We start from the raw sequence: 57,671 nt of genomic DNA on the forward strand, positions 1-57,671 counted from the left end.
AATTTCAGAATTTCAGCTATTGGATCAACAAACAACCATTCAGTAGGAAATCCCGTATATTCACAAAACTTGACACCAGAATTGCGGTTTCCAATTCCAATAGCGCGAATTGTGATTCCTCTTGCTTGAATCTTTTCTTTTTCTCTTTGCAGCCACCAAGCGTATTCTAAATTATCAAAATCTCCCAACTGGGACCAAATAAGTATGAGCAACTTTGATGTATTCGAGCAACCATCTAAAACGGGTTTAATCTCTCCATCACTAACTCGCAAGCGTTGAGTTTGACTCAAAATCGAGTAAATATCTGGAGAATTGGAGCGTGTTTGAGTGTTCATTTAGGTCAAAGCAACAGTCTTCAGATATGATTTTAGGGCTTTGAATGAGCCTCTTCTCCTACACAGTATCATCCAGAAAGCCGCATTCTGGGCAATCCCAATGCACACGCGCTGACCAGTCCCGGTCAAACTCATAATTGCACTGTGGGCATTTGCCAGTAAACATTGGGTGAGTGTCGATGAGTTCTAACTGTTCCTCTGGTATCCATCTCTGGCGGGGCTGTAGGATTAATTCACCGTTGTAGTAGCTTGCACCCTCCGGTTGCCATTGCTCTTGGTTTGGGTCACTGGTGTAGGGATTTTCATAAGTTTCCCCAATCCTCAAAAAATCTACGAACTGCTTGCTTTCTAGTTCGGGGTCTTCTCGGAAGTCAAGGCAAGCGTCACTAGCTGGGCCGCCAGGATGGATGGCACAGACAATGTGGTGGTCATGGGCGCAAAATAAACAGCGATGGCACTGGGTAATTTTCATAGTACCAGTGTACTGCTTTGAAGCAAGCGATCGCTCTAGTAAAATCAAAAACCACCTACTTCATATAGGTGGAGAACAAGAGAGATTGTATATCTTTTATTCCTTACCGAACAGCTTCGGCAAGCACATCAGCTAGACGGTAGCCTGCCAAACTCATTTGACGTTCGGCAATTGGTTTAGCGCTAGCAGCATAATTTTGCGGTAAGAGCTTTCCATCATTCTTATTACTGCTACCAGAAAGTTTTCCATCCAGATATACTTTTTGTTTTGCTATCCTAAAACTCTCTAATTTTGCCCAATTATTAAATTTAGTTTCTTTTAATTCTGGCAATTTACTGCGTTGATAGGAAGTTCTTATCTTGGTTGCGGTGTTGCGAACAGTTTGAAAGTTTTCTGAGCCTAGTATGAGGTCATCCCAGAATTTATGCAAACTAATTGTTTGACTATCTGGGTTAACTCTAATATAAAAACGTGTACCACCTCTATCACCTTCTGGTTCTTTATACTGATTAATTATTAATTTGGTAGTATGCAATGGCTGATGCACATCTCCTACTAGATGGAATAGCCAGCATATTGCAACTGCTTTTTCGCTGTTGGTGGCATTACTTTGAACAATATCAAGATTTTTTTTAAAAGCAAATATAATATTTTCTTCACCTGGAATTTCGGTGGGGATTGAGCTTGAAGAACTGCTTGGTTGATAAGGAAAATTGATATAGTGCCAAGTTGGGTGATTAAATGTTTGGTTAGTACGGGCTTCATCAGGCCATTTTGCAGCCCACATAAACAAGTACAAATTTTGATTTTCAGCAGAAATATTAGATTTATTGAGGGAATTCCACTGCTGCTCAAATTTGGAGTATTCAGGGTGTTCTTTTAAAATCGCAGCAATTTTCTTAATTACTTCTTGATGATTCTGCTGGAGGTCATTGTAGGCTATCGCTCCTGAAACCATGTGTCCAGCTTTATTCCAAGCAAAAGCCGGGTACTGCCAAATCAGAATTGTTGATAATGTTGTCAATAAACAAAATTTAGCGAAAGAATGTAACTTCAGCATAGAGTTCTTTGTTAGAAAATACAGAGTAAGCCATAGTCCCTACCATTAGTGTGGGGATTTTATTTTGTTGACTGGGGTGCGATCTGTAGCCTCTGCTGCAATTGAGTATACCGCTCCTGCGACTTTGTAGAACGAACGCACATACTGATTGCCTTCTTACTGCCAATAATAATCGCCAGCTTCTTGGCACGGGTTAACCCTGTATAAAGTAAATTCCGAGTCAGCATCATGTAATGTTGTGTGTACAAAGGCAAAATCACTACTGGGTATTCTGAGCCTTGCGACTTGTGTATACTAACGCTCCAAGCCAAAGCCAGTTCATTCATGTCAGCATAATCATAAGTAACATCGCGCTCTTGGTACTGGACGATTACTTCCTGTTCTTCAGTATCTATTGTGGTAATAAATCCCACATCACCGTTAAAAACTTCGCGTTGGTAATCGTTGGTTAATTGAATAACCCTGTCACCAACTCTAAAAATAGTTCCACCCCTGGTTACTTCAACTTTTTCAGGACTAGGTGGATTAATCAATTGTTGCAGTACATTATTGAGATTGCGTGTACCCACTAATCCCCGTGACATGGGGGAAAGCACTTGTACATCAGTAGCAGGATTAAAACCAAGTTTGGGAATAAAATCTGCAATCAACTCGCTAATTGCTTGCACACCATGTTCTGGCTCAAATCCTCCACCATGCCAAAGACAATCAGATTGAGGTGTATTAGAAATTAATTCGATATGAGGATATTGCCCCCGGTTAATTAGATGCGATGCAGTGATAATTTTGCTACTGGCAGCTTGGCGAAACACCTGGGTGAGTCTGACTACAGGAACTTTTCCTGAATTAATCAAATCAGCCAGTACGTTACCCGCACCCACCGATGGCAATTGGTCAATATCTCCCACCAGCAGGAGTTGGGCATTTTCGGAAACCGCATCAACCAAAGAATATGCTAGAAATAAATCGAGCATACTAGCTTCATCTACAATAATGGCACTATGGGGTAATGGATTAGTGCGATCGCATTTAAAACTGCGCGTCTTGGGGTCAAATTCCAAAAGACGATGTATCGTTTTTGCCTCCAACCCTGTCATCTCGCCTAATCTTTGGGCAGCGCGTCCAGTTGGTGCAGCCAGGGCAATTGATTTACCCATTGCTTTCCACAAACTGACTATGGTGCTAGTGCAGAATGTTTTTCCCACACCAGGGCCACCTGTAATTACTGTGAATCTAGAGTAAGCAGCCGTCTCTACTGCTTGTTGCTGTTCGGGTGATAGTGAAACTTGGCGGCTACTGCTAAAACGCTCAAGCCAAGCGCGAACACGGGGAATATCAGGATTGATGGGGTAGGAGAGGTGAAGGCGTACTAATTGGGCTAAGTTTTGTTCGGTGTAGAAGTAAGTAGGCTTGTAGCAACTGAGCGTTTTATCGGCATCACGTTCTCTAATTAGCTCATCTTTCAAAGCCATATTTTTGATAGTCACAGCGATCGCCAATTCTATTGGTTGATGCTCCTGGGTAGTGAGCAGTTTAATTACGTTCTCAATCAGTTCGCTGTGTGGTAAATAGCAATGTCCATCTTCTGCTGCTTCACTTAAAACATGAACAAGTCCAGCACAATATCTAAATTCGGAATCGGGAGAAACACCCAAGTTACGGGCAATCTTATCAGCAGTTAAAAAACCAATGCCATAGATATCAGTCGCTAGCTGGTAAGGATTATGGGTAACTGTATCTATAGATTTATCCCCATACTGCTTATAAATCTTGACTGCGTAAGTGGTGCTAACTCCGTGGCTTTGCAGAAATACCATCACTTCTTTGATGCATGATTGCTCATTCCAGGCTCTTTGAATCATGGCAATGCGCTTTTTAGCGATGCCATTGACTTCGCTTAAGCGCTCGATTTGGTTTTCGATAATGTCAAGGGTAGATAGTCCAAAATGGGCAACAATACGTTTAGCAGTTACAGGGCCAACACCTTTAATTAGACCGCTACCTAAATACTTTTCAATGCCTGTAAGTGTTGCTGGTTTGCTTTCCTTATAATTAACAACTTGAAACTGCAAACCATATTGAGGATGTTCGCGCCAAAAACCAGTTAATTGCAGCGTTTGTCCAGGCTGGATATCTGCAAAGCTACCAGTAATTGTAGTTAGTTCCTTCGCGCCAGGGCGTTGCAAACGTGCCACCGTGTAACCCGATTCTTGAGAGTAATACGTCAAACGTTCCACTACTCCGGTAATTGATTCGTGCTTGAGAGTAGCGTTGACTTGTTGCTGGTTTGGCAAAGGTGTAGTGGACATCACTTTCAGGAAACGGCGCAGCCATTATACTCGATACTCACTGTTCTATGAAGCAATGAGGTGAACCTTAGTAGTATTTTTGTACTATATAGAAAATTATGGAGAATAGCGATGCCTATGCACTCCCAATTTTGACTCTAAGATTGGGCCAGAACTGAAAACCTTATCACTTTCCATCCTTAACCTCTAACTGATAAATCCCTGCTATTGCTATATCAACAAGTAAATATTGGATAAATTCTGGTGGTAGCAGATAAAATATTATGCTCGATTAGCGATTGAACGCTTTTTATACGGTCTAATCTGGAGTTTTTTCTTGATAAATTTGTGGCGCAAGAATCACTTGAATTTGTTTTGACTGGCATTTTTGAGAAAAAGCGTGAATTTGCTCCGACTCCTCTCCTTCAATTGACAAAGAGCGCAAAAATCCTTGAAATCCTAAAAAAGCTAATTCGTAGATAGCTTTCTGACTAAAATCACCTTCAAAATAGCCCGTGTGGGTATCAACACCTTGAGCATCTCTATTGTTAATAGACTTCCGAATAAATGCCCAGGTTAGGAAAATATAATTCCCCAAATTTATCGCTGGTTTTTGGATGGCATCACTAACAATTCCTATCTGTTTTTGAGGATCATCTTTATAATCTGTACAGTCAAAATATGTAAATAAATCTGCGGGTTGTACCGATTTTTCGGAAATTTTAGTTATCTCTTCAAGTCTTCTATGTTCCCTATTAGAAGAACGAATTTCTAAATATTTATAAGGGTTATCAAGTCTGTAACCTTTGTCAGAGTCTTGTATCTGTAAATTAACAACTCCATATCTAGGTGTGTAACCAACTAAATCATTTTTATTGTTGAAATGCTTAACTGTTATATTACCAAGCCTGTATCCACTAATACGAGTTCGTGCTGGAAAGCTAAAATAATTTGCGGCAGTAGAGGTGAATCGTAACGCTAAGTCTCCCTCATTACAAAATATATAAGCTTCTTCGCAGCGACGTAAAGAAGAACGAAGAAAATTAGCACGTCCTGGCAAGATACTTTCTACAGGAATATCAGCTGCAACTAGTACAAGTCTGCCTAAGCGAAATACATTACCAATATCCGAATCCGGTTTTTTATTAATCGATTTAACGTCAAACACATCAGAGAGAATACGAATTACATCTGTAACTACAAAGCATCCCATACTATGACTAATAAAAGATAATTTAATGCGTTTATTTGGAGGTAACTTTACAGTACAATCAAGCTGTCTGAGTAATTCAACTAAATCTGTAACCCCATAATTACTTGCTCTATAAGTATCACGAAAATAAGTAGATATTCGGAGAATAATTAATGTAAAAATAATCGAAGATATAATGCCAAACAAAATTAACATCGCTGTGAAAAAGTGGACAGCGCTATTACTTAAAATATTTAGGAACAATAAAATTATGGCAGACCAGATACTAATTGTTAGTCCCAGAACTAAATTGATAGCTAGTAAAGTTGGTAGAGAAGAAAGTGAATTCATTAGCTTTTGCCTAAAGTTACCAGACTCATCCGTTTTTATGGGGTTTTCCGATGGCCATCTATATCCTATAAAAATATACTTATTTGGTTGTTGAATATGTGTATTCACATATTCATAAATTTTTTGACAGCCTGTTTCTGTATCCGATGGTGTAGAGCTATATCCATGAATATTTATAATAATTTCTGGTTCTGGGCTTGATGACAAACTTTTCGCAATTTTCTCAATAATGTTTTGGGCTGAAGGTTCAGCTTCTCTATCATTGAGCTGAAAAAACTTTCTATTAGCGACTGATGATGAATAGCTATTAGAATTATCTTCTGATGTCTCTACATTCAGTTTCGCAGTACTAACTACTAAATAACCAGAGATATTTGACTGATTAGTTTTTTTAAATTCGTAAATTTTATACGGTTGATTGTCTGCTAGATTCTTCTTATCAGGAGAGTTCATCAGATATATTTCCTTTGACAATTTAGGTTCAGTATATCGCAATCACTTTTTTTGGTGTCGGTCATCCTGCTTAAATACTGAAGATATTCACTCAGTAGCTACTCATTGTAATAATAGTTACTATGCCAGTGATGGCAATCGTGAAATCAAGCCATGTCTGCGTTGTTTATCTCCCAAGTCTTAGGATTACATTTGAATTTAGGACAGCAATTAGTTGTAATTCTGACTTCGATTTTTGCATCCGTTGGTGCAGCCGGAATTCCAGAGGCGGGATTAGTAACAATGACACTGGTATTCAATTCCGTTGGCTTACCCAAGAAGTACATTATTTACCTAAAATCTTTAATAAAGCCTGCCGATAAATATTTATTCCCTGGTTATTCAAATGAGCACCATCTTCTGAACTGAAGTTATCTTTCAAAGCATCGTTCTGATTTAACGACTCAACTTCTTGAATTTCAAATGGGATCTGATTTTTAACTGCAACTTGATTCATTACTTTATTAATCTGTTTTACCCGAGAATTTGTTGCCGAAATGCTGGGATCAGCACTTGCTGCAACTGTTGAGTAAAATGCGGGAATTAAAAATATTTGATGACTGCCTAACTTTTGCACTAATGAAATTGATTCTTGAAGTTTATTCGCAAATAAAGTATCACTCAATCCATACCAAGCATCATTCCCTCCAATAGCTATTACAGCTTTTTCACATTGATTTTTATTCGGAATTAGTAGTTTCAGTTGCTCAACAAGTGAAATTCCACTTAAACCATTTAAAGCAAAATTAAAAGTTCCTTCCCCCAGACTTTTACCTAGTTCAGCAGTTACAGAATCCCCAAATAAGCAAGCAGAAAATTTCTTTCCTTCCGTCGCAAATTCTTGATATTGAACTGATATTTGCCATAAAGATGTAGAACTTAAGTTATCTTTAGGCGGAATTTCACTTGAAAATATATTCAACTTGCTTGCTATCTTTAACACTGTTGGAATGTTAATAACTAGTCTTTGACTGGGATAAGCTTCTATAAAGCTAATAATTCCCAAACCTTCTTGAGAATTAGCTCCCAGAATAACAGCAGCGTTTAGTGCTTGTACCCCTGCTCTATCACGACGGGCAATGCCTTGGGAAACAACTGATAGATTTTCTTTCACAAGTTCTGTATTTAACAGCTTATCCAAAGCTGCAAGCTCAAGAGGCATTTTTACTTGTAGCGCTTGATGAAACTCTTTTTGTTCTGACAAACTGAAAAATTTAAGAACAAATTTCAAAGAAGAAGAAACTTCTCCCTTTTGTGCATACTTGCGTAAATCGGCTACAGGTATCGATTCTTCAAACACTCCGTAGCGAAAAATAATTTTCTCAGCAGCAAAACAGGGGATTGAAGTTGTCTTCAATAGTATTACACAAGTAGATATACTCAGCACCAAATGACGTAAATATCTCATAAATCCTAGCAGAGTACTTCTCCAGCTTCTTATTTTGGCATTTTATTTCTCAAATAGATTTACTATTGTATTTAGAAATATTAGGACTTCTGCGGATATTTGCAGCTACATCTGCAATATTAGAACCATCTCACAATCCAGCTTGGAGCGATCGCAGTTTCCCAATTTTTCCTCTGGTGCGGACACTACGTGAACGCTTGTATTTTAGAGGAGCGATGGCGTAACCGCCCAGTGTAGCTGATCGCTACCGTCACCGCCACATCAAAAGCCCCTTCCGAGGGGCTTTTGATGTGGTTGATGTTTCTTCCACGAAAAGAAGAGGATGTTTCAGGTTCAGTATAGGGTTTCTGTATATTTGCCCATCGTAGCAACTGAATCAGTGGATGCTTTGGGCAATCACTGACTCTTCAAAATCGCTTTAGAGGATGTTTAAAAAGTCATCTAACGTATGTTTGACTACTCTGGCTATCGAGAAGTTGAACGAGATAATCAGGGTTCTGGGACTTGCGATCGCTTCTCTGAGTTACATTTAAGGCTCAAGCTGATACTTTTCAAACGACCTCTTACAACAACTGAATCAATAAAGCTGATTTCCACTACGAGGAGCGATGCCTCGTTTAATTTTTCCTCTCTTCGAGACGCTACTCGCGTTCGCTTGTATTTCTATAAGTGCTTTATGTGAGAAGCGATAGAAGTGAAATAATAAACTAGTATGCCTTGCTACTACAGGAGATGCAGCGATGACTTACACCATGTACGAAGCTCAAGAAGTAGCAAAGCTGGCTGCTAGTGATATCGAGGCTTGGCTTTGCTCCAAACCAGAAACCATTAGTGTTGTTAATGTTGAGGATAACCCCAACTTTCAATACAGAGATATTGACCTCATCTGGACAACGCAGAGTGGCGAAATCTTAATTGAGATTAAGGGCGATAGGTGGAATAAAACTCGTAACTTGTTCTTTGAAACTCACAGCAATTTAGAGAAGGGAACCCCCGGCTGCTTCATGTACACTGAGGCGGACTGGCTATTTTATTACTTTGTCAACACTCGCCAACTGTACAGGCTACCGATGCCAAAGACACGGGAGTGGTTTTTGATTACCATGCGGCGGTTTCGGGAGCGTTCAACTACAACGCCGGTGGGGAATAGCTATTACACCACTGTGGGGCGACTCGTGCCGATTACTACGGTGATGTTGGAAGTGGCAGGGGTGAAGATGGAGCAGCTGTAGGGGGCGAAGGGGCGATCGCACTCTCAATTCTTCCTCTAAGAATTCAAATTCGGCATCACTTAAAAAACTCACCTTTATTAAGGCAAGAAATTTTACTATAAAAACACAAATACCGCGTATTCACTGATGAAAGCTGCAATTTTGCATGGTTAATATGTAGCAAATAATATAGCATCGGCTACTTAAGCTAGAAGGTAAAGTTTCTTTCATTAAATGACTATCAAAAAACCCTTGGCCATTAAACAGCCAGAGGTGGGGCGAATCATTCGTGATTTGCGGCTTTTGGCTGGGCTAACGCAAGAACAATATGCAGCCACTCTAGGCGTTACTTATACCACGATTAATCGTTGGGAAAATGGACGCTCTAAACCGTCGCCGCTAGCGATGGAGAAGATTGAGGGGATGTTGCAAGAGATGGGCGGTCAGGGTCAGGATTTACTGGCTAAGTATTTGCCGAATTAGTTGTTTGCTCAGTTTTGGTATGAGCGATCGCCACATTACAGTTGCGATTGCAGATTTAAGCTGCCAATTCAAAATTAATGACGGTCGATACACAGCAAGGGTTTTAGAGAAATAACCTTTAGGCAAGGAAAGTAATCGAATGGCAGGGCGACTACTCCAATTAGATGATGTCAGGCACATAGATAGTCCACAGAACGTAGCATCTTTATTTCAAAAAATTGGCTACAACGCTTCTGCTCAACAATTAGCTATTGATGATTTGGAGTTACCATCTCGTAGTGCAGAAGCCATTTGGAACGCATACATGATTGCTGATCATCAGCATGGTAGTGAGTCGCTGCAAGTATTACTGTTTCAGCTTCATGACTCGGAGTGGCACTCGAACAGTGTCGCCAGCAACAGAATGCGATCGCTGGCTCAAAGTCTTTGTAGACGACCCTCTAATTTTCTCCTGTTGGGTACAAAAAACTATGACCAATTGATGTTGGTCAATCCCCGCAAAAACTTTGATGCTGACCTGAATTTAAAAGTTAGCATCCGCAAGTTACTGATTGACAGGGCTAATCCCACTAACTACGACCGTGACCGCCTAGATGCGATCGCTGCTCGTAATCTTTCTCCACAAGAACTGTATAAAGTCCAGTGTGAAGCTTTTGATGTAGAAAAGCTGACTAAAGAGTTCTATCGAGGTTATCGAGAAATCTTTGAGGAACTACAACGGGTTATTAAAGCTAACAATCCCCATTCCTACTTCACTGACCCCAATCGGCTGCATCAGTTCTCTCAACGCCTTTTGGGGCGAATCATGTTCCTCTACTTCTTGCAGAAAAAGGAGTTTTTGGCAGGCGATCGCAATTTTTTGAAAAATCAATATAAAAGACTACGCTCAGACCTAGAGAATACAGATTTCTATACTCAGGTGTTAGAGCCACTGTTTTTTGAAATGCTCAATAAACAGCGCCCAAATATGGATTCTCCTTGGGGTAAGATTCCTTATCTCAATGGTGGACTGTTTGACCGGGATTATGGGACAGGTGTGATTGATGCAGCTGGTGTGGAAACACCCCCTCAAATTGAATTACCTAACTCACTTTTTGACCCCAGTGGCGACAAAGGTATTCTTAGATTCTTTAACAGCTATAACTTCACCGTCTCAGAAAACGTTCAAGGTGACGAAGATGCAGCCGTTGACCCAGAGATGCTGGGTAAAGTGTTCGAGAATATGTTGGCATCTGAGGAAAGGGGGCAAAGCGGCACTTTCTACACTCCACGCGGAATAGTCCAGTTCATGTGTGTGGAATCCCTGAGTCGCTACCTAGCAGACCAAACAGGTATGGACTTGGAAGCAGTCAAAAAACTTACAGAATATGACCCAGAACTACCTGGCCAGGATATTAACCAACTGTTGACTAAGGAACAGGCTAAAAAGCTAAAAAAAGCCCTAGATTCTGTCAAAATCTGTGACCCGGCTGTGGGTTCTGGTGCATTCCCAATGGGGATGATGCAAGTAATTTTGTCAGTCAAGCAAGCGATCGCTCATCGAACAGACGGTAGACCCGTACAACGGGGTAGTCTCACTATCAGTCAATGGAAGCGAGACATTATTGCTAATAATCTCTATGGTGTAGACATTAAACCCGAAGCGGTTGAAATTGGCAAGCTGCGGATGTGGTTATCGCTAGTGGTGGATATTCCTGATATTGATGATGTGGAACCACTGCCCAACCTTGATTACAAGCTGATGTGTGGTGATTCGCTGATTTCTACTATTCAAGGTGAGCAGTTAATTCCTGACCCCACCAAAGACCAGCAGACAATGCTGAATGTCACCCCTATACAATCAGCTATTCAGCCCTTGGTAGATTTGCAACACCAGTATTTTGAGGCTCATGCAGAGGAGCGCAAGATTCTTAGAGGAAAAATTTTAGAAGCTGAAAAGAATGTTTTTCGAGTTGCGTTGGCTGACCGGATTCAGTATTGGCAGATTGAGCAGGACAATTTGGAACAGGATATTAGACGATTGAAGGGCAAAGCTAGCAAGACTCAAACTCAAAAGCAACAAACAATAAAAGTCAAGTTGCAGGAATTAGGCCAGATTGCGGCTGAGGTGGAAAGGGGGATGCGATCGCTGAATTTCTTTCAATGGCATCTGCATTTTAATGACGTGTTTCAGCAGCAGGGCGGGTTTGATATTGTGATTGGGAATCCACCTTATCTAAAAATTCAAAGCATTAATAAAGAACAATCTAACTTTTTTAAGAAAAATTATGTTTCTGCGACAGGAAAGTTTGATATTTACGTGCTTTTTGTTGAAAAATCTTTTGACCTTATCAAACCAGAAGGAAGAATATGCTATATACATCCTCATAAATTTTTAACTGCGGATTATGGGCAGGGATTAAAAAAATTTTTAGAAAACATTAAAGGAGTTAATCTTTCAATTCTTTTTGGAGTAGAACAAATTTTTGATTCTGCTACAACGTACTCTGGAATATTCATTTATTCATTTAACAATGAAATTTTCCTGTTAAAATACTCTAATACATTAGATTTGGATAGAGAAAAATATACAAAAATAAAATATGAAAAAAACTCTCTTCCTTGGAGGTTGCTTTCAACAGGTGCATCTAATTTAAAAAATGATTTGCTTGATAATATTACCAGTCAAACCTATCGGTTGAAATATATTTTAGAAGGTATATATCAAGGTACTGTAACAGGTGCAAATAACATTTTTGTAATTTCTGGTAATTTTCAAGGAGAATATTTTGAAGGATTCTCACATGCATTAGGTCATCAAGTTAAGTTGGAATCTGGTATTGTTAAACCAATTTTATTGGGTGAGAACATAAGAAGATATCAAAAGCCAACGAATGATAGTGTCGTATTTTACGCTTATTACCAAAATGAGCAAGGAAAAACTCAACCATTAGATGAAAATTCTTTAAAAGCTCAATATCCATATGCTTACGCTTATATTAATAATTTTAAGCAAATTTTAATTAATAAAAAAACTAAATATAAAACCAATCCTAGATTTTGGTTTACATTACACAGAGGTAGGGAAATTAACATATTTGAACGTGAAAAAATACTAACTCCACAATTGCAAAATTATCCTAGCTTCACCCTAGATTTAGAAGGCTGGTACGCCGATGGTGGCTATTGTTTAATCCTCAAAGAAGAAGTAAATATAGAGTATAAATTCTTATTGGGTATTTTAAATAGTTCAGTTCTATGGTTTTTTATAAAAAATACTAGTCACCCCTATAATAATAATTATTTTTATTTTAAAACTAAGTATTTAGAGCCTTTTTCTATCCCCACTGCCCCCAAACCAGACCGTCTAGCCATAGAAGCCCTGGTTCAAAAATGCCTTGATGCAAAAGGTCAAGCTGTAAAGGAGTGGGAAGCAGAGATAGATGATAGGGTAGCTCATCTGTATGGGCTAACGGCTGAAGAAATGAAGATTATTAGGGGGGAGTAATTATGAATAAATATCGACTCCTCGAAATTGCAGACTATATATCAATTTTTGCTGTTATAACTGGTTCTAGCATAGCAATTACTAGTGAAAAAATAATCTATGCTACTGTACCAATCGCTTTAGCAATTCTGTTTAATTTAATTAGACGCTTTCAATTTGAGGAACAGCTACACCAGCGAGTTAATAAAAATAACAGCGAAACATATCAGCAAATATTAAATAATATTCAATCTCTAACAAAATTAGCAATATCCTCTCACAGCAATTATGAAGCAATTCAGCATGATATTACTGCTTTATCAGAAAAGCTTGACTCAATAAAAACTGACACCCAAGGTAATTTAAATGAGGAAAATGTTTATCGATTACAAACTCAATGTCAAAATTTACAGAAAACTTTGAATAGTTTAATTTACCGAATGTTAGCTGATGGAGTATTGAGTAGTGGCGATACGAAACCAGCAGAGAAAGGAATAGCAAATGTAATTAGTCAGTATCAGAACTATAAGGAAGAATACAAAAAATCTTTTAGTGCAATACTACCAGAAGATTTAGAATCTGATAATTTTGAAAATAATTATTAAATAAATAATAAACATGGAATATCAAAATATAGAAAAATGCCCTGAATGTCAAAAATTAATAGTTAGTTTGCAGTCAGGAAAATCAGTTTGTCGTTCTTGCGGATGGACAAATACAAAAAACAAACCAGCAGTTAGTAATATTACAAATCAGAGTCAACAAAATGAACAGCTACCTAAAAAAATAATGCCTCATTTGAATACTGAAGAAACTAATAATTCTCAACCTAAATCTGGTGGCTTATTTTCTAATCAGAGTCTTGCTTCAGCAGGAAATTTATTTTTTCTGTTGGTTTATTGATAATGATAGGAGGCTTTTTTAAATTTGACACTACTGTTTGTGATAGTAGTGAATATTCATATTTATCAAAATGTACTCACAATCTAGGATTACTTAATGACAAATCTAATTTCATCAATATAGGAGGGTTTTTATTTTTAGGCGGCTGTGTATTAATTATTTCCAACAAATAAAATATAAAACTATGCCCCTACCAGACTACATAGATAACTCCCGCCACAAACTGCAAACCATCCTCAAAACCTTAATTGAGGACGAAAATCAAATTATCCTTGACATCGCTACCGGATTTTTTCGCATCGAGGCATGGGTACGTCTGGAAGCTGCCATGAACCAACTAACCAGCCTGCGCTTACTCATTGGACGTGACCCCACCATCAGACCAGCAGAGAGCGATCGCATCGACTTAATCCGCTACTTCCGCCGTGATATTCAGCAGCAGTTAGAGGAAGAGGAATTTAAGCCAGAGTACAAACAACAGATTGACCGGATGATTGCATACTTAGAGCAAGACCACATCCAGGTTCGATTGTACGGTGCAACGAATGGGGAATTTTTACACGCCAAAGCTTATATATTTGACCATTACTCTATAGTTGGCTCCAGTAACTTTACTCCGGCGGGGATTGATACCAACCGTGAATTAAACGTACTCAACAAACACAAAGCCATTGCCCAAGACTTGCGCCATAACTGGTTTGCAGAATTTTGGAATCACGAGAGTGTTGATGTTGATTACAAAGCCAAGTTAATTCATGCCCTCAACGCCTCCAAGTTTGGTAGTAAAGCTTACACCCCCTATCAAGTATTTCTCAAGGTACTATACGAATTTTTCAAAGATGACAGCATCATTGGCGAGAGCGATCGCACTACCTTAGAACTAGCCAGTTTCCAGCAAGAGGGATTTGAAAGAGCAGTCAAACTGATAGAGAGACACCGGGGCTGTATGGTTGCTGATGCCGTGGGTTTGGGTAAAACATTTATTGGCTTGCGGTTACTGGAATATTACCTCATCAAAGACAGACGACCTAGTAAAGTTCCCCGCGCCCTGGTGATTTGTCCGGCACAGTTGCGAGATTTAGTGTGGGAAAAGAAATTAGAAGAATTTGGCATTAAAGCCCGTGTGCTGTCCCATGAAGAAATTAGCCGTCAAGCCTTTAACATTCACGATTACGCCCGTTATGACATCGTGATGGTGGATGAATCTCATAACTTCCGTAACAGTGCCACCAATCGTTACCGTAATTTATTAAAGCTAGTCAGCAGTGGTAAGCGCAATAAACGGGTGGTATTACTAACAGCTACCCCCATTAATAACAGCATATTTGACCTTTACCATCAAATCTTACTGCTAACCCGTGGCGGTGAAACCTATTACCGAGAATGGGGTATTTCTAACCTTAAGACTTATTTTAAATCGTTAGCTAAAGGTGGGGTAGAAATCACTGAACTATTGCTGCAAACAATGGTGAGACGTAGCCGCCAGGACGTGATTAGAAGACAACAAGCAGGTGAGGAAATTCGTATTAATGGTAAAGTGATTCACTTTCCAAAACGTCAGTTAGAACAATTCACCTACAACTTTGAAGATAGCTTTGCTGGATTGTATACGGGAATTGCCAATCAAATTGACCAGTTGACCTTACCAGCTTATAACATCAAGGCATTTAAAAAGCGTAAGCAAAAGCAAGATGAAGATGAAGTTAAACGTAATGATGCCTTAGTTGCCTTACAAAAAGCCCTGTACTTCAAACGATTTGAAAGTTCATTAATTGCATTTAAAAGCAGTATTACTAGCCAGCGCAATTTTCAGAATAATTTTTATAGGCTGCTGACTGAGCAAGGAAAACTGCTAGATAGTAAAAACTTCCGTAAGTTGATATTAGCGTCTGAGGATGAAGAAGAAAGTAATTCAGTTAATACTCTCATTGAGTCACTAGAAGAAATTGACTCTAAAGACTATGACCTAAATCAACTCCAGCAGCAGATTGAATCTGACCTAACTATTTTAAACAATATTATTACTAAGCTAGAGATAATTGAATATTCAGCAGCAGCCAATACAGATTATGACTGCAAGTTAGCAGCTTTCAAAAATTTGCTGACAACTCAGCTTCCAGGTCAAAAACTTTTAGTTTTTAGCTACTTCAAAGACACGGCTAATTATTTATACCAACAACTAATTACTGATACAGCTTGGCTGACACAAATGCAAGTCAATGGTAAAACACCCGTGATTGAGTTATTGACTGGTGCAACCCCCGGCAAACAACGGGAAGAGAAAGTTAAGCGGTTTGCACCCAAAGCTAATGCCCAAAGTGATGAGGAATTAGCCACACTGCTACAAAACCCAATTGATATTCTTATCTGTACAGATGTTTTATCAGAAGGTCAAAACCTGCAAGATGCTGGGGTGTTAGTTAACTATGACTTGCATTGGAACCCAGTACGCATGATTCAAAGAGCAGGACGTATTGACCGACTGGGAACAGATTATGAGCAACTGTTTATCTACAACTGCTTTCCAGAACAGGGACTAGAGGATTTATTAGGGTTAGTCAGAAGATTACAACACCGCATCGCCACCATTGACCGGGAAGTAGGGCTAGACGGTAGCGTATTGGGTGAAACTATCTCTGATAAATCCCTAGAAGAACTATACAAACTCAAGATGGCTGACACAGATGCAGAAAAAGAAGCCATATTAGCAGAACTAGAACAGGCATCTGATTTGGTATCTTTAGATGAAATGAGATTACCCCTACTAGAGTTTTTACAACAAGCTAGTAAAGAACTAATTGATGAGATTCCCTTTGGGATTCATAGCACCTCAAATAAACTCATAGCTCATCACAAAATTCCTAACGGAGGAATATTCTTAGCTTTTAGAGTCAAAGACAAGCACTTTTGGCATTTCTACCCACGCATTAATGACGCTATCTCTCTAGACCCAACTTCATTAATTGAGGATAAACGCACTATTTTCAATTGGCTCAAATGTCAACAGTCAGACTTTCCTCTACCAGAGAAACTGCTACCAGTTGAATTTGACAGGCGGATTTTCCCTGTTCTAGAAGGAGCTATCCGTAACATCATGACATTCTTCCAACAACAGCAGACGGCTAAAGGCATTAAACCGCAAATGTCAAAGCTCCTGCAAAGTATTCATCATGCGCTCACTCAACCTGATTTATTTCAAAGTGAACCAATTGATGAAGAAGCTAAGGAACGAGTATTAAAAGTTATCACCACAGTTAATTATAGGAGCTATGAACGAGATGTTAAAGGAATTTGGGAGTCGTTTAAAACTTATAAAAATGTCAGCTTACTTGTCACTGAGTTAGATGAATATTTTGTAGACACTGACCAATATGAGGAACTTGCAGATGATCAAGACATAAGACCAGTAGAAATTATCCAGCAAAAAGACATCAAGTTGATTTGCTATGAGTGGTTTAAACCAGATACAAGCGAGGAAATGAAAGATGCGGTGGCAACGAGAACACCGTAGGCATCGCACACGGTTATGTTATAAGTCTAGATTCAAAGGAGTCGTAATCATGGATGAAGGGTATTGATATTACAAGGAAAGTGCAATGTCTAAGCATAACAGAAACTTTCATACGGTCAAAGAAAATGGAATTATTATTTTACACTCTAACCATTTAGGGGATGTTTTAGAGGTTAACATCAACAAAGAAAAGCGTCGATTTTACGGTATTAGAGAAGATGGTTCATTGATAGAACATGACAGTGATTGTGGAAATGATTTTGCTCAACCCATAATGCTTTATAAAACATACTATTGCTTTGAAAATGACACTTGGGGAGTAGGATATCGAATTAAAGATACAAAAGAAAAAAAGTGGATGGATGGTTTTAAAACAGCTAGAGAAGCTTGGTTATATAGAGAAGCATTAATTGCCGATGGTATAGCTAAAAGATAAATAAGAATCACGTACCAAAAGCGATCGCCTAGCCCACCAAATCAAGCGAGGAAATCTACCAAACAATGAGTTACTGGCTGTTTCAAGGCAACCCGAAGTATTACCGCATTATGGACGGCATCCGCGACTTTGAACAGATGCTCTGGCTTGCGACTCGCTACGCCAAAGACATAGCTCCTGGTGATGGGGTGCTGATTTGGAAAGCTGGGGATAAGGCGGGGGTATATGCGATCGCAGAGATTATCGAGTCCCCCAAGATTATTACTAACCCCCCTGATATCGGCTACTGGATAGATACCAGCCGCATTGGTACTAAACCTTGCGCCAAGATTCGCTTTACCAGCAAGTTGCGAGAATTGCCACTGCTACGCGAAGACCTCAAGCTTGACCCTGTGTTGCAAAATTTGATTGTAATTCGTCAGCCGAACGCTACAAATTACAAAATTACACAACAAGAATGGCAGCGTGTACATGAGTTGAAAGGATAGAGATAATAGCGATCGCTCCCCAAATTCTTAGAGGAAACTCAGGCGATCACACGCTGTAATCATTGTCACGCATTCAGTATTATTCAGAGTATTTTTTATCCTGATATCAACTAATAGTGTAGCGATCACAAAATATAAATTTCAGGAGCATCAAATGGTTAACAGCACAGATACCCAAGCAACTCAAACATCCAATAGAGGAGCAATATTAAAAGTATTAGCTAGACTAGCAACAACAGGAATAATTAGTTTTGGGATTGGTGGAGCAGTAACTTTTGACCGTTATAACAACTATTGGAATCAAACAATATTTCGCGTTCAGACTGTTGATTTTAACATATTATCTCATACTCTACCAACGAAACTTTCTTATGCAATCATTAAAAATGAGCCAGAAGAAGTACAACGTACTTTAGATAGTAATTATAGTTTGTTTGGATTAATAGTTACAGACTCTAGTGGACAAAAAGCAATTGCGTATTCAGGTAAAAATTCTGGAAAATCCTCATCTTGGAAAGCGGCTCTAAATCCACAGGAGTTAAAAAAACATCCCTATGATTTGTTGCTTGACCCTCCACCTGTATTTACACAGTGGACTTATAGTAAACCTCAAGCTACTGAACGCAGTGCTACAAGTTTAACTAATCAAGGTCATGTCATAGGCAGGGTTTACTATGTTAGGGGTGTAAGACCAACGTTTCAAGAGGATATTGCGACATTACTAAGTAGTCCTTTTTCTGGAAGTAGTAGGATTCAAACTTACACAACAAGTCTAATAGCTTGCTGTGGGGCAACTTTGCTTATCTGGAGTGGTTTGGAGTTTATGCTTTATAAAAAACGAGTTGATAAAAAGAAAGCTGAAAAAAGAGAAGATGAATTAGAAAATATCAATAAAGTTTTAGAAGTTCAATTAGCTGAGAGAATAAATGAACTAACAGTATTAAAAAATCAAAGAGAAGAAGAGAAGACTGAATTAACTAAAGATGCTAATAAACTGCGTATTTTAAATAACAGACGGGAGCAGGAAATTTCTCAACTCAAGGAATCTCTGAATAATCTCCCAAAAAACACAGAAGATTTATTAACTCTGCAAACTGAACTAGAAAAAAATAAATTAGAAGCACAAGAGAATCTAAACAAACAAAAACAATATCAACAACGCATTGAAAAACTAAATCAGCATTTACAACTTGCTCATAAGAAACAATTAGAAGTTAATCAACTATATAAACTGAAAGAAAATGAATTAGCTAAACTTCAAGAAGAAATGAAGAATATTGAAAATTCTCGTTTATTAGCTAAATCAGAATTCCAACAACTGCAAATAAATGAAATAAATTTTCAACAAATTGCTACTAAACTGGAACAAAAATTAGCTAATCAAAGACTTGAACAACAGCAACTTAACAATCAATTAAAGATTTTGCAAAGTTCCTTATTAGAGTCTCAACAACGCGCTCAACAGGCACAGGCTGAATCTGAAAAAACCAGATTAGAAGCACAACAAAATCTTAATAAACAGCAAGAGTACCAAAAATATATTGAAAAATTAAATAGAGATTTGCAAATTGCTCAGAAGAAGCAACTAGAAAATAATCAACCAAAAGAAATTGAATTAGTTCAATTGAAGCAACAGATACAGAATGCTGAGTCCGAATTACAAGAACTGCGAAATAATGAAAAAAGTTCCCAAAAAATCGCTATAACATTAGAACAACAGTTAGCTAACCAAAGGTTAGAACAAGAACAGCTTAACCATCAGCTAGAGCTTTTACAAAATTCTCTATTGGAATCTCAACAACGCGCTAAACAGGCACAGATTGAATCTGAAAAAGCTAGATTAGAAGCACAAGAGAATCTAAATAAGCAACGACAATATGAAGAGCAGATTAAAAAATTAAACCAAGATTTATATATTGCTCAAAAGAAACAAATAGAAAATAATGAAATCCAAGAAAATGAATTAACTCAACTTCAGCAACAAATACAGGAGATTCATAATTCTCGTTCTTTAGTTGAATCTGAATTACAAGAACTCCGAAATAATGAACAAAATTCTCAAAGAATTATTACTACATTAGAACAACAATTAGCTAATCAAAGGTTAGTGCAAGAACAACTTAATAATAAACTAGAGCTTTTGCAAAATTCACTATTAGAGTCTCAAGACAGAGAACAACAATTGGAACAACGTGGAAAACAGAAGCAAGCTGAATTAGAGGATTTGGCTAGAGAAATTGAGATTATCACTGTTGAAAGAGGTAAGCATACTTTAAATAATTTTGAAATAGCTATTAAAGATTCCTTAGAGCAGCATTTTTCTTCAGAAAGAGTGTTCACACAATTTGATGTAGGTAGTGGACAACAAGGAAGTAAATTTACTGATTTTATCCTTATTACAAATAAGTGCTGTATCGTTGTAGAAGCTAAATCTTATAAGGGAACAATTAAATCTGTTGGTAATCCGCGTAACACTGGATGGACTTGTGATATAGGAACTAGAAAACTCTATATTTATGCTTGTTGGGGAGAGAATCCTTATCAGCAAGTGAAAACTTATGCAGATTCTTTGTATAAATATGTAAATTCATCAAATTGGGGTAAATTTCCTGTATATGGTGTTGTCATATTTCCAGCAAACTCGGATATTGATCATGGTATTGAATCCAATATAGGTGGTTTTTACAGAGTAACTACACTAAATAATTTGATTAATGTTATTGAACAATTAGACAATCAAGCTCGTTTACAAAATGCAACAAGATATCAACAAATTTTGCAGAAACTTACAGGCATATCTAATCAACAAGCAGCTTAATCATAAAAATACAGGTGATATCTATTGTGTCTAATTCTAAAACTAGCCATAATTTCATAAAGTTTCTAGCATTTATTGGAGTTTTGGGTTTATCGGGTTGTCCGTCTAATCCCCCTAAATCCGCAATTTCCTTACCTTCTACTACCATTGAAAATCAACAACAAAGCTTACAAACAAGCTCTTTAACCATAGGTATTTTGAGCAAGCCGAGTTACTATCAAGAGCTAACAACTTACTTACGTTCTCAATTTGGTAATAAAGTGCAAATAGTCCTTGATGGCGATGAATCAATTTCTTATGAAGAAGCCAGAAAAAGGATGATAAATAAAGAATGGGATATTGCCTTTACTTTATCACCAATACTTTCTCTAGCTGCGAAAAATAACGATTATCATTTTGCAGCCCGAATGTTTCCGAATAATCCTCCATATTACCAGGCTACGTTATTCACAAAATCTACCAGTAGTATTAAATCTCTCAATGATTTAAAATCTACAAATACTATTGCTCTAGGCGATTTCAATTCAGCATCTAGTTTCTATGTACCTGCTTATGACTTATTTGGTAAAAGTCTAAGGGTAGATATGGGACATCGAGGAAAAGATATTAAAGACTTAGTTAAAACTGGAAAAGCTGATGTAGGCGCTGCTGCTTATGAGGCAGTTGCAAATGACAAAGATTTAAGAATTATTCACTTAAGCAAGGACATTCCTGGTTCTAATGTTTATTTATCACCTAAGCTTTCTGAATCTGACCGTCAGATAATTACAAAAATTTTACTCAATGCACCAGAGAATATTAGAAAACAAGCTAATTATGACAGTGGTGAGGAACATGATTATTCACAATTGATAAAAATTTCTCAAAGAACTGAAGAAATTTTAAAATGTGCAAATTTTCAGCAAAATCCAGTTAATTTTTACTGTAGTGATAGTCCGCCAAATCAACAATTTAATAATTCTAATAATATCTCAAAAATCTTAGGGCGAATTAATGGATGGAGTCACCAAGATAGTGAAACTGAAACTTTCAAGTTATCAGGAAAAGATAATAAAGTTTACCAAATAGTCATACCTCGAAAAATCCTTGATCAAGTTCCTGGTGCTTCTAACCCAATTGCTTTACAAGGTAAAGAAGTCAAAATCATAAACGTTGCACCCCAAAAAGCACAAGCAGGAATGTTTGAACTAAAACTTACACAGCCTAATCAATTAAATGTATTAACAGATATTAGTTAAAGAAGGATTAGCTATGGTTTATCGAAAATACCTGAAAAACTGCCCTAGACTCCCTAGCGATCGCCCCAATTCTTAGAGGAAATCCCAAGCAGGCGTAGCCCGTTGCAGGCGATCGCTCCCCCCTTTCTTATGGGAAAATTAGCAGTAGGAGCGATGCCTGCGGCGGGCTACGCCTACACCMCCATTCTTAGAGGAAACCTCAATCGCTTAAAACCCATGTAAACATCTACCATTTATGGCTACTCTAATTCCCTCATTCAATAGCTGCTCAATGCGGATGACCCCTGGCGAGAAGAGGTTAGCGCAGCGCTTGGAGGAAAAATTAGAGGATGACTATTTACTTTGGTATGACGTGCCAGTAGGTAAGAAGCAACTGCACCCAGATTTTATAGTGCTGCACCCTAGCCGGGGCTTGTTCATCCTGGAAGTGAAAGACTGGAAGTTAGACACTATTCAAAATATCAACCCCTCCACAGTCACACTGCTTACTGAAGATGGAATCAAAGAAGTCAAACACCCACTACAACAGGCCAGAGATTATGCCCTAGCAGTGAACAAGATGCTAGAAAAAGACCCCGCCCTAGTGCAGCAAGAAGGTAATCATAAAGGAAAACTGGTCATCCCCTACGGTTACGGCGTGGTATTCACCAACATCACCCGCAAAGCATTCAATGAAAGTGAACTACCAGCAGTGTTTGAGGAACACTTGGTTATCTGCAAAGATGAAATGCTTCCAAACACAGATGCAGGGGAATTTCAGCAACGACTTTGGGATTTATCGGCATATCAATTTGGTAAGACCTTAACCAGCAGTCAAATAGATAGAATTCGTTGGCACATCTTCCTCGACTTGCGACCAAATCAGCAGTTTGCTCCTGACAGTCCCTCAGATGAAGAAACTCCCGAACCCGTTATCCCAAACATTCTCAAAATTATGGACTTGCAGCAAGAACAGTTGGCACGGAGTTTAGGTGATGGCCATCGGGTAATTCATGGTGTGGCTGGTTCAGGAAAAACCATGATTTTAGCCTACCGTTGTCAGCAGCTTGCCCAAGTTGGAAACAAACCTATTTTGGTGCTATGTTTCAATGTCTCTCTTGCTGCCAAACTCCGGCAGACTATCCAAGACCAAAACCGAGTCAGTCGCATTAAAGTACGACATTTTCATGGCTGGTGCATGGATTTACTCAGAAAGTATGACATCCCTAGACCCGACTCCAGAGAGTATCAAAATGAAGCTTATATAGAAGAACTCGTTCAAAGAGTAATTAGCGCCGTCGATGCCAAGTTGATACCTGTTGGCACTTATGGCGCTGTCATGCTAGATGAAGGCCACGACTTTAAACCAGAGTGGTTAAAGTTGATTGCTCAGATGGTTAACCCCGAAACCAATTCTTTGCTTATCCTCTATGACGATGCTCAGAACCTCTACGGAGAAAAACGTACTAAGAAATTTAGCTTTAAGAGTGTGGGCATCCAGGCACAGGGACGCACCACCATTCTGAAACTCAACTACCGCAACACCGCTCAAGTGCTGAGGGTAGCTTATGAGTTTGCCAAGGAAGTCATGCAACCGACTGACACCCAGGATGATGACCAACAAATATTGGTAGAACCTGCTAGTGCTGGAAGACAAGGCCCCATACCAAACCTAATCCGCTTACCCAGTTTTAAACATGAGGTAGATTACCTAGCCGATAGAGTGCAACAATTACACGAGCGAGATATCCCCTGGAACGAAATAGCAATTATCTATCGCTCCAAGTTCATGGGCGATCGCATATATAACCACTTCCAACAAGCCCAAATCCCAGTAGAGTGGATAAACGCCAATAGTGAGAGCCGCGACTATAACCCAGCCGAGCAAAGCATCAAACTCATGACTATGCACTCATCTAAAGGGCTAGAGTTCCCAGTGGTATTGATTCCTGGTGTTGGTTATATGCCTCATCAATACAACACACCTGAAGAAGAAGCGCGACTATTGTATGTGGCAATGACACGGGCGATTGAGCAGTTGATTATGAGTTGCGATCGCTCCTCAGAATTTACCAACCGTTTGGAGACAGCACTCTTGTAAAGTAATTTAATGGGTAGTCAAGCGATGGCGCAGAGCATCTACTATAAACAGTTTTGATGGTTGCTTTAATATAGCGTGTGTAACGTTCCAATCCAAACATCTCCTGTTTTAATAGCAAAGTACCTATCACCATTTTCGAGAAAATCTGACCTGTAAGCTTTTTGTTTAATTTTTTTAATTTCTGCTTCACTTAATTGGTCAATCTTTTCATAAAAATAATTCTCTTGAGCGTGGAGTTCCCACTGAAAATTTTCGAGACTGAAGTTGTTAATTTTATATTTTTCAAATGGGAATGCTCTCTTTTCATTGCTCTTTGTAAAGGTATTGTTATATCCAACAATCCAATCTCCACTTGCTGCTACAACTTGAGAGTTGATAAAATGATGGTCAAATAACCATATCTTTAAGTAAAAAGGCTCTCCCGACTCCTGAAGTGTTTTGTGCCAATTCAAATAAATCTCTATTAAAGCCTTTAGTATTAATCGATTGTACCAAACGGGAGGATTTCTTGTTACTAAGTGATACCAGGGATCAATAGTGACCTTGACATAATCTCGTTGAGACTTGTGCAATTTTGCTATATCTAGGGTGAGATTGTAATTCTTCCAATAGTTAATTTTTCTAATCTGTTTTTTCCAACCTCGAATCTTTTTTTTATTACTGTACGGGTTTGACATTGCAATTCTACAGCAGCTAACTAATCTACTACTGTAGTATGTATATATTTGGCTTGGAGTTACTTTTGTATAAACTCGAAAGCTATTGCAAAAACACAAACCACTTTCAGGTGCGTAGTTTACTATGTATTTTCTAGTACATTATTAGCCAGTTGTAGTGAAGCGATAACCGAGCGCTGTGGGCTGCTGAGTTCTTCTACAGCGTTGGGTCAACAACTGGCGATTTGTGGCTGTTCTGTTCTGTTGATACCTCATTTAAACGGCAATTCAGACAGTTGTGATGCCAAATTGCCAGAACCTTTGAACGTGGCGCTGTAACTTCAACTTTTTCAAGCGAGGATAATTTCTAAGCGATGCCTGCGGTATTTGCTAGCCTACACAGCTTGCAACAGAAGCAAGTTATGATTTTGCAGGTTCTAATAAAACTGTTAAACTGTTGTCCCACTCATCGAAGAACCCATCAGGCCATCGGTCAATTCTGCCGTTTTTATCAATGGGTGGTGACACCAGTAAAAACCTGCAAGATGTCCTGAAAAGGCTTGATTTTATGTTGTAAATAACGAATTTTTTAACTATAATGTAGCAAATTTTCAAACATAAACAGGATATGGGTTTTCAGACCATTTTGCAATAAAAAACACATATCTCGGCTCAATAACTCGTTCGATTAAATCTTTATATTTACCTTCTTTGCCTTAAAGTTTTAGTAAAGTAAAAGTCAATTTTTAACTACTTAAGTATCTATTAATGTAATATGCGAAACATGATATAGACAACATTTACAAAAATATTCAACTTTTATTAAATAACCGAGGTTGAGACAAGAAGTAAATGAATAAGCACCACAAATTAACCATTGATAGTAAGAAAAGAATTGTTGTAGAGATTAGCCMTGTTAAGAAACAGATTACAAAACTATTTTTATTTTTTAGTTTTAGTGGAGTAACTTTACTTAGCTGTGGAGTTGCCAAAGCTGTATCGTTAGTCAATAGTAAGGTTTATAGTAACGCCTACATTAATATATTGTCAGGTACTCCTGATGAACAAACATCTACTGGTATTAATCCAAGCGTTCAATCTTTTGCTCAAGTAAATGGTGCAACAGCTTCTGCTAGTGCAACTGGTACTAGTCTTAAAGTAAAAGCTGAATCTGATGGTAATGGTACTTCATTATCTTTCCCAGCCGTTGCAAACACCTTCTTTCAGAACTCATATAAACTCATTGGTAATACAAGTAATACTGGCGTTCCTCTAATATTTAATTTTAGTTTGACAGGAGAATTAAATGTTACCACACCTGTTTATATACCTGGAAGTCCTGAAAATCTTTTTGGTGTAGCATCTGTTATTTTCGACTATCAACTCGTTAATTACAATTATGATAGTCCTTACTTTTCTGAAACTAAAGGAGGAGCATACATAACAGCGCAGTCAGGACTCCCAGTCCTGTACGGTCAATATGGCTATTTGGGAAATAATAAATTTAGTGGACCAAGATTTAGCACCACATTAGACCCCAAAATCACCTACTCAATTCCCCCGACTTTTAACAAATTACCAGTTGGTGTTGATGCTGGTTTTGGTATTAATGCCACCTATACTTTTGATTCAGAGATTCAACTAACAGAAACTATCGTAAACAATGGGCGTTTAGACGGATATTTATATGCCAGTGCTGCTTCTACTCCAAATGCAAGTGGTTATAGTAATTTTGGTAATACACTAAAGTTGACTTCTATCACCGTTCCTCAAACTTTTGATGCTTTTGATATTGAAAATCTTCAAGTAGCCTTTGACTCAGGAGAAATAATACCTGTTACAAGGAAGGCTGGTACAGTAACACCATCAACACCTGTTCCTGAACCCTCTACTTATTATGGTACTGGTGTAGCATTTGCCATTTGTTGGTTGATGAAACGTAAGTATAAATCAATGCAGTATGGCGGAAGTAGGTAAGCTATTGCAATACCCAAAATACACAGTTTACAATCGAACCAGTTATTGAGCCTAAGAGAGCGATCGCACCTGTAACTGCAACGGATCGATCCGGTCTGGGTCGCAATGCGCCGGGGCTAGGTCAAACAGCGTCACCTGCTGCACTGGCTTGGTTTCTCTCATCCGTTGCTGACACTCAAATATTTGCGCTTTCCACTTCAGCAGCGCCTCAAGGCTCATCACTAGCGCCTCTGCTCTGCGTGCTGGTGTGGGTTTCACGTCGGGAAATAGGTTTAGCTGGTTGGGTTCCAAGGAAATTATAAAGAGCGTGCCGACTAGCTGATTATCCCTCAGAACTGAATCAAGTCAAGTTGTTAAAGGGGGAGCGCTTTGCAGTAGAGCGATCGCTAATTCCTTCTAATTTCCTGCCAAGAACACTTGGAATAGTTCTGATATTTTCGCTTTGAGTGCTGAAATTGCCTCTTCTAAAGTATCACTTGGGTCTGTATCTACTAGATGGGCATCACCTACATCTGCACTTGACCACAAATAGCTGTGTAGCCCTATGGTTAAACATCCTTGCCATTTATCCTCATGATTAGTGTCAAGCGTAACGAAAAACCGCCGTGGTATCATTAGTTCTTCGGTCTTAATTTCAAATTCTCCCCACACAGAGAAGCCAAAATACTCCTCATTTTTTTGATTGTTGTATTTCCAATCAGTTAAGTTGGGGAAAGCAGCTTATACTTGCTCTAAAACTTGTTGGATTTCAGATTCGGTTAGTATCATCTCATTCTCTTTGAATTTATTTTTTAGCTTTCGCTCTACGAATAAAAGCGATTATTTCCTCTAAACTAACCCCTTCATTTTGCATTGATTGAATAAGTGCGATCGCTCCTACCGGCACACTTCCAATACTGCGCCCCTTCCACTCACCGTCTATTTTCTCTTCCCAGTTAAAGCCCCAGCGCCAATGAGTAGGATTATCAGAGCTTCTGTGTTGAATTACACGGGGATAGCTGGTGATAGTTCCGTCCTTCAGTTTCTTATTTTCGAGATACTTGTACAAGCAACCTTTACGTTGTCTACGTTTGGAGGATTGCTTGAGGCCCACAGCTTCGTTACTTTCCTCTAAGAAATTTTTGGGTGTCCATCCACACACACCACAGCCATCATCTAATTTGATTAATGGAGATTCACAACTGGGGCAATGTACATTTTGAATTTGCTGTGTACACTGCATAGGTGGGCATTTATCACAGGTGTAGTTTCTGTCAACTACCTTTAAACATTTTGTACAGAGTTGGGGGTGATTATCCTCTAAGAATTTATCAATTAGGTGTTGGGGTGCGATGCCTGCGGCGGGCTGCGCCAACGCTAATTCCCTAATAACTTCATCGTCTCGTTCCCAAAAATAGCACTTAATTTCACTGCTCCAATCAACAGTAAAACAAGTCTGCCAAACCTCAGTTATTTTGCCAACATTTAAAGAAGAGTTGCAGATATAAAGGTCTACTTTTACATTTGATTGTTTAAGCTGTTGCGGCAAGGTTGGCAAGATAACAGACTCGTTGCAAAGCGATCGCTGCTTGGAGGGGGCAGACAGCACGGGCGTAGAGGTCGTTACAATCTCGCCGTTTGCCCTGGTGGTGGCGTACTCCTGGGTAAATGGGAGCTGCACTGATATTGTCTCGCCAGTATCCATCAATGGCCATTCTACCCAACCAACGGGGAACCCCATCATCCACCCTGGAACTGCTGGGTTTAACTTGTCGCCCTTGGCTAAATGTGGCTTCAATTTCTGCTCCAATCTGGTCTGACCAGCTGGCCTGCATCCCGTTGAGCCTTTGCAATATGTTGTTGGTGTAGGCAACAATAAAGAGTCTGTTCCTTTGGTGCGGCGCTCCAATTTCCTGAGCCGATATGAGCTGCGGATCGTCCCAGTGATAGCCGACCATTCGGAGTCCGCCAAGAACTGCTCGTAATCCTCGATGGATAAGCCCTTCAGGATTTTCAATGATGATGAAGCTGGGACGTCCATCGGCAATGCAGCGCAAGGCTTCAAACCAGAGTGATGATTCTGGGTGATCGAGTCCTGTACCGTTACCTGCGCCACTGGTTCCAGTACAAGGAAATCCAATTGTGTAGAGGTTGAATTCTCCCGGTTGAGGGTAATAGTTGCTGATGTCGCTGTGGATGGGGATTTTTGGGAATCTGTAGCTGAGGACTGCTTGAGCGTCGGGGTTGTTTTCAATGAAGAGTTCTGTTTTGATGATGTCAGTAACTCCAGCTGCCTTAATTCCGAGTTCAAAACCGGCGATTCCTGCAAAGAAGCTGGCGTGTCTAAGTTGCATTCTCTCGCCTCCTCATCCTCTAAGAATTTTCTATAGTTCCAAGCCTGCAATTGTTTTGGGGTATATTCAGCAGATAATCCGTTTTCCCAAGTGATAGTAATCTTTTTACTGTGTACACTCGATACTTCACCTAGTTTCTTCGCGGGGGTGATGATGCGATCGCCCACTTGAAAATCGCTTATAGAATACTTATTCATCTTTTTTACCTGCTAAATAATCATCTCTCATTAATTTCCACTGTTCGGTGCTAGTGGCTTCTATTTCAGCTTTGCGCTGCCCCACTTCTCGGTTGTCGTTATCAGTGCGATTTGTGTTAGTTAGGCTGTGAGATTGAGAAATTTTAGAAGTTTCAACATTAAGTTGATTTCTATACTTCTCAAACTGTTTTTGTGTAATTTGCTTCCAATTGTCACGAGAAATTCGATCTAGTTTCTTGCACAGAAATAAATCAAAGCGAGTATCGAGTACCCCATATTCCATCAAATTGTGTCTGTCAAATTTATTGCATCCTTGGCAAACCGGGATGCGATCGCGGTTGTGGTCATAGTCGGCAATAATTAACCTGACTAAATGTGCTTGGATTTGTCCCGTGTCCTGGCAACAGAAACAGTTCCAATTTGGTTGCCAAATTTCCCTGTCCTCGTTTTCAGTTTTTTCATTGAATGGAAGGCGCTCAAATTGGGGAAGATTGTCAGTCATGATTCCCCCTTCAGCCAGCTAAATTGTTTAGTTTCGTTACACCACTGAATAAAATCTTGCTTTTCCTTATCAGTGGCAAATTCGAGCGGGTTGGCCGTCTCCTCGATGATGGCTAGCCAGTCAGGGGTACGCGGGTCAGTCTCCCATTTATGATTTTCTGCCGGGGACACTTTACCCCTGGACTTGTACCACTGACTACGCAACTCATCAAAGTTCTTCTCAATCCATTTAAGGGGAAGTTCAGGTGCTTTGGGTAACTGGGCTGCCTTCTTCTTACCAAATTCAATAAAATTCTCTCTCTCGCTTTCTGAGAGAGAGTTTATAAAGTCTAAATAAGTCTGAATAGTCTGAAGGGTTGTGGAATCCTTGCCAGTAGAGGGTTTTGAGGCACGATTTTCTGAACTTCCAGAATTTTTTCTGAACTTCCAGAATTTTTTCTGGGATTCCGTAATTTTTTCTGGATTCTCAGAATCATTTCTGGATTTCCAGAAATTTTCTGGATTCCCAGAATCATCGTCTTGTTGAGAATCATCAAACTCACATTGTTGAGAATTTGCCCATTCAATAGTGATTCTGCCTGACTTGATATTGATGGCGCTGGCTTCTTTAAGCTTGGCGATCGCCTCGTAAACACTACTTTCTGGTATCTGCCATCGCATCCCAAACTCTTTGGGAATCACTATAATTTTGCGATCACACCAAGGGTTCTCGTATCTAAGAGCTAGATGAATAAAGGCAGCATTGTTGATTAGCTTTGCCTTGCGAAGGGCCATCAGTTCGGCTTTTTGTAGAGGGTAAAACTCGCCTTGTACCTTTCCTTCATCATCTCTTTGCGGTTTGGGTATCATGGCTGCACCTTCTCGAAGGTTGTGCTTACTGGCGTTAGTTCACGGCAGGCTCTTAGCCATTGTTCATGTTGGAGTGGGTAGAACTTCCCTTGAATTTTGGTAGTGCTTTGCATCATAATGCAGTAATAAAATTAAATTGACAAAATTTTTTGTTCGCTCCGGTTCGCTAAAACTGGGGCGAGTTCTTTGCATTGGAGAATTTAGAAAAAACTTCACACCTTACCAAACTTTTACCTGCATCACTGATTTAATAGGATTAAGATAGTAGATGTAGTGGGTAAACCTTGCATTCAAAATTCAGTCATAACTGCATATCATACTATAATATTCAGTCAAGACATAATTAAACCTATGAATTTTTCACAGGCTTTGGATAAAACCCTCGATGAGTTCGACATTAGTGCGAAGTGGCTGTCTGAGAAGACTGGTGTTTCTCAGCAAATGATCAGTGGGTTTCGACGAGGGAATCAGCGAATTTATTCCGATAGCCTAGAAAAGATACTAGCGGGATTGCCAACCGATGCTAGAAATTACCTGTTATGTGAACTAGCAGAAGTCGATACAAATAAGGTTGATTTGCGATCGCTTATCGTTAAAGCACCTCCACAAGAGCAAGCTGAGGCTCTACATCTAATTGCCGAAATATTCGCCAAAAACATCCGTAACAATACGGATACAGTCGAATTTGCTGAAGCAGTATAAGTTGCAATAACGCAACAGGCTGACCAACTTAATGCCAAGGGCGTATTGAATCATTCATAGGGTAGGTGCCTACTTCTCCAAGTAGGCATCAAATCTGTTAATACTTATCAAATACTATAAGTAATAATGCCAGATTTTGCCAAGTCCCAGCGACATCAAAAGCTGTTTGATGAAATGTTAGTACGTTTTGATTTGAATGCACGCTCGATTTGCGATGCTACTGGAATTACAGAAGTAACGATTTCGCGCTTTCGTAACGGTAAATGCGATTTAGGTAGCGCCAAGCTGGTTGCACTCTTAGAAGCTGCCCCCCAGGAAGCGAGAAACTGGTATTTATCAGAATTATTCAGCGCTAAACCTGCTTCCTCGCTGCGATCGCTCATCCGAGAAGCATCGCCCCAAGAAAAAGCTGAAATATTAACGGAGATTGCTGGCTGGCTACAAAATATCGATGATATTGGCTCTACTTCAGTTGATTTCAGCATCCCCAATGATATTTGTACTGATTTAAATCTTGCTAATCTATAACTTCTAGGAATTAACGACTCTTGACTAAGTAATACTACGGATTACACCAGCTTGATGTTAGCTGTATGATTGAAAGCTGAAATTTTGATAAATTAAAATTCGAGTGAAAAGCAATATAGATAAGGCTTTAGGAGATTGCCAGCATCTTACGAAAGATGAAAAGTTGGTATTAATTCACAAGCTTTTACTGAGTATTGGTTTGTCGGCGATATGCGCCAATTGCTTAATGCATAGTCCGAGTCATATACATATTGCCAATAAACATCAGATGGCGATTATGCTGCGAGCGATCGCGGCAAATATTAGAAAATTATAAAACGAAAAATCCATTCTTAAAATTAATGGAAAATAGCGTAGGCGCAGCCCGCCGTAGGCATCGCTTGGATGCTGAGGGGAAAGCCAAATTAATCAAGCATCTTTTGGGCGAACCTGGCTTGCAAGTGGTAATAGGGAGTAATCAAGTTCATGCTACGAATGTATACCAAGTTAATTTAAATAATCCTGACCAGATATCAACGATATTAGAAGCGATCGCGCGAAAAATTTCCTCTGATGATTCCCTAGAAGATAAGACAGAGGGAGCGGGCTAATTCTTAGAGGAAAAATGCAACACCGAACAACCAGCCGTAGGCATCGCATGAGTGAAGGTGCGATCGCTTTCTAAGAGCTGTTGCTTCGCTTTTAATATTTGAATATACAAGGTTGCTTCGCAGTTGTTTTCCTTTTTGCTCCGACAAGCTACGCAAAAAGTGTGTGAAAAATGAAGCTTTTGCTGATTTTATCATTTCCACTCCGCTTCACTTCGTTCCGCTCCGTTCCAATGATATCTGTTAATATTGGGCTTCATTTTTCACGGGAGAGAAGAAATGCAGAGAGAGAAAAAGGAGAGGTAAAGGTATCTCGGTGCTTGTGTGCCATTAGCTACCTAGTTATGGGGTTGTGTGCCAGTGGTGGCCAAGCCTCCGATCCAGCACTCGCCCCGGCTGCGCCKGGGCAAGACACCCCCTTTGTTCCTTGATTATAGAGCGTACACGTGCTATAATGGTTATTGTTACTCCTATTTAGCCATGCTTTCAGCTATCTTCTCCCGTTACACCTGCTTTGGTTTTTCAGGTTCCCGCCATTGGGGTTTGTCTTCTGCCCCCCTGTCTGCTGCGGCTGCTGCTGTCCCTGTTGGCTCTCGCGTTCTGGTCGGCTGCGCGGCTGGTGTCGATGCGTTTTTCCGTGCGGCATTCCTGGCTGCCGAGGTGTTCGCGGTTTCGTCTGGTGTGTGGGGTTGTGGCCGTGGCGCGTTTGCGGCTCGGTCTGTGGCGTGTGTCCGTGCCGTTGCTGCTGCTGGTGGCTTGTGGGTGTCGTTCCCGTCTAGTCCTTGTCCGGTTGGTCTTGTTCCGTCGTCTTCTCAGTCGCGGTGCTTCTCCGGCTTCGGGTCTGGCTCCTGGGCTTCGCTTGCTTTTGCCCTTGGCTCTGGCCTGCCTTGCGTTGTTTTCTTGGGGTCGCTCCCTGTTCCGCCAGTGTGGGGTTTGTTTCCAGTGTCTGGCCTTCCTGGTTGGTTTGGCTGTGCTGCTGTGGTTGGTCAGCCTGTCCCGGTTCAGTTGTCTCTGTTTTAGTCAGTTGAGCGGCCTTGTGCTGCTCTACAGCTTGGGCGATCGCATCTCTACAAAAATCTCTGTATCCTTCCCCAGCAACCCTTTTTAATCTGTCAAGCTCCGTAGCCGTAATTCTAATGGTCAGCGCCACATCCCGTTTCTCTTCATTACCGTAGTCAAACTTAAATTTTGTTCCAAATTCTGGGTTTCCTCCTGGTCTGCCTCTCCCCATCTTCCAGCCTCAAATCTGCACTTTACATTCTAGCCCGTGTACGCGCTATTTTGTTAAATATTACGTGAAGATTAACTTTTATAGTGCGTGTACGCGCTATAATATAAGAGTAAACAAAAAAGGTATCCGACCAATGCAAGATACACAAGAATACGATTTGTACGAACTTGAGAAGTTAAGAAAAGCCATTGATTTATTAATCCATCTTGAACAATCAGAAGATGAAAGCTCTCTTAAATTAGATGATGCTAGAAATTCAGTAAGACGACGAATCAAGGGATTATCAATTGACTTAGGCATTCACAAAGAATTTATCAACGAAATCCACTAGTTAATCTGCGATCGCACATATCAAGCGATCGCACCCTCTCTTCACTTCTTCGCTTGTAAAACTCTTGTATCCGACCATGACAAATTTAAAACCGCATTCTTACGCAACTTTCGATTTAGTTAAAAGTGAGCAGATAAAAATAGGAGCTTTTTTTGTAATACTAAAACACCAGGACGGCATTTATTCAACGGGAATTTTAATAGATAATCCTATAGAGAAAAATGAGGGTGGCTGGTATCTTTTCGGTGAGCAAAAACACAAGAAAGAGTTGGCCGCAGTAATAGCATTTAACAAGCTTTGTGCAAGTATCCCCGTAACAGTTCACGGGTAAATTTCAACAGCGATCGCTTTCCACGGCGATTGCTCTGTTCTCTCTTGATTTAAAAAGTATCCGACCATGAAATTTAAAGCTGATTTGACCGACACAGTGGGCAGGCTAAAACTTATTGAAATCGAGTTCACAGGAAAAATAAAAATAACTGACTGCGAACTTCGGCAGATTATTACCAAAGAATTACCAGGATGGCGCTTACTTAGCTGGTGGGTTTAATCCTAAGAGCGATCGCACTCTCTCTCCATTCCTCTAAGAATCTTAAAAGGTATCCGACCATGAGATATGAAACGACTTACAAAGATAGGCAAATTATCATCAAACCGACTCTTGCAGGGGACTACATTGTAATTTGCTCACTAGGCTTGTCTGTAAAAAAGATGCGGCATTTCCCAAATGCAACTCAAGCTTTGGCAAGGATAAAAAAAGCCATTGACTCAAATCAGTTTGAGGGAAGAGACAGAATTTTTTGGTGGTAGTTAATTGAAAAGCGATCGCTCCTCCTTCATCCTCTAAGAAAATGATTCAAGAACTCTGCACCTGCTCTAAAACCTACTTAAAATACTCTCATCTCATCAATCCTTATCCTAAGAATCCAGAAAGTGAGCAAGCTTTAATCAATTTGCATCAATCAATTCTCATTCCAATTTTCAATAAATTTGGATTAGAAAATCTCAAGCTCACATACGGATTTTGTAGCAAAGATTTAAAAAAGTTTCTCACTTGTGAAAAATCTAGAATCTGCATTGAAGTTGACCAGCACATGAGTTATGAAACCAATAACAAAGGCAAATATTATTGCAAACATCTAGGTGCTGCTTGCGATTTCAAAATTATAGGAGTTGACAGCACAAAAGTTATTGGATTTTTAAGGAATCTTGACTTTGACTCAATCTATTACTATGGCAAGGATAAATCAGTTCATGTGAGTTGGTCACAAAGTCCACGGCGTAAGATTTGGGAATTTACTGCACAGAATACACCCAAGCCTTACAGCAATTACTACTGGGTTTAGTTGATAAGCGATGCCTACAGCGGGCTGTTCGGTGTCGCTTTTCCTCTAAGAATTTTTCTGTTCGCGCTCTAACTTTTCTGCGATCGCCTGTCTGATCCAACTGGCTTTTTCTTTTCCAGCAACAGCTATAAGCCGCTCATACATAGATTTAGTCATTCGCAGAGTGGTTGCAGGGCTGTCTATTGGTTCATCCCCAGCAGACACAAACAAACCACCCTCACCCTGCTGAACTTCATAAGGTTTATCTCGTTTCATATCCCTAAAAACATTTCTCAAAAATATTGTAACTTGCCATGTAAACATGATGAAAGCCTGTTACCATGTTTACATGGAGTTATAAAAGGTATCCGACCAATGCCAGCACAAAAATTCTCAGCCAAAGCTCATACTCGTACTGATTACAACTATTCAAATTTCCACAAATCTTTATTACATGAAAATAACAGCGAAGATTATGCACTTCGCCATCTTTACAGCCTTGAGAATACAAAGGTTTTGTTAGAAAAGTGGGGATGGTCTGCTGACCAAATTAAGGCAGGAATTGACTATGCAACTATTGACGTTTATAAAAATTTTGTTTATCTCCACATTACAAACAAAGTTACTAAACGCGGGGAACTGATTAAAATTCGCGGCATCTCTCGATTCATTTCAAAAGCTGACTTTGTAAGTGTTTTAGTAGAGCGTTGCTGGTCAAAAGCCGATCCTTATAAACTTCAGCCTGGGGATAATTGGGATGAATTAATAGCTCGTGGTAACACTGGCGACTTTTACGAGGTGAAGTTATATCAATATGAAATCACCTGCACTTGCCACGCCTATAGCGGCATTGAGAAAGCTTTCGCGCAAGACCCAGTTGCAACTAAACACCTAATGCTAAATCCAGTTGCACAAGGCCAAATACCCGACAAGCATATCTTTGCTGCTTGGAAATATATCGGGGCTGAAACTTTACGCCAGTATGAATACTGCTGGCTTGAGCGAAAGGAAACAGCTATGAAAGAGCAAGCATGGCAATTTAATCCTGAGCCAGAACGTGAGTCAGAGTTTGCAGACTGGTAGTGAAAACTGGCCGCCAGCCCACAGCCATAAGAGAGGGCATTAACCGGGGAGGTATCCGACCAAGGATTCCCCGGCTGCCTTACGGCTATTTCATAGTAGCAACTTTCCTCTAAGAACGGAGCAAAGACAATGGACATGAAGCAAATTTTAGAAAAACTGAGCGATTTAATCAGCGAACTGGAAACCTTAATTAATGAGGCTGATGGCGAGGAACCAGACGAGATATTTATAGGCGACTTGGATCTTGGATTGGGCTACTTACAGCAAGCCTACAAGTGCAAGAACAAATAGTAAATCTGCGTTAGCCCAGCGGCTCCCCCTTGGGAGCTTCGCCTAAATACTTGAATATCTGGGTGATCGCAAAGACTGTAAATTTATCCTCTAAGAATCTACCATGACACCAGAACAAACTAATCTTTGGCTTGAAATTCAGCATCGGCAAATGCTTGCACTTGAGCAAATAGCTAACTGTTTAAGTAGATTGACTCCTAACACTGCACCAAATTACCAACGAAATATTGACGAGTTCAAGCGCTTTGATTGGTCTAGCATTGATGCAACTGTTGAACGTACCGATCAGTATGGAGCGGCGATAGTAACTTGGAAAGGACACCAGTTTATTAGGCGATCGCCCTCCAACAAGTTCGGTGCAGCTGTTTGGTTCTCTCGCTGCACTGGTAAAGATGATGCAGGTGAAAATGTCTATGAGCGGCTGATTACCTTTAAACCTGTTTCTGATAAAGAAGTCGAGCCACTCCCTGAAAAAGTTAGTCGCTATTTGTAGTGAAGTAGCCCACCGCAACGCTAAAAAATAAATCCTGGTTGTTGTGACCAGGGTTTAACTTTGTCGCAAAGCCAGCCGCACTGTTAAATAACTAATGACCAATGACGAATGACTAATAACCAATGGATTTTCTTAAGCGGCCAAAAATGCAACTAGGCTTGCAAACAGGCCAGCCCGCGAAACCGCCGCGTTGCCGCAGCAGTTTTTTACTTTAGGCTGTGTCTGTTTGCAAGGGCTGGCTCAGGGAAAGTTGCATTTTTGGCCGACGAGTGAGTTTTAAATTCTGTAAAAAACTATGTCGAGCGTACACTGCATTAAAACTTCCCTGAAATTTCTTAGAGGAAACTAATTCTGGCGATTCCTCTTTTTATAACCCTGTACGCCCAGGCGTTTGGATTGTGCGATCGCAATTATCTTATGCTAATTTATCCACCAAACAACAGCTTAATGAAACTTGAATCTCTACTGAAACTCAATCGTACTATTCGCGTTATTGGCTTCGATGATGCCCCTTTTATTCGGGGCGCTGGTGGCAATGTTTCTATAGCTGGGGTGGTGTGTGCAGGAACTCGATTTGAAGGTATGGTGTGGGGCGAAGTACAACAAGATGGTTTTGATGCTACAGAAGTCATCTGCAAGTTGTTGATAGGAAGGAAGTTTTTACCACAATTACATATCTTGCTATTAGATGGAATTGGATTTGGGGGTTTTAACCTCGTCAATCTTCCAGAATTGGCTGACCGCCTGCAATTACCTTGTGTTACTGTGATGCGCCGCCAACCTGATTTAGTTGCTGTTGAAGAAGCGATAAGTCGTCTGCCAGACTTGCAAGAGCGACAGAAACTTTTACACCTTGGTGGCCCGATTTATGATTATTCACCCTTTTTCTTCCAAGTTGTCGGTGAAGAACCTGCTGTAGTAGCTGGAGTGCTTCAGCGCTTAACTGACTGTGGCAAGGTGCCAGAAGCTTTACGGTTAGCTCATTTGATTACATCTGCTGTCATGACTGGAGAGGCAGCTCGGCTTAGATAAAAGAGGCGCTAATGGGCGATCGCTCGCCTCAAAAATACTCGCTTTAAGACAGACAACAGGTTAAGAAATGGTTGTTGGATAATTGTTTGCCTTTAGAGTAATCTGACAAATATAAATTGATTTGCAAGCTTGATGAGCTTTTATGTTAAAACGAATACGTATAATTGTTACCTTGGCAATTGCAACTTTAGGGTTTGCATCTACGGCTACTGCTGCAACTCCTCGTCAAAGTTGGGTAGAAAATGAAATCTATCAATACAATCATCAGTTTGCCTCTCAATTACCTCAAGAGCTAGCAACAAAAATGCAAAAGATGGCAGTTAGTCCTTTTGCCTTTTATCGGGGGACTGCTCACATTTTTTATCGCGATATGCAGACATTACCAAGTTCAGTATTTGTCAATTCTTCAACCTCAGCTATTTGGTTAGAAGGTGATATGCATATGCAGAATATTGGGGGGATGAGGGATAGCAATGGTAACAATGTGTTTGATACCAGTGATTTTGATGAAGGCTATCTTGGTCTATATGTTTGGGACTTGCGACGTATGGCAGTTTCGATTCTGTTAGCAGCTAAAGAAAATGGTCTGAATTCTAATGATGCTCAGGATGTTGTTCAGAATTTTCTCGATAGTTATCTCAACAAAATGAGCGATTTTAAAGGAACTAATGACGAATTATCTTACCGTTTAGAATCTAGTAATACAAACGGTGTGGTTAAGGATTTAATTCAACAGGCTGCTAGTAAAACTCGTTCAGGTTTATTAAGCAAGTATACGCTGCTCAATAGCAATGGCGACCGCGTTTTCCAAACAACCTCTGAACTCCAACCTCTATCTAGCAGTATCTATTCAAGTATTAGTGCTGCTATGAGTAGCTATATAGCTTCAATTCCTAGCAATAAACGCTACAGCGATAGTTATTACAATCTTAAAGATATTCGTCTGAAATTAGGTTCTGGAACTGGTAGTCTCGGTAAATATCGATATTACTTGCTAATTGAAGGCCCTAGTTCTGCAACCGACGACGATCGCATTTTAGAAATGAAGCAAGAAAGCACCAGCGCCGTAGCTATTGCTGTTCCAGGTTTGTTATCAAGTTCTGCATATGGAAACAATCAGGGCGCAAGAGTGACAATCGCCACCAAGGCAATGCTTGCTAATACCGATCCTTTAGTTGGCTACACTACTCTCAACAATCTTTTCTTCATGCTACATGAAAAATCGCCTTACCAAGAAGACTTTGATTATACATTGCTAACAACCAAAACAAAATTCATGGATGCAATGGGATATGCAGGAAAAATCGTAGCTAAAAACCATGCTATTTCTGACAAGGATTACAATGATGCGATAGTTCCTTATAGCGTCGATAAAGAAGTAACCGATATTGTCAGTGGTAATAAGGCTGCATTTAAAAACGAGATAGTCAACTTTGCCTTAGACTACGCAACTCAAGTTGAGTATGACTATGCAAGTTTTGTAGATGCTCTAAACCGAGGAGTACCACTTTACTAAAACAGCCTTCAGTTTATCAGAGCAAGTTTTCTTGAGGATGCGATCGTCCACTGCTGCATAATCAATTTCAGTTCTGGGAGAAAGGGTGCGATCGCCCTTTTGAAATAGTGTTCGCGTCCTGTCACCGTATCTTCAAATTGATTTTTCTCAAATCCGGAATATCTCATCGCCAATCTGTATCAGAATTGAAGTACAAGCGTCTTTTTACCCAGTTATGCCCCAAGACTTCTCAGGTCAAAATCTTCGAGGGCGCTCCTTCAAGGGACAAAACCTTGAGGGGGCTAACTTTAGCGGTGCAGATATTCGAGGTGCAGATTTTAGCTACGTAATTCTAAGGGGTACAAACTTCAGCTATGCTGAAGCGGGGGTGCAAAAGCGTTGGACTACTTTACTGCTCATTACCTTATGGTTACTATCTGGAATATGTGGGTGTTTATCAGCTTTTCTTGGAGTAGTGGTAGGGTTTATACGTAGTTCAATTTTTACTTTTCAGCTTGGAGGTTGGGTCGCCTTAATAGTAATAATTGTTTTCTTTATAATTATAATTTACCGAGGATTAAATTCAACCGTCGTCCCTATCGCTGTTCTCTTTGCCTTCACCTTTGCTGTTGTTGTCGCCATCGCCTTCTTCATTGGCGGAGCCGATTCCGGTAATATTGATCTCTCCTCTGACATTGGAGGTATCGCTGTTGCCTTCGCCGTTGCTGAAGTTGTCATGATTGCCATTTCCCTTGCTGGACCCATGGCCCTTGCCTGCTCTTTCATCCTTGCAGGACTCCTTGGTGGAGTTGGGACCGGGATTTTCTTCTTCGCCTCCGCCTTCATTTTTGAAGGATCTTTTGCCATCGCTGGAGTCGTTGTTGGAACTTTACTCAGTGCTTATATTGCTTGGTATGCAATGAAAGGAAGTGAAAAGTACGCTTTTATTCACAATATTGCTGTCGCATACGCTGCTTTGAAAGGTACAAGCTTTCGTAATGCTGATTTAACTGATGGTAGTTTTAGAGAAGCTAGACTTAAAAGTACTGATTTTAGAAAAACTACTCTTACTCGTACTTGTTGGCGAAATGCACAACTTAATTGTATTCGTCCCGGAACAACTTATCTTCATAATATACAAGTGCAGCAGTTACTAGTCACAGGAAAGGGAGAGAATCAAAACTATGATCGCTTGGATTTAAGAGGTATTAATTTATATGAAGCAAATTTAGAAAATGCTAGCTTTATTGATACAGATTTTTATCAAGCTAATTTACAAAAAGCTAATTTGTCTAGATCTATACTTGTACGAACAAATTTTGAAAGATCCGATATAAGAGGTGCTTGCTTAACTGGAAGCTGTATCCAGGATTGGATAATTTCCACAGGAACTAAGCTTGATGGAATTGTTTGTGATTACGTTTATTTAAAGTGGATTGATGAAGATAAACGTGACCAAATGCCACCTAGAGGTAAATTCAAAAAGGGTGGCTTTGTTACTTTTGTCAAGTACATCCTGGATACTGTTGAGCTTTATCATGAGAAAGACATTAATCCCAGATTAGCTCTAATTGTTTTGCAAAAAATGTCTAAAGACTATGATGAACCTCTGAATGTTGTAGCTTTTGGAAAGAGAGGAGACAAAGTTTTTATTCAGGTTAAGGTTTCTGAACGTATTATTCAAGATCAATTTAAAGAAAATTATTACTTTAGGTACGATGAAGATTTGAAATTATGGTCAGGAAATACCCATCAGTTACCACCTGCCGTAAATAGTTTTATCGAGAAGAGAATTAACGAAATTGCTTCAGAAAGAACAGATGATTTTGTTTTCATTGATGTTGCTTACGTAGAAGGAAATTATACCGAAATCTCTCAACGAGATACAACAGTGACTGGCGATCGCAATATCAACATACGTAGCGGCAACTATAACGAGCGTATTGAAGGTGATTATATACAAGGTGATAAGGTAAATAGTATGACTAATAACCCCGGCGGATTTTCAGTTGGTGGTTCAGTTGGTGGCAATGTTAACAACGTTCAAGGGGACGGCAACCGCGCTGTTCAAGGAGATAATAATCAGGCTGTCCTTGGTGATGATAATCAGATAACGCAACAAAATCAAGTGGGTGCAGATACCGGAGAATCACTCACTAGAGAAGATGTAGTCAAATTACTGGCTCAACTGGAAACTTTGATTAAAGGGGCAGAATTACCAACTGATACTAAAGAAGAAGTAATTGAAGATTTGAGTGCTGCTAAGAAAGCCACAGACAAAGAAGAACCGAACAAACAACGTGCATTAGACCGTTTAACAGGTGTGGCAGAAACACTTGAAAAAACTAGCAAGAGTGTAGAGGCAGGTCAAAAAATCTGGACAACAGCCAAGCCAATTCTTGTAAAAATTGCAACTTGGTTAGGTGTTGCTGCTGGTTCTCACCTATTGGGATTGTAGAACTGAATTATGAGTCAGCAGCCACCTGATAACTCTGAACCACAACAGCCTGATGCAAGCTCAAGGCAGCAGGGTGATAGTTCCACATCTGATAATTCAGTTCAAGGTAATCAAAACCGAGCCGTTCAGGGTAATGATAACCAAGCTGTTTTGGGTGACAACAACACAGTATTTCAGGATAATAGAAAGTCGCTTGCTTGGAATATTTCTCTTGGGCGAGGGGATACTACTAAATTATCTGATTCCAGAAACCGTGTCCGACAAATATTGTTAAAGCAAGTCAGTACTGAAGTAGAAAGTCGGATAAATAGTTCGCTGCATAATCGGGTTTATATTCTTCTTGATACAGAGCAAAACCCATATAATATTGACTCTCCTTGGGAGATGGAGGTTAAGGTAGGTTCTAAACCTAAAATCAATTTAAATAATACAGAAATTATTCAAATTTTTGACCAATCAGATGTTGCAGGCAGATTATTAATTTTAGGACAGCCAGGAGCCGGAAAAACTACTATAGTCCTTAAATTAGCTGAGGAGTTAGTTAAACGCGCTTACTCTGACCCATTATGTGCTATACCAGTATTATTCTCTTTACCCACTTGGAAAAATAATAATTAAAGCATCAAGAATTGGTTAATTGACCAGCTAAAAGATAAATATGGGGTGCGGAAAGATATTGCTAAACAGTGGATAAATAATCAAGAAATTTTACCCATTTTAGATGGTTTAGACGAGTTAGCAGCCGAACGCCAGGAACTGTGTGTTCAAAAAATTAATGATTTCCTTCGTCCTGAGAATTGGATTAATCCTTTAGTAATTTGTAGCCGGACAGAAGAGTATCAACGCTATCAAACTTTACTACAACTAAATAACTCACTGGAATTATGCCCTTTTACTTCTCAACAGGTTCGTAAATACTTACAAAAAACGGATAACGTAGACCTATGGGATAGTATTAGTCAGGATGAAAATTTAACCGAATTAGCCAAAACACCACTTCTGTTAAATATTATTGTTCTTTCCGCTCAAGAGATATCAGTACCAACTTGGCAGTCAATTAAGTCTTCTAAAGAACGCCTTGCTTATTTATTTGATGCTTATATCCATCGGATGCTCAAAGGCCACTACAAAGATAAACAACCTCAGCATAAAAATATAAAACTTTGGTTAAGTTGGTTGGCACAGGTGTTAATTGAGGAGAAATCAACGGAATTTTTAATTGAAAGAATGCAGCCGGATTTACTAAAAAAGAAGTTTGACAAAATTATTTATAATTTGATTGCTTGGGGAGTTATACAGTGGCTATTTTCTGGGCTGATTTTGGGGCTGGTTGATGGATTGATTTTTGGGCTGGTTGATGGGTTTAGTTTTGAACTGATTAATCGGAGGATGCTGACTCCTGGGCTGGTTGATGGGCTGATTTTGGTGCTAGTTTTTGGGCTGGTTTTAGGGCTGATTTTAGGGCTGATGAATGCGCTAATTGGTAAGCAGATAGTAGATAAATTTCAAAGAAATGCTTTAATTAATTCTCAGAGATTTTTTAACATAACAATTATAAAATGGCTAATTTTGGGGTTGATTTCTGGGCTGTTTGCTGGACTGATTGCTGGACTAATCCCTGGGCTGATTGATGGACTGTTTTCTGGGCTTTTTGATGGAATGTTTGTAGGGCTGATTTTTGGGCTGATTTTTGGGCTAATTGGAGATAAAATTGAGGCAATTGAAACTCTAAAATTTTCTTTTCATAAAACTTTAAGAGGGTTGATTTTAGGGCTGATTTGGGGAATGGTTCCTCTGTTAATTTTCGGGCTGATTTTCGGGCTGATTTTTGGGCTGATTTCGGGGATGAATCATCAGGAGATGCTGATTAATAAAATGTTTTATGGGCTGAGTTATGGGCTGGTTTTAGGGCTGGTTTTAGGGCTGGTTTTAGGGCTGGTTTTAGGGGTGATTTTTATGCTTTCTTATGGGATGTATGGGGTAGAAATTGAAAATAAAACTATTCCTAATGAAGGTATTTGGCAAGCTGTTAAAAATACGGTAAAGTTATCAGTATTGATTTTTTTTCCGTCCACAATAGTAATTTTTTTGATTCAGCTAATTATTATATCAAGTAACAGTAGTTTAAATGAAGTCTTAATTTTTAGCTTAGTATCGGGATTATTTTTAGGATTATTCTTGGGGATATTTAGAAGTGGAACACCTGTTATAAAACACTTCATTTTACGTATAATTCTTTGGTCTAGAGGTTATATCCCCTGGAACTATGCTAAGTTCCTTGACTACTGTACAGATCGCTTATTACTCCAACGTGTCGGTGGGGGCTACCGCTTCATCCACAAACTGCTACAAGACCACTTCGCGCAAATGGAGTTCAAGCGGAATTAAGAAAATACAACCCTTTCATGAGGGGAAGGTTATAATCAAAACCTGTTATAAAGTATAAGGAGATACCTTTCGGCGGCCACCCTATTCTCAGTGACTAAAAAGTTATCCCGAAGGCTTGGGCCGTTGAAAGGCTGTTTCTACACTTGCTTCTATATTTTGGCTAGATATGAAACTTTCAACCAAGCGCCGATAATAGTTCTTTTCAGCGATCGCTAACAACTACAATCCTTAGTGAGGAACCAGAATTCCAGAGCGATCGCCAGGATAATCCTCAAAGATTGCTCCTTCTTGAATTAGGTTAAGTTTTGTGGTTTCAGAAATTCCTTGATTATTTCCGAATCGAGCATTTTCTACATTAGCAGTATTCAAGTTAGCACCACTCAGGTCGGCACCACTCAAGTTAGCACCACTCAAGTTAGCACCATTCAAGTTAGCACCACTCAAGTTAGCACCACTCAAGTTAGCACCACTCAAGTTAGCACCACTCAAGTCGGCAATAAGCGGTTTATAACGAATCCGGTTGTGATCACTTAAGTTGTGAACACTTAAGTTGACACCTCTCAGTTTTTTACGAATCAGTCTGGAATCACTCAAGTTAGCACCATTCAGGTTGGCATCTCTGAGGTTGGCATCTCTAAGGTTGGCATCTCTGAGGTTGGCATTACTCAAGTCGGCATTACTCAAGTCGGCATTACTCAAGTTAGCACCATTCAGGTTGGCATTACTCAAGTCGGCATTACTCAAGTCAGCAACATTCAGGTTGGCACCATTAAGCTTGCCACCTCTGAGGTTGGTACCATTCAACTTGGCATCTCTGAGTTTGGCACGAATCAGTCTGGAATCACTCAAGTTAGCACTATTCAGGTTGGCATTACTCAAGTTGGCATCACTCAAGTCTGCATTACTCAAGTCAGCACCATTCAGCTTGGCATCTCTGAGGTTGGTATCATTCAGCTTGGCATCTCTGAGGTTGGCATTACTCAAGTCGGCATTACTCAAGTCAGTAACATTCAGAACATTCAGGTTGAAATCACTCAAGTCGCTCTGAAAAAACTTGACACGACTCAAGTCGGCATCACTCAAGTTAGCACTATTAAGCTTGGCACCTCTGAGGTTGGCACTTCTGAGGTTGGCACCTCTGAGGTTGGCACCGCTCAAGTCGGCATTGCTCAGATTTTGACTGCTGGCTCCATTTTGGACAATATCTTGAATCAAACGAGATTTTTCATCTAATTCTGTTAAATCAACGTACTCAACAGGATTACCTAATACTTCAGTGAGTTCCCCCGATTCAACTAATTCCTTAATTCGTTCTAACCCTTCATCTGAACCATTAAGAATAATTCTGATACTGCCTTCCTCAACTCGAATAATTTCTATAGTTGCATCACCAGAAATTTTTTGTAACAGTGCAAGAATAGCTTTTAATTTGGCGTGGTCAATTTCATCAATACTACCTGCGATCGCAAACGCCAGTTGCTTTGGACTTACTGTTATTTTCCCGTTGTTTGTGTTAGGAGAGCTTGGGTTCGGAGCATTTTCATAGATATGTACTGTTTCTGCATGAATATAGTGCTTGTCAATCCGCTCGTTGTAATTACCACCACTTGTTGTTATATTTTTCGCTTCTGGCATTTGCGGTTCTGTCATGGTGATATCTATCCGTTTGCAAGCGTGTTAATCAACTCATCAGACATTCTTCACTTCCTGCCAGCCTTTAATCGCTCCAGTAATAAATGCCCCTACCGGATTATCAATCGCTTTTTCAAATGCCGCCAAGCCCCCTTCTTTAACAGCACCTATAACCCGCTGTTTCCAAGTTGGGTCGCTTTCGATGCGCTTAACAACTTCTGTTGCCACTACCATATCTCTTGCTGGTGTGTCGGCAGGATAGCTAGTCTCTAATTGTTTAAGCAGCGCTTGTATTTCGGCTGCGGCTTGGACTAGGCTTTGCGGTTGTCTTGCGGCGTAATAGTTACCTTCGATATAACTACCATCGATGCGCTCGTTGTAGTTGCCGCCGCCAGTATTAATGGTGCGATCACCTGCCATTTATTTATTTCCAAAAACAATTCATTGCGTATATTGTAGTTAAAACTACGAAACTTGTTCTACCATTTGATACAAAGCTTGTTATTCGTTAATTCATACGTACTTTAGTGTAGATTGCGGTGATGATCGTGATTGGCTATGCTAAATGCTACATGCCATCGTACCTATTTTTTAGGAAGCTAAGAAACTGGTAACAATTAATTAACTACTAAGTAGCAAGCCTGATATACTCAAAAAAATGAATTACTATTTTGCCAATTATTAAACCGTTCTTCATCAACTTTCTTCTTGGCGTTTGAAATAGCAAGTTCTTTAGAATAACTGTGTGAATCAAAAAGACTTATTTTTAAAAAAGATAAATCATTTCTTTTAATTCTGTAATGCCACCAATCATTTTGGTCTTTTGCTATATAAATAGTGTAGCCTTTGTATGATAAAATACATCTATCTTTTTCGTATTCATCGTAATCATCTTCAAAATATTCTATAGAGTAAAAGTCGCTATTAGTATTTACATTATTAAGTTTGTAGCAATTATTTTGAGTAAGCAAAAGTTTAAGAATAATATTAACCAACTCTTGTTCGCTGTTATCTTCATTAGCGTTAAAATATTCTTTAACTTCTGGATGATTGCGTAATTCTTCAGCTAATTCTTGTGCAAATTTGGATATGCCCTCAATCGGATTTGAGCTTTGAACTACAATCTGATTAAGAATTTCTCTAAATTCATCAAGTGTATGAGAAATATTGGAATTAAGTTCTACTTGACGGTCTTGGATAGTGACGTGTTGATTGATGTAATCCCCCTCAATATAATTTCCTTGAAAGTTTTCGTTATAATTGCCACCTTTAGTATCAATAATGGTTTGATTAGTTTTTTGAGTCTTACTCAATCTATATATTTTGGGTGTTCTTGTGATTTGTTTTATGTGCCTTTGAGAAAGAGCCTTATTTCTCCACGGCAAAAAGATACTTAATAAAATTAAAATCAAACCCGCTATGGTAGCATAAGGATTGATAATAAATAAATCATAAATTAACGCAGCTATTAATAATATTCCTACTGTTAAGCATATTATCTTATCTTTTAACGATAATCTTCGATTTAACAATCGTAATGCATCATATAATTTTCCCCTAAAAAAATGCATTTATATAACCGTTAAATAGTGTTGCAAAACTCTACAGAGTTCAGTAATTAGTTTTTGGCTTTACACAGTATTACTAGATTATTATAATCATGTATGTAATATAAATCACTATTTATTTTGACTTTGGTCATTTAACAAGTCAAACTTTGGGAGCGGGATTATTATAAATATATATATCGTGTCCCGTTGTAACTACCGATAACGCTTGCGATAATCCCAAGGCTTCTCTAGATTTGATTGACTCCATACCCCGACGCGGTTTGTAATTCCTATCTCCTGGGCTTTTGCAAAAGCATCATGGTTTGGGCATTTAGAGGCATATTGTTTGTAGTAGTAAGCCATGCCACTTTTTAACATCTCTTCTTGGAAACTCATTTCCAGCCCCCACTCGCCACTAACTGAGGCCATCACTTCAGCTACAGTTCGACCGTAACGGTCAGTTTCGATAGGAATGATAAGTACTTCATTTTTTGCTAAGGCAACAAGCAATCGCAGTTTCTCCCGTGCCTCATTCCCAAATGGTTGCCCAGGCTGCTTACCGTGTTTAATCTCCGGTGCATCCATCCCACAGAACCGGATTTTTTTAGTTTCGCCACCGCGACGGACAGTAATCGTGTCCCCATCAGCAACGCTGACCACTGTCCAATCTTCAGACAGTGGCATTGCGTGGGGTGAGGTGGAGTCTGCCGCCGCTTCTACAAGCGATCTAGTTTTGGGTGATGTACCTGCTACAGCAATGACAGCAGTGACACAGGCAAGTAAGAAAGCTGGGCTATTTAGGATTTTTTTCCACATTGACAACTATCTCCGCTGTGATGCTTATATGAGTCAGTTTGCCCAATTATCTTGACTTTCTTTTCATGGCTATGGGTTTTCTCTTTTTAAGACTATTATTTATTTGTCTGCCAGATACTTTTAATCCTATGCAATTGTCTGCCAGATAGAAAGCATTTCATTCAAGAGATGAAGATTAAATCTTAATAATTTTCCACCGGACAATAATTTATAAAAATACTTGTATACCAGATAAATAAACACTGATTTATACAGCCAGGTTTACATTAATTTTACATAATTAACGGGATAATTTCTCAAACAAAGTTTATACATTATTGTTTGAAATACAAGGTTAAATTTCAGTAACTTTACTATTTATAAAAAATAAAACTACAGATGAATATGGTTTCAAGAAAAGACGAAATTCAACTTCAATATTGGTGATGTATGAATAAATTACAAATAGTTAAGTTGGGATTAATTACGACTGCTGCACTTAGTGCGATCGCTTCTTCTGTTGCTCCGGCTCTTGCTATTGAATACAACGGGGCAAGTGTTTATAAAGCGATGGATGGAGATAGTCAAGTAATAGTATTTAGTGGCACGTCTGGTAGCAAGATTTCTGTTAGTCTTGGTAGCTCGGATAAATCGACAGCAAGGTTAGCCGGGTCTTGTGGCGAGGTTAGGATTTCTCCTCCTTCATCAGGAGATTTCACAGGTTTAAAAGTTGACGGAACCGCTGTAGATGTTTCCTCTCTTTCGACTCAAACATTACCAAGCTGCCTAAGCGGCTCATTCAGCGAAACCAGAAGCACAAATTTTAAAACTCCAACAGGTCAAGTTGTTATTGTTGGCAAGACTCCAGGTGCAGCAGTAGCAGTTACCCTCCCCTCTCCTTCAACCCGCACAGTAACCGTTAATGGCTGCGGCTTTGGAATTCTTAAAGCTACATCTACATCTGGCCCGTTACCTTCTTCCTTTGCAATAGGTGCAACTTCTTACACTGTGGCATCGTTGCCCAACGCTGGAACACCTCCATACTGTCGAACACTTAACGGCACTCCCTACGGTTACGTTCCAGCATCTTGGTAATTGAGTTATTACGTTAGCGCAGCGGCTCCCCTTGGGAGCTTCGCTCTTTTTTCCTCTAAGAATCTGGGCGATCGCATTTAAAAAAATTTATTAGTTATTAACAATATGAAAATTCTTAAAATTTGTCTGGCACTGCTTTTAATATTTTTGCCTTCTAAAGCTTCTGCACAGATATTATCCAAATATCAAGATGATTTATATATTGAAAATGCTCCTTTTAATCCTTTAGATAAGCTATCTATAGAAGGAATAAAAAAACTCAAACAATTTCAAACTGATAACTGTGGAATTGCTTTAATTAAGGAATTAAATGGAGAATCTAGCCCTGTAGATGTTCTTGATTTATCTTCAGGACAAACACAAACTTTTACGATAGTAGGAGGGATGCAAGATATTAATAAAACTCCAGTTTGTAAAAATGGTGTTTTGCAGACAACTGTAAATTCTGGAATTTTTGCAGTAAATGATAACGTACATGAGACGGTTTACGGATTTAAATTAAATCCTAATGCTGGTTACAGTATTGTTTTTAATGGAATGATTTACAAAAAAATTACTCCTAATTCTTGTGGATTTGCCAAAATTCCAAAGCCTCAAAATGCAATTAATGACAGTCTTTTGAGGATTAATTATTTAGTGTTTAATCCATCATCATCCTTTTCAACAGTGATGGATGATAAAAGATGGAATACTTTGCCAGAAAAAATACCACCTATATGCTTAAAAAATATTAAATATATTCCTTATCAATGAGAAAACTATTATTTATTATTACTCTAATTGCTTTATCTCCAACAGCGGCTCTAGCTGACATGAAAGGCTATCTTGGAACTGATGGATACTTTCATGTTCAAGGTTTGGAAGCTAATAAATCATATTCAATAAATCTAGGAGGAATGCCATTAATTAGAAGTGGGATTTCTAATAGCTGTGGGATATTAAGAATAGCTTCATCAGGGACGATAAAGGCAAGCGAACGTATTGAAATTAAAGATGAGAAATCAGGGAACATTTACGGCTTTGAGAATACGAATGTTCCAGTAAAAGAAACCCAACGATGTGACGGGACAATCAAAGCTGAAAGAGAAATTTGGAAAGATGTAAAGGGAACTACTTATATTTCTGGTTTAACGCCAAGTAGCGCTCAAACTATCAGACTGCTATCTTCAGCCCCTACGAGAAATATCAGAGCAAATATTTGTGGATTCTTATCTTTTAAATTAGGTGACCCGCGCCCAGGTGCAATCATTGTTGATAATCAAGCTTTTGTGCTTTCAGGATTGCAATCAGGTGGGGGGATTGCTTGCAGAAAAGGGAAATTATATGTAGCGTATCCAGCTCCAATTTTTGCAAGTGCTGTTAGTGCTGCTAGTTGGAAACAGCAAAATCCTATATCTTGGTCGTCTAGTACTCAAATAGCAAGTATTACTGGTCGCTCAACCTCTTGGAGTCCCCCGTCATCAAATCCTAATCCTAATCCTGAGCCAGGTAATTCTTGTACTGTAGGGGTAAACTGCGACCCGCCACCGCCTCCACCGCCTACTTGCCCCGAAGGGACTACAGGCACTCCGCCTAATTGCGAAGCACCGCCCCCACCTCCTCCACCTCCACCCTCACCACCGCCACCACCACCAGAGGAACCATCAAAACCAACACCACCAGCAGGGAAAAAAATGTGCAGGGTTGGTTCTCAAATAGTTGCCATGATTCCAAGCGGAAGTACTGGAACTTATAAGCTTTATACTGATTTTGATAGGGCTTCAGAATCTAATAATCCTGATAGTGAAGGAAGATTAATTTTTAATAATTTACAGTTCAATGATAATACGCAATCCTCTTATAGCGATGGCCCAGGTCAAATTGAGGTTCATAAATTGCTAGATGATGGAGGCACGCCTAATGACCCATTTGACGATGAATCTCAATTTGTAGGGACTGGTTATAGAGTTTCTATTCCAGTCTTAGCCCCATGCCAATAAATTAAATCTCTGCATCTTTAACTGACAAAACTAATAATTTAATTTCAAATAATGACCGCCGCATTTTAGCCCAAGCTCTATAAGTCTGGGCTTTTGTATTATCTAAATTATTCTGTCTAGTTAAATAACTTTCAGTATCAGAGTTGCCACGAACATAACGCAACTCAAATACTTTAAATTGGTCAACTGCTCGACTCGCTACAACTTGAGCAGTTTGAAAATCAGTTCTTGCCTCATCAAAACTGATAAGTGATTGAGCTACTTTATCCCTGATAGTATCAGCTAGTTGTGCCCTACTTCTCTGTAATTCTGCCACCTTTACTTGAATATCAGAGATAGCGATCGCATTTCTTTGTGCTTCAGCATTCCCGCCTTGAGAACCTTGAAATAGTGGTATACCTATTACGTTTAATAAGCCATTAATTAGGCTAGTTCTTCCACTAAATATCCCAGCGATATTATCAATTAATCCTGTGCCTGGGGCTTGTGATTGCCCTGCTGTAGGAGTAGGGCCTAAAAGATATTGCAGCGCTGGAGTAAGTATTGACAATTGAATAGATTTTTTATTCCTTACTTTCGCCTCATTAATTCGCTCGTTGGCTTCAGCAATCCGAGTATCAATTTCTTTGAGCAGGGGAGATTGGGCGATCGCTTTATCCTGCAACTGCTGCAAACACACCGCCGACGTTTCCAGACACGGCAACCCCCCGCGTAAGAGTCGCCACATATCATCATTCATTTCACGTTGCAAAATCACATCGATGCTGGGCTTGTTAAAAGGGTTCTGTTCGGGCTTTGGGAGTTTAGAATCAGATTCAAAGTCAGCCTGCTGTGCCTCCTCTGGTGATAAATTCTCTTGTGGTTGTTCCTCTTCGGAGGTTGTCTCGTCTGGTGTCTGTTCTTCTTGGGTGGTTGGCTGCGGCGGTGATGTCGGAGTTTTAGGGTTTGGCTTTGCTACTGGGATTGGGACTGGAGACTGTTGAGCGTTCGCCCCCTCCATTCTTAGAGGAAACAGCAGGAGCAGTAATAGTAACAACCGTTGTATATTTCCCATCTTTCCCGACCCAAGGCTTAATCCGCTTAATGTAGCCATTGCGGGGGCTACGAATCATCGGGATAAGTGCTAGTTTATCTTCAATTGTGGTTAGGGAAATATTTAGTTGAGCTAGTTGGTAATCGCGATCGCGGATATCTTGGGCGTATTGTTGTTGTTGGCGCGAATACTCTTGTTGAGTCTGCGTTTCCTGCTGGCGTTGCCGTGCTTCGTTGAGACTAGCATCATACTCCAAAAGGTTACGCCGATTCTGGGCAGCAACTAACCGTGAGTTTGCCAATTCCAACTCAGACTGAGCCAGTCTCACATTCATTTGTAATTGCTGTAATTCCTGCTGTTGGTTGATAGCTGAAGCATTGAGCTTGGCTTTGCTTTGCTCAAGAGCAGAATTAGCCTGATCGAGTTCCGATCGCAATTGTTTTAATTTAGCCTCTTCATGTTGCAAAATCTCAGTCGATAATTTCATATCCTTCATTGACTGAATTAATTGCTCTTGTTCTGCCACTTTTTGAGATGCAATTTGAAATCCAGCTTCAGCGTTCTCCGACTCTGCCCGTCGCTCTGGATTATCGGTTTTTAGTAACTGTGTACGTGCCTCTAAAACGGCCTCAGCTTGGGATAACTTCATTTGAGATTGGGCGATCGCAGCACTTTCCTCTGAGAAAATCGCTCTTGGTAGTTGCTTTAGTCCTACAGGTTGCTTTGGCTCAAAGGGCTTGGGAATAGCCTTGTTTTTCAGATTGTCAATTTGGAGTGTAACTGATTTTTTCTGCTTTTCTAGTCGTGTACGCTCTAAAGAATTATCGGTAATTATGTCGCCCTGCCGGATTTCTTGACCGACTTTTACCTTTAAAAATGACGGACTCTCAACTGATAAAGTCATTCTTAGAGGACGGTTTTGCTGAAGGATTGAAATGTCAGAATCGTCTACTTCAGACGCTCGTAGACTCGCTAACCCTTCGCTATTGTCTGTTGTATCAGACTCAGTATTATTTTTAATAATTGTCTTACTTTGATCTGACGCTCGCTGACTCGCTAACGCTTTGCTATCTGCAACTGCTATTTGATTTTGGGGATAATATTTAGTCGTAAAAATTAGTCCAGCCAGTCCAATGCAAAGATAAGTGATTAAATTATTGACATTAAATTCTTTCATAATAGGGCTTGATATTAACTTTATGCCCATCTTTGCCCATCCTCACCAAAGCTTGAAGAGGTTCTAGATTGGCTATTAAGTGGTCAGAAAAACGAAAGCGTGAGGCAACCCTTTTAACTTCTGTCTGATCGACTCCTAATATAACCTTGGTTGCAGTATTAGCAATAACTTCGTTGGATATTTCAGCATCTCGCTGAGAAGCCACCACAGCAGCAAGACCAAATTTACGGCCATCTGCCAATAAAAGATTTAATGTTTTAGATGTTTTAACTTCTTTACATTCGTCTATAAATAAGTATGTCCTGGGGATTTTCCCCTCAATTTCCCCCATGATTCTGTGACTATCCATTACTTGTTTAATTAAGGCTTCTGCTGCGATCGCACTCAACCCCGGCACTTTCCCCAATGCTGACAAATCAAACCGGATAATCGGAGCATCAAGCGACGGCTGAGGACGAGTAAAAATTCCATACTCAAACATTGCCGCAAGCTTCAGGGCAAGTTTTGATGATTCCTTGCAACCGTCCTCAATCCTAGCTTCAATCTCAATTCTTACATCAGCAAATGTTGGGGCTTTCTCTGTCCAAGTGGCGGGTTCATCCTGAATAATCCCCCTTTGCTTATAACAGGTAGTCAGGATATCGATCATGGCTCCTTCCTGATTTACGCCCATTGTCAGCGCTTTTTTGAGGATGGCGGCGACTGCGATCGCTTGCAGTGATGGCCCCCCGCCTTTAGTATCCAAGTCCACCACTAAAGGGTTGATACCGTGTGGTGACTCCATATTAAGGGGATAACACATCTCGCCTGGTAGCTCTTGGTCGCCATGAAAATCCAGCGTAATGATATGTACACTCGGTATAAAGCGCGGGAGTTCATAAGCGATGGCTTTAAGGGTTTGCGTTTTCCCAGAACCTGAAGCGCCAATGATAGCAACGTGACCGTTAGGTAAATTTGAAGGATTCCAGTAAACTTTGTCACCTAATAAAATACCGTCTGTTGTTGACTCTGTAGTACTTTTCTTGGATTGATTAGGTTTTAAGGTGGCTGCTGGTAGTGGTTTAGGGGACATCGTGTTTAAGTTAGGAGTTAGGTATTAGACATTGGGTGGGGGTGGAGGCAGGATTATTGACTGGCGCTATTAATCACCCTCACTTGTAGTTGACCTGTGGCAAATTCCTCACCCAATTTACTTTGGACAATTGCAAGGGGTGCAGCTTCTAGAGTGATGCTGGTGTCAGTCGCTTTGATGGTAGGGAATTGGTAAGGGTCGCGCGGTAAACCTGCGGTTTCCAATCCATCTACAGACAATTGACCAGAGATGAATACCATTGCCCCGGTGCGGTTGAATTGGGCGATCGCCGAGCCAATCGGTTCATCTTCTAAGGTCAGCGCCTCAATATTAGTGATGGCAGGCTTCCCAACATCGGCGGTGATTTCCTCTAAGAAAATCTGTGCATCAGGTTCAGTTGATGCTTTATAAATCCGCCCGTCGTCACTCTGCACTAAAAACCCAGTTCCCTGCACCTGGATAATTAAATACTGCCCATTTACCTTGGAGCGATCGCTTGTTCTCACCCCCTTGATGTTGGCTTTGATGAGATGTGTTGACCCAGACTCGTTGTAGATATGCTGGACACCAGACGGCGAGGCAATTAACCGATTGAACTGGGTGAAGAGTCCACCACTGTTATTTATGTTGAAGACAGCCAGGGCGATCGCAATCAAAATAATCAGCACAAAATACTCAGCATTGCTACCAGTTCGCAAGCGGAGATTACGGTTTCCCGGACAAACGCACCGCACTGGAGAAGGCCAGAACATTTCCACACCGCCGCGTGTAAAGACATCCGCAAACCAGCCGAAGAAATAGCCGATGCTCAAGGCGTGGACAAGATTAATGAAACTGGGATTAAACAGTGCTGCACCATAACCGGCCACTGCAATCGCACCACTGGCAACGAGACTGTGTGTACAGCTGCGGTGGGGCATTCTGCTTTCAAAAAACGCACTCACCCAAGGTAAGACACGACCAGCCGGGGAAGTGGACACATCGATGTCAGGTAATAAGCCAGCGATCGCACCCGCCGCAATTAGTGTGGGGCTTGCTGTCCCCAAGAGCAAACTAGTTGCAGTTCCACTAATTAATAGATGCGATATCCCCAACATAATTACGAATTACGATAGCGTAGCGTTAGCGAGTCCTCGAGCGTCATTATTAATTACGAATTACTTAACGTATCCTCTGGCTTTCGCGTGGCAGATTATACAGAAGGCGAGAAAGACCGAGGAAGATAGCGGCGGCGATACCTCCAAATATATAAAGTGCTTGGTCTGAAGTCCCCAGCCCGATAAACCGCATTATTACAAACACCACACCGACTAAGAGTATTAAAGGTGTGATGTCAAAATAGCGGCGGTGGTCGGCTCCTTCCAGTTCTAGCCCTAAGTATTCCTCATCTACAGCTCTTGCCGCTAGCATCGGATTGCCCCCGGCGCGTTCTTGGAGTTTGGCAAGTTCTGAGGGTTTGAGTTCAATTCCTCGTTCTATCGCTGCCTGGATCATGATTTCCCTAATTGCCTGTTCTGGCAGTGGCCTTAACTCAATACGCGGGACATTTATAAAAACATCACTGCGCGGGGGGTCGGTAGCTAAAAGCAGCATGGGTACTCCATTTCGTTTCATCTGCTTGAGCCACATCCTAAATTTGGCATCACAAGCGTGGGCATCGTCCAGTACTAGGAATGCTGTATTTTCGTCTAAGAAAGTTGCGATCGCCCTTTTCAACTTGTCAGCAGTTAATGATTTCCCCTCTAGGTCTTCGGTTGCAATGTCGAACTGGTGGGCTATTTCAAGCAACATCTGTTTAGGTGTCGCTGGTTCAATGAACGCCACCATGAACCCGTCAGCTTGCAGCTTCTCCACTACTGCACCAGCTAGTACAGATTTACCACTACCATCCTCGCCGGCGATGAGAATAGCCCCATTCGCTAGGAGTGAGGCTGTAGTCCGGTTGAGTTCGGCTTGTCGGTAAATCTTGAATTCCCCCGAAGTTGCCACAAACTCCCCCACCCCTGCAAGGCGCTTCTCTCCAGGTGTGGATATATTGTCAATTGTTGGTGTTGAGTCCTGAGTCTCGTTTTTCTTAGAGGAAAGTTTGGGGAGTATAGCGAACGCTCCACTAATCCCCAATGCCAGTAATGAAAAAGGATTTAGCCCATTAACAACAACAATCGCCCCAGTTGCCAGCATTCCCAAGAACTTCAGGCTGCGATGATAGAACCCATTGCGATACCGATCAATGAGTCCGCGTATGCGAAAGGGTCAACACTTGGCATCTGTGCAGATTCTTGGATTTTGGCTTTTAGCTCGTCTGGTAGCAGTTCTGGATTTTGAATGAAGTGTTGAGCTAGTACATTCTCAGCTATTAAAGTACCAGCTGCTTTATTCTGTGCGCTGGTAACAATCGCTGCTACGTCGTCTTGTGGTGAGGACTGCGTTCGCTTCTGTTTAGGTGCGTAGCTTGGGGTAACTTGCTGAGTTGAGGCGACAGTCAAAGTAGTTGTAGGTGCTGGCTGTTCCTCTTCAATTGGCCCGGATGGTTCTGGCACTGGGTAGCCTTCCATACGTCCAGTAGCTTTAATGTGATCGTGTAGTGCATCCATGTGAGCCACTTGATCGGCGTACAGGTACGCTTTACCTGACACCTTCCAAGTCTTA

Annotated in this window: 61 protein-coding genes and 2 pseudogenes (1 of these 63 running past the window's edge); 36 read left to right on the forward strand and 27 right to left on the reverse strand. The window is 40.1% G+C overall.

The window, feature by feature from the left end:
* From FCR06_RS24480 to FCR06_RS24500, 5 genes are all read right to left on the reverse strand, one after another.
* On the reverse strand, positions 1-335 hold a 335-nt coding region (locus FCR06_RS24480; protein ID WP_189523558.1), incomplete at its 3' end, for an AhpC/TSA family protein.
* Between the two features lie 58 nt (positions 336-393).
* On the reverse strand, positions 394-855 hold the full coding sequence (locus tag FCR06_RS24485) for a hypothetical protein (RefSeq protein WP_317616841.1): 462 nt from the start codon (positions 853-855) through the stop codon (positions 394-396).
* A 55-nt stretch (positions 856-910) separates the two neighbouring features.
* On the reverse strand, positions 911-1,831 hold the full coding sequence (locus FCR06_RS24490) for a S1/P1 nuclease (protein ID WP_223280269.1): 921 nt from the start codon (positions 1,829-1,831) through the stop codon (positions 911-913).
* Between the two features lie 95 nt (positions 1,832-1,926).
* Entirely contained in the window at positions 1,927-4,176 is a 2,250-nt protein-coding gene (locus FCR06_RS24495) for an ATP-dependent RecD-like DNA helicase (RefSeq protein ID WP_138504382.1), read from the reverse strand.
* A gap of 298 nt (positions 4,177-4,474) precedes the next feature.
* Positions 4,475-6,151 carry an alpha/beta hydrolase gene (locus FCR06_RS24500; RefSeq protein WP_138504384.1) on the reverse strand — a complete coding sequence of 559 codons (1,677 nt, stop codon included), beginning with the start codon at positions 6,149-6,151 and terminating at the stop codon, positions 4,475-4,477.
* A 147-nt stretch (positions 6,152-6,298) separates the two neighbouring features.
* Between FCR06_RS24500 and FCR06_RS24505 the strand changes: the two are divergent.
* A pseudogene (locus tag FCR06_RS24505) lies at positions 6,299-6,487 on the forward strand (cation:dicarboxylate symporter family transporter); the annotation flags it as partial.
* Here the strand turns inward: FCR06_RS24505 and FCR06_RS24510 are convergent.
* Complete coding sequence (locus FCR06_RS24510) at positions 6,477-7,547, reverse strand: alpha/beta hydrolase (RefSeq protein WP_223280270.1); 1,071 nt, start codon at positions 7,545-7,547, stop codon at positions 6,477-6,479. The pseudogene FCR06_RS24505 and the gene FCR06_RS24510 overlap by 11 nt on opposite strands.
* 116 nt (positions 7,548-7,663) lie before the next feature.
* Here FCR06_RS24510 and FCR06_RS32960 point away from each other — a divergent pair, with 116 nt between their 5' ends.
* From FCR06_RS32960 to FCR06_RS24570, 13 genes are all read left to right on the forward strand, one after another.
* Positions 7,664-7,822: a hypothetical protein gene (locus tag FCR06_RS32960; RefSeq protein WP_189523559.1), complete on the forward strand. Its 159-nt coding sequence runs from the start codon at positions 7,664-7,666 to the stop codon at positions 7,820-7,822.
* Between the two features lie 224 nt (positions 7,823-8,046).
* Positions 8,047-8,280: a hypothetical protein gene (locus FCR06_RS24515; protein ID WP_138504388.1), complete on the forward strand. Its 234-nt coding sequence runs from the start codon at positions 8,047-8,049 to the stop codon at positions 8,278-8,280.
* Positions 8,281-8,338: 58 nt separating this feature from the next.
* Positions 8,339-8,830, forward strand: coding sequence for a hypothetical protein (locus tag FCR06_RS24520; RefSeq protein WP_138504389.1), 492 nt, complete (start codon positions 8,339-8,341; stop codon positions 8,828-8,830).
* A 213-nt stretch (positions 8,831-9,043) separates the two neighbouring features.
* On the forward strand, positions 9,044-9,292 hold the full coding sequence (locus tag FCR06_RS24525) for a multiprotein-bridging factor 1 family protein (RefSeq protein ID WP_138504391.1): 249 nt from the start codon (positions 9,044-9,046) through the stop codon (positions 9,290-9,292).
* A 139-nt stretch (positions 9,293-9,431) separates the two neighbouring features.
* Complete coding sequence (locus FCR06_RS24530) at positions 9,432-12,779, forward strand: Eco57I restriction-modification methylase domain-containing protein (RefSeq protein ID WP_138504393.1); 3,348 nt, start codon at positions 9,432-9,434, stop codon at positions 12,777-12,779.
* Between the two features lie 2 nt (positions 12,780-12,781).
* Positions 12,782-13,363, forward strand: coding sequence for a hypothetical protein (locus FCR06_RS33815; protein ID WP_223280271.1), 582 nt, complete (start codon positions 12,782-12,784; stop codon positions 13,361-13,363).
* Between the two features lie 13 nt (positions 13,364-13,376).
* Positions 13,377-13,661, forward strand: a complete 285-nt coding sequence (locus tag FCR06_RS24540; protein ID WP_138504395.1) for a hypothetical protein — start codon at positions 13,377-13,379, stop codon at positions 13,659-13,661.
* 184 nt (positions 13,662-13,845) lie between these two features.
* Positions 13,846-17,172, forward strand: coding sequence for an SNF2-related protein (locus FCR06_RS24545; protein ID WP_138504397.1), 3,327 nt, complete (start codon positions 13,846-13,848; stop codon positions 17,170-17,172).
* Between the two features lie 85 nt (positions 17,173-17,257).
* Positions 17,258-17,608 (forward strand): hypothetical protein, encoded by a 351-nt coding sequence (locus FCR06_RS24550; RefSeq protein ID WP_138504399.1) that lies wholly within the window; start codon positions 17,258-17,260, stop codon positions 17,606-17,608.
* Positions 17,609-17,673: 65 nt separating this feature from the next.
* Entirely contained in the window at positions 17,674-18,096 is a 423-nt protein-coding gene (locus FCR06_RS24555) for an EVE domain-containing protein (protein ID WP_138504401.1), read from the forward strand.
* A gap of 154 nt (positions 18,097-18,250) precedes the next feature.
* Positions 18,251-20,914 (forward strand): NERD domain-containing protein, encoded by a 2,664-nt coding sequence (locus FCR06_RS24560; RefSeq protein ID WP_138504403.1) that lies wholly within the window; start codon positions 18,251-18,253, stop codon positions 20,912-20,914.
* A gap of 26 nt (positions 20,915-20,940) precedes the next feature.
* A complete protein-coding gene (locus FCR06_RS24565; protein WP_138504405.1) occupies positions 20,941-22,152 on the forward strand; it encodes a phosphate/phosphite/phosphonate ABC transporter substrate-binding protein in 1,212 nt (403 codons plus the stop codon).
* A 235-nt stretch (positions 22,153-22,387) separates the two neighbouring features.
* Positions 22,388-24,232, forward strand: a complete 1,845-nt coding sequence (locus tag FCR06_RS24570; RefSeq protein ID WP_138504407.1) for a DEAD/DEAH box helicase — start codon at positions 22,388-22,390, stop codon at positions 24,230-24,232.
* Between the two features lie 65 nt (positions 24,233-24,297).
* On the opposite strand, the gene FCR06_RS24575 is transcribed toward FCR06_RS24570, so the two are convergent.
* Together FCR06_RS24575 and FCR06_RS24580 are read right to left on the reverse strand one after the other, a co-directional pair.
* Complete coding sequence (locus FCR06_RS24575) at positions 24,298-24,909, reverse strand: hypothetical protein (protein WP_138504409.1); 612 nt, start codon at positions 24,907-24,909, stop codon at positions 24,298-24,300.
* A 399-nt stretch (positions 24,910-25,308) separates the two neighbouring features.
* Entirely contained in the window at positions 25,309-25,416 is a 108-nt protein-coding gene (locus tag FCR06_RS24580; protein WP_223280272.1) for a DUF3696 domain-containing protein, read from the reverse strand.
* 324 nt (positions 25,417-25,740) lie between these two features.
* Here FCR06_RS24580 and FCR06_RS24585 point away from each other — a divergent pair, with 324 nt between their 5' ends.
* Positions 25,741-26,865 (forward strand): PEP-CTERM sorting domain-containing protein, encoded by a 1,125-nt coding sequence (locus tag FCR06_RS24585; protein WP_138504411.1) that lies wholly within the window; start codon positions 25,741-25,743, stop codon positions 26,863-26,865.
* A gap of 51 nt (positions 26,866-26,916) precedes the next feature.
* On the opposite strand, the gene FCR06_RS24590 is transcribed toward FCR06_RS24585, so the two are convergent.
* The 6 genes from FCR06_RS24590 to FCR06_RS24615 all read right to left on the reverse strand — a co-directional run bounded on the left by FCR06_RS24590 (position 26,917) and on the right by FCR06_RS24615 (position 30,745).
* Positions 26,917-27,123 carry a hypothetical protein gene (locus FCR06_RS24590; RefSeq protein WP_189523560.1) on the reverse strand — a complete coding sequence of 69 codons (207 nt, stop codon included), beginning with the start codon at positions 27,121-27,123 and terminating at the stop codon, positions 26,917-26,919.
* A gap of 138 nt (positions 27,124-27,261) precedes the next feature.
* On the reverse strand, positions 27,262-27,480 hold the full coding sequence (locus tag FCR06_RS33820) for a hypothetical protein (protein ID WP_223280273.1): 219 nt from the start codon (positions 27,478-27,480) through the stop codon (positions 27,262-27,264).
* A 169-nt stretch (positions 27,481-27,649) separates the two neighbouring features.
* On the reverse strand, positions 27,650-28,474 hold the full coding sequence (locus FCR06_RS33825; RefSeq protein ID WP_223280276.1) for a hypothetical protein: 825 nt from the start codon (positions 28,472-28,474) through the stop codon (positions 27,650-27,652).
* Positions 28,377-29,198 (reverse strand): DNA cytosine methyltransferase, encoded by an 822-nt coding sequence (locus FCR06_RS24605; protein ID WP_138504413.1) that lies wholly within the window; start codon positions 29,196-29,198, stop codon positions 28,377-28,379. The genes FCR06_RS33825 and FCR06_RS24605 overlap by 98 nt, the downstream gene beginning before the upstream one ends.
* Positions 29,199-29,387: 189 nt before the next feature.
* Positions 29,388-29,897, reverse strand: coding sequence for a hypothetical protein (locus tag FCR06_RS24610; protein WP_138504415.1), 510 nt, complete (start codon positions 29,895-29,897; stop codon positions 29,388-29,390).
* Positions 29,894-30,745 (reverse strand): hypothetical protein, encoded by an 852-nt coding sequence (locus FCR06_RS24615; RefSeq protein ID WP_189523561.1) that lies wholly within the window; start codon positions 30,743-30,745, stop codon positions 29,894-29,896. The genes FCR06_RS24610 and FCR06_RS24615 overlap by 4 nt, the downstream gene beginning before the upstream one ends.
* A 351-nt stretch (positions 30,746-31,096) precedes the next feature.
* On the opposite strand from FCR06_RS24615, the gene FCR06_RS24625 reads away from it, so the two are divergent.
* From FCR06_RS24625 to FCR06_RS24640, 4 genes are all read left to right on the forward strand, one after another.
* Entirely contained in the window at positions 31,097-31,447 is a 351-nt protein-coding gene (locus FCR06_RS24625) for a hypothetical protein (RefSeq protein ID WP_138504417.1), read from the forward strand.
* A gap of 126 nt (positions 31,448-31,573) precedes the next feature.
* Positions 31,574-31,975, forward strand: a complete 402-nt coding sequence (locus FCR06_RS24630; RefSeq protein ID WP_189523562.1) for an XRE family transcriptional regulator — start codon at positions 31,574-31,576, stop codon at positions 31,973-31,975.
* A gap of 103 nt (positions 31,976-32,078) precedes the next feature.
* Positions 32,079-32,291 carry a hypothetical protein gene (locus FCR06_RS24635; RefSeq protein WP_138504419.1) on the forward strand — a complete coding sequence of 71 codons (213 nt, stop codon included), beginning with the start codon at positions 32,079-32,081 and terminating at the stop codon, positions 32,289-32,291.
* Between the two features lie 25 nt (positions 32,292-32,316).
* Positions 32,317-32,565, forward strand: coding sequence for a hypothetical protein (locus FCR06_RS24640; RefSeq protein WP_138504421.1), 249 nt, complete (start codon positions 32,317-32,319; stop codon positions 32,563-32,565).
* 772 nt (positions 32,566-33,337) lie between these two features.
* Here the strand turns inward: FCR06_RS24640 and FCR06_RS24645 are convergent.
* Positions 33,338-33,793, reverse strand: coding sequence for a hypothetical protein (locus tag FCR06_RS24645; RefSeq protein ID WP_138504423.1), 456 nt, complete (start codon positions 33,791-33,793; stop codon positions 33,338-33,340).
* A gap of 133 nt (positions 33,794-33,926) precedes the next feature.
* Here FCR06_RS24645 and FCR06_RS24650 point away from each other — a divergent pair, with 133 nt between their 5' ends.
* From FCR06_RS24650 to FCR06_RS24665, 5 genes are all read left to right on the forward strand, one after another.
* A complete protein-coding gene (locus FCR06_RS24650; protein ID WP_138504425.1) occupies positions 33,927-34,124 on the forward strand; it encodes a hypothetical protein in 198 nt (65 codons plus the stop codon).
* Positions 34,125-34,200: 76 nt separating this feature from the next.
* Positions 34,201-34,455: a hypothetical protein gene (locus tag FCR06_RS24655; protein ID WP_138504427.1), complete on the forward strand. Its 255-nt coding sequence runs from the start codon at positions 34,201-34,203 to the stop codon at positions 34,453-34,455.
* Between the two features lie 66 nt (positions 34,456-34,521).
* On the forward strand, positions 34,522-34,674 hold the full coding sequence (locus FCR06_RS32965) for a hypothetical protein (RefSeq protein ID WP_189523563.1): 153 nt from the start codon (positions 34,522-34,524) through the stop codon (positions 34,672-34,674).
* A gap of 59 nt (positions 34,675-34,733) precedes the next feature.
* Positions 34,734-34,934, forward strand: a complete 201-nt coding sequence (locus tag FCR06_RS24660) for a hypothetical protein (protein ID WP_138504429.1) — start codon at positions 34,734-34,736, stop codon at positions 34,932-34,934.
* Between the two features lie 41 nt (positions 34,935-34,975).
* Complete coding sequence (locus FCR06_RS24665; protein ID WP_138504431.1) at positions 34,976-35,470, forward strand: hypothetical protein; 495 nt, start codon at positions 34,976-34,978, stop codon at positions 35,468-35,470.
* 45 nt (positions 35,471-35,515) lie between these two features.
* Here the strand turns inward: FCR06_RS24665 and FCR06_RS24670 are convergent, their stop codons facing one another.
* Positions 35,516-35,725, reverse strand: coding sequence for a hypothetical protein (locus tag FCR06_RS24670; RefSeq protein WP_138504433.1), 210 nt, complete (start codon positions 35,723-35,725; stop codon positions 35,516-35,518).
* 99 nt (positions 35,726-35,824) lie between these two features.
* On the opposite strand from FCR06_RS24670, the gene FCR06_RS24675 reads away from it, so the two are divergent.
* From FCR06_RS24675 to FCR06_RS24690, 5 genes are all read left to right on the forward strand, one after another.
* On the forward strand, positions 35,825-36,532 hold the full coding sequence (locus FCR06_RS24675; protein ID WP_138504435.1) for a hypothetical protein: 708 nt from the start codon (positions 35,825-35,827) through the stop codon (positions 36,530-36,532).
* A 129-nt stretch (positions 36,533-36,661) separates the two neighbouring features.
* Entirely contained in the window at positions 36,662-36,823 is a 162-nt protein-coding gene (locus tag FCR06_RS32970; RefSeq protein WP_189523564.1) for a hypothetical protein, read from the forward strand.
* A 103-nt stretch (positions 36,824-36,926) separates the two neighbouring features.
* Positions 36,927-37,316 carry a single-stranded DNA-binding protein gene (locus FCR06_RS24680; protein WP_138504437.1) on the forward strand — a complete coding sequence of 130 codons (390 nt, stop codon included), beginning with the start codon at positions 36,927-36,929 and terminating at the stop codon, positions 37,314-37,316.
* A 447-nt stretch (positions 37,317-37,763) separates the two neighbouring features.
* Positions 37,764-38,348, forward strand: a complete 585-nt coding sequence (locus FCR06_RS24685; protein ID WP_138504439.1) for a DUF99 family protein — start codon at positions 37,764-37,766, stop codon at positions 38,346-38,348.
* A gap of 142 nt (positions 38,349-38,490) precedes the next feature.
* A complete protein-coding gene (locus FCR06_RS24690; protein WP_138504441.1) occupies positions 38,491-39,864 on the forward strand; it encodes a DUF2252 domain-containing protein in 1,374 nt (457 codons plus the stop codon).
* An 8-nt stretch (positions 39,865-39,872) separates the two neighbouring features.
* Here the strand turns inward: FCR06_RS24690 and FCR06_RS32975 are convergent, their stop codons facing one another.
* On the reverse strand, positions 39,873-40,031 hold the full coding sequence (locus tag FCR06_RS32975; protein WP_189523565.1) for a hypothetical protein: 159 nt from the start codon (positions 40,029-40,031) through the stop codon (positions 39,873-39,875).
* A gap of 47 nt (positions 40,032-40,078) precedes the next feature.
* Here FCR06_RS32975 and FCR06_RS34890 point away from each other — a divergent pair.
* The 4 genes and pseudogenes from FCR06_RS34890 to FCR06_RS24705 form a co-directional block, all read left to right on the forward strand.
* Positions 40,079-40,204: pseudogene (locus tag FCR06_RS34890) on the forward strand (pentapeptide repeat-containing protein); the annotation flags it as partial.
* Between the two features lie 27 nt (positions 40,205-40,231).
* Positions 40,232-42,301, forward strand: a complete 2,070-nt coding sequence (locus FCR06_RS24695; RefSeq protein WP_411268020.1) for a pentapeptide repeat-containing protein — start codon at positions 40,232-40,234, stop codon at positions 42,299-42,301.
* A 9-nt stretch (positions 42,302-42,310) separates the two neighbouring features.
* Positions 42,311-42,919, forward strand: a complete 609-nt coding sequence (locus FCR06_RS24700; RefSeq protein ID WP_138504445.1) for a hypothetical protein — start codon at positions 42,311-42,313, stop codon at positions 42,917-42,919.
* A gap of 45 nt (positions 42,920-42,964) precedes the next feature.
* Positions 42,965-44,689 carry an NACHT domain-containing protein gene (locus tag FCR06_RS24705; RefSeq protein WP_138504447.1) on the forward strand — a complete coding sequence of 575 codons (1,725 nt, stop codon included), beginning with the start codon at positions 42,965-42,967 and terminating at the stop codon, positions 44,687-44,689.
* A gap of 228 nt (positions 44,690-44,917) precedes the next feature.
* Here FCR06_RS24705 and FCR06_RS24710 read toward each other — a convergent pair whose 3' ends face one another.
* The 4 genes from FCR06_RS24710 to FCR06_RS24725 all read right to left on the reverse strand — a co-directional run bounded on the left by FCR06_RS24710 (position 44,918) and on the right by FCR06_RS24725 (position 48,687).
* Entirely contained in the window at positions 44,918-46,339 is a 1,422-nt protein-coding gene (locus tag FCR06_RS24710) for a pentapeptide repeat-containing protein (protein WP_138504449.1), read from the reverse strand.
* A 39-nt stretch (positions 46,340-46,378) separates the two neighbouring features.
* Positions 46,379-46,741 (reverse strand): hypothetical protein, encoded by a 363-nt coding sequence (locus FCR06_RS24715; RefSeq protein ID WP_138504451.1) that lies wholly within the window; start codon positions 46,739-46,741, stop codon positions 46,379-46,381.
* Between the two features lie 230 nt (positions 46,742-46,971).
* Positions 46,972-47,892, reverse strand: coding sequence for a hypothetical protein (locus tag FCR06_RS24720; RefSeq protein ID WP_138504453.1), 921 nt, complete (start codon positions 47,890-47,892; stop codon positions 46,972-46,974).
* Between the two features lie 192 nt (positions 47,893-48,084).
* The gene (locus FCR06_RS24725) at positions 48,085-48,687 is read right to left on the reverse strand and encodes a thermonuclease family protein (protein WP_138504455.1); all 603 of its coding nucleotides are present in this window, start codon (positions 48,685-48,687) and stop codon (positions 48,085-48,087) included.
* Positions 48,688-49,116: 429 nt separating this feature from the next.
* Here FCR06_RS24725 and FCR06_RS24730 point away from each other — a divergent pair, with 429 nt between their 5' ends.
* From FCR06_RS24730 to FCR06_RS32980, 3 genes are all read left to right on the forward strand, one after another.
* A complete protein-coding gene (locus FCR06_RS24730) occupies positions 49,117-49,761 on the forward strand; it encodes a hypothetical protein (RefSeq protein ID WP_138504457.1) in 645 nt (214 codons plus the stop codon).
* Between the two features lie 105 nt (positions 49,762-49,866).
* The gene (locus FCR06_RS24735; protein WP_138504459.1) at positions 49,867-50,514 is read left to right on the forward strand and encodes a hypothetical protein; all 648 of its coding nucleotides are present in this window, start codon (positions 49,867-49,869) and stop codon (positions 50,512-50,514) included.
* A complete protein-coding gene (locus tag FCR06_RS32980) occupies positions 50,511-51,740 on the forward strand; it encodes a hypothetical protein (protein ID WP_189523566.1) in 1,230 nt (409 codons plus the stop codon). Before FCR06_RS24735 ends, FCR06_RS32980 begins: the two co-directional genes overlap by 4 nt.
* Position 51,741: 1 nt before the next feature.
* On the opposite strand, the gene FCR06_RS24745 is transcribed toward FCR06_RS32980, so the two are convergent.
* The 6 genes from FCR06_RS24745 to FCR06_RS24770 form a co-directional block, all read right to left on the reverse strand.
* Entirely contained in the window at positions 51,742-52,740 is a 999-nt protein-coding gene (locus FCR06_RS24745; RefSeq protein ID WP_138504505.1) for a hypothetical protein, read from the reverse strand.
* On the reverse strand, positions 52,679-53,950 hold the full coding sequence (locus FCR06_RS24750) for a hypothetical protein (RefSeq protein ID WP_223280274.1): 1,272 nt from the start codon (positions 53,948-53,950) through the stop codon (positions 52,679-52,681). The genes FCR06_RS24745 and FCR06_RS24750 overlap by 62 nt, the downstream gene beginning before the upstream one ends.
* Positions 53,937-55,022 (reverse strand): ATP-binding protein, encoded by a 1,086-nt coding sequence (locus tag FCR06_RS24755; protein ID WP_138504463.1) that lies wholly within the window; start codon positions 55,020-55,022, stop codon positions 53,937-53,939. The genes FCR06_RS24750 and FCR06_RS24755 overlap by 14 nt, the downstream gene beginning before the upstream one ends.
* Positions 55,023-55,075: 53 nt before the next feature.
* A complete protein-coding gene (locus FCR06_RS24760) occupies positions 55,076-56,119 on the reverse strand; it encodes a metal-dependent hydrolase (protein ID WP_138504465.1) in 1,044 nt (347 codons plus the stop codon).
* Positions 56,120-56,183: 64 nt separating this feature from the next.
* Positions 56,184-57,203: an AAA family ATPase gene (locus FCR06_RS24765; protein ID WP_138504467.1), complete on the reverse strand. Its 1,020-nt coding sequence runs from the start codon at positions 57,201-57,203 to the stop codon at positions 56,184-56,186.
* A gap of 11 nt (positions 57,204-57,214) precedes the next feature.
* On the reverse strand, positions 57,215-57,671 hold the 3' portion of the coding sequence (locus FCR06_RS24770) for a hypothetical protein (protein WP_189523567.1). Its footprint extends 128 nt past the window's final position; the window shows 457 of its 585 coding nt (coding positions 129-585); its start codon lies beyond the right edge, outside the window — the gene reads right to left on this strand; it ends in the stop codon at positions 57,215-57,217.

Source organism: Nostoc sp. PA-18-2419 (assembly GCF_005869855.1).
GTDB lineage: Bacteria > Cyanobacteriota > Cyanobacteriia > Cyanobacteriales > Nostocaceae > Nostoc.

Excerpts from the sequence above, each read along its gene's own strand:
- FCR06_RS24495 (WP_138504382.1), bottom strand. The coding sequence starts at position 4,176 with ATGTCCACTACACCTTTGCCAAACCAGCAACAAGTCAACGCTACTCTC.
- FCR06_RS24500 (WP_138504384.1), bottom strand. The coding sequence starts at position 6,151 with ATGAACTCTCCTGATAAGAAGAATCTAGCAGACAATCAACCGTATAAA.
- FCR06_RS24515 (WP_138504388.1), top strand. The coding sequence starts at position 8,047 with ATGTTTGACTACTCTGGCTATCGAGAAGTTGAACGAGATAATCAGGGT.
- FCR06_RS24520 (WP_138504389.1), top strand. The coding sequence starts at position 8,339 with ATGACTTACACCATGTACGAAGCTCAAGAAGTAGCAAAGCTGGCTGCT.
- FCR06_RS24525 (WP_138504391.1), top strand. The coding sequence starts at position 9,044 with ATGACTATCAAAAAACCCTTGGCCATTAAACAGCCAGAGGTGGGGCGA.
- FCR06_RS24530 (WP_138504393.1), top strand. The coding sequence starts at position 9,432 with ATGGCAGGGCGACTACTCCAATTAGATGATGTCAGGCACATAGATAGT.
- FCR06_RS33815 (WP_223280271.1), top strand. The coding sequence starts at position 12,782 with ATGAATAAATATCGACTCCTCGAAATTGCAGACTATATATCAATTTTT.
- FCR06_RS24540 (WP_138504395.1), top strand. The coding sequence starts at position 13,377 with ATGGAATATCAAAATATAGAAAAATGCCCTGAATGTCAAAAATTAATA.
- FCR06_RS24545 (WP_138504397.1), top strand. The coding sequence starts at position 13,846 with ATGCCCCTACCAGACTACATAGATAACTCCCGCCACAAACTGCAAACC.
- FCR06_RS24550 (WP_138504399.1), top strand. The coding sequence starts at position 17,258 with ATGTCTAAGCATAACAGAAACTTTCATACGGTCAAAGAAAATGGAATT.
- FCR06_RS24555 (WP_138504401.1), top strand. The coding sequence starts at position 17,674 with ATGAGTTACTGGCTGTTTCAAGGCAACCCGAAGTATTACCGCATTATG.
- FCR06_RS24560 (WP_138504403.1), top strand. The coding sequence starts at position 18,251 with ATGGTTAACAGCACAGATACCCAAGCAACTCAAACATCCAATAGAGGA.
- FCR06_RS24570 (WP_138504407.1), top strand. The coding sequence starts at position 22,388 with ATGGCTACTCTAATTCCCTCATTCAATAGCTGCTCAATGCGGATGACC.
- FCR06_RS24575 (WP_138504409.1), bottom strand. The coding sequence starts at position 24,909 with ATGTCAAACCCGTACAGTAATAAAAAAAAGATTCGAGGTTGGAAAAAA.
- FCR06_RS33820 (WP_223280273.1), bottom strand. The coding sequence starts at position 27,480 with ATGATACCACGGCGGTTTTTCGTTACGCTTGACACTAATCATGAGGAT.
- FCR06_RS24605 (WP_138504413.1), bottom strand. The coding sequence starts at position 29,198 with ATGCAACTTAGACACGCCAGCTTCTTTGCAGGAATCGCCGGTTTTGAA.
- FCR06_RS24610 (WP_138504415.1), bottom strand. The coding sequence starts at position 29,897 with ATGACTGACAATCTTCCCCAATTTGAGCGCCTTCCATTCAATGAAAAA.
- FCR06_RS24615 (WP_189523561.1), bottom strand. The coding sequence starts at position 30,745 with ATGATACCCAAACCGCAAAGAGATGATGAAGGAAAGGTACAAGGCGAG.
- FCR06_RS24625 (WP_138504417.1), top strand. The coding sequence starts at position 31,097 with ATGAATTTTTCACAGGCTTTGGATAAAACCCTCGATGAGTTCGACATT.
- FCR06_RS24630 (WP_189523562.1), top strand. The coding sequence starts at position 31,574 with ATGCCAGATTTTGCCAAGTCCCAGCGACATCAAAAGCTGTTTGATGAA.
- FCR06_RS24640 (WP_138504421.1), top strand. The coding sequence starts at position 32,317 with ATGGAAAATAGCGTAGGCGCAGCCCGCCGTAGGCATCGCTTGGATGCT.
- FCR06_RS24645 (WP_138504423.1), bottom strand. The coding sequence starts at position 33,793 with ATGGGGAGAGGCAGACCAGGAGGAAACCCAGAATTTGGAACAAAATTT.
- FCR06_RS24650 (WP_138504425.1), top strand. The coding sequence starts at position 33,927 with ATGCAAGATACACAAGAATACGATTTGTACGAACTTGAGAAGTTAAGA.
- FCR06_RS24655 (WP_138504427.1), top strand. The coding sequence starts at position 34,201 with ATGACAAATTTAAAACCGCATTCTTACGCAACTTTCGATTTAGTTAAA.
- FCR06_RS32965 (WP_189523563.1), top strand. The coding sequence starts at position 34,522 with ATGAAATTTAAAGCTGATTTGACCGACACAGTGGGCAGGCTAAAACTT.
- FCR06_RS24660 (WP_138504429.1), top strand. The coding sequence starts at position 34,734 with ATGAGATATGAAACGACTTACAAAGATAGGCAAATTATCATCAAACCG.
- FCR06_RS24665 (WP_138504431.1), top strand. The coding sequence starts at position 34,976 with ATGATTCAAGAACTCTGCACCTGCTCTAAAACCTACTTAAAATACTCT.
- FCR06_RS24670 (WP_138504433.1), bottom strand. The coding sequence starts at position 35,725 with ATGAAACGAGATAAACCTTATGAAGTTCAGCAGGGTGAGGGTGGTTTG.
- FCR06_RS24675 (WP_138504435.1), top strand. The coding sequence starts at position 35,825 with ATGCCAGCACAAAAATTCTCAGCCAAAGCTCATACTCGTACTGATTAC.
- FCR06_RS32970 (WP_189523564.1), top strand. The coding sequence starts at position 36,662 with ATGGACATGAAGCAAATTTTAGAAAAACTGAGCGATTTAATCAGCGAA.
- FCR06_RS24680 (WP_138504437.1), top strand. The coding sequence starts at position 36,927 with ATGACACCAGAACAAACTAATCTTTGGCTTGAAATTCAGCATCGGCAA.
- FCR06_RS24685 (WP_138504439.1), top strand. The coding sequence starts at position 37,764 with ATGAAACTTGAATCTCTACTGAAACTCAATCGTACTATTCGCGTTATT.
- FCR06_RS24690 (WP_138504441.1), top strand. The coding sequence starts at position 38,491 with ATGTTAAAACGAATACGTATAATTGTTACCTTGGCAATTGCAACTTTA.
- FCR06_RS32975 (WP_189523565.1), bottom strand. The coding sequence starts at position 40,031 with ATGAGATATTCCGGATTTGAGAAAAATCAATTTGAAGATACGGTGACA.
- FCR06_RS24700 (WP_138504445.1), top strand. The coding sequence starts at position 42,311 with ATGAGTCAGCAGCCACCTGATAACTCTGAACCACAACAGCCTGATGCA.
- FCR06_RS24710 (WP_138504449.1), bottom strand. The coding sequence starts at position 46,339 with ATGACAGAACCGCAAATGCCAGAAGCGAAAAATATAACAACAAGTGGT.
- FCR06_RS24715 (WP_138504451.1), bottom strand. The coding sequence starts at position 46,741 with ATGGCAGGTGATCGCACCATTAATACTGGCGGCGGCAACTACAACGAG.
- FCR06_RS24720 (WP_138504453.1), bottom strand. The coding sequence starts at position 47,892 with ATGCATTTTTTTAGGGGAAAATTATATGATGCATTACGATTGTTAAAT.
- FCR06_RS24725 (WP_138504455.1), bottom strand. The coding sequence starts at position 48,687 with ATGTGGAAAAAAATCCTAAATAGCCCAGCTTTCTTACTTGCCTGTGTC.
- FCR06_RS24730 (WP_138504457.1), top strand. The coding sequence starts at position 49,117 with ATGAATAAATTACAAATAGTTAAGTTGGGATTAATTACGACTGCTGCA.
- FCR06_RS24735 (WP_138504459.1), top strand. The coding sequence starts at position 49,867 with ATGAAAATTCTTAAAATTTGTCTGGCACTGCTTTTAATATTTTTGCCT.
- FCR06_RS32980 (WP_189523566.1), top strand. The coding sequence starts at position 50,511 with ATGAGAAAACTATTATTTATTATTACTCTAATTGCTTTATCTCCAACA.
- FCR06_RS24745 (WP_138504505.1), bottom strand. The coding sequence starts at position 52,740 with ATGGAGGGGGCGAACGCTCAACAGTCTCCAGTCCCAATCCCAGTAGCA.
- FCR06_RS24750 (WP_223280274.1), bottom strand. The coding sequence starts at position 53,950 with ATGAAAGAATTTAATGTCAATAATTTAATCACTTATCTTTGCATTGGA.
- FCR06_RS24755 (WP_138504463.1), bottom strand. The coding sequence starts at position 55,022 with ATGTCCCCTAAACCACTACCAGCAGCCACCTTAAAACCTAATCAATCC.
- FCR06_RS24760 (WP_138504465.1), bottom strand. The coding sequence starts at position 56,119 with ATGTTGGGGATATCGCATCTATTAATTAGTGGAACTGCAACTAGTTTG.
- FCR06_RS24765 (WP_138504467.1), bottom strand. The coding sequence starts at position 57,203 with ATGCTGGCAACTGGGGCGATTGTTGTTGTTAATGGGCTAAATCCTTTT.